Source organism: Mucilaginibacter sp. P4_A11 (genome assembly GCF_056402535.1).
Genome location: NZ_JBFUHE010000019.1, coordinates 1 through 57,671, shown reverse-complemented (window position 1 = coordinate 57,671; position 57,671 = coordinate 1). Strand labels below are relative to the sequence as shown.

Sequence of the window (57,671 nt, the reverse complement as noted above, 5' to 3'; positions counted from 1 at the left end):
CTGGGTATAATCACCATAATCAGCTTTTACGGCGGCAAGGTCAAGCAGATTGGCTATGGTGTGCCTGTCGTCATTTTGCTGACGCGATATTGTAATGCTTTGCAGCAGGAACCATTTGGCTTCGGCCAGGCGGTTTTGCTTCATGTACATCTGGGCCAAATCGCTAAAGTTATAGCTGGCCGCGTTGTACACATGGAAACGCATATTATGCTGTGCGGTTCTCATAACCGATTCCTCAATCATGGCCAGCATATAAGGTGTACGCTCAAGCGTGATTGGCTGGATCTTTACTTTAGCTATGGTTGGAGCAGGCAGCCTTTTGATGGAGTTGTTGCGCGCATAAGCCATTTGCGGAGACCGGATACGCTTATTGAATGGTTTGTAATACCATTGCGCCGATGCGTTGAACCCAACAGAGCATAAAATAATAAGTAGGAAATATCTCATTTAATCTTTTTTCCTGGGTTTAAACCGTGTAATTTTAAATTAATCAGCTTAACAAATGTAACTATTTGTTAACGGGAAAACAATATTTGTAAAAGGCAGCAAACACATAAACGCTTAAATGCGACTGTTATTTTACAAATGCCGAATTTATACCTTTCTACGGAAAAAATAAATTTAGGTTTTAGTTAAAAACTTCGATATCGCCGTCATGTAGTGCCCATACCATATAAGGATGGGTATCCGAGTGATAGATCTGCCCGTCGGTAGTAATGCCTATAACACCCGCGAAGCCATCATAAGGCTTCATTTCATCAAGGGTTTTCTCGGTAGCAGCCATGAGGGTCATGCCATCGGTTACGCGTGTAACAATTTTAACAGCTACCGATCCGCTTACAATATCTTCGCCTACACCGGTACATGAAACGCCGGCAAACTCATTAGCATAATTACCCGCGGTAGTGGCCGAATCGCTAACACGTCCGGGAATTTCAAAACCCTTGCCCCCGGTACTGGTAGCGGCAGCCAGGTTTCCATGCACATCAAGCGCTACGCAGCCTACGGTGCCAAGCCTGATGGAATCGCTTAGTTTTTGTTCATATTCATGACGGCGCTGGGGGATTTCGGGGTTGTAGTATTTGTGGCCGTTTTCTATAGCAAAATCACACGCTCCTTTGCCGCTCAAAACACGATCATCATAGGCTTGCAGTTTTTCAGCTACGCAGATAGGGTTTTTAACATCCTCAATGTTGATAACGCCCGAAAAACGCTGGGTTTTGCCATCCATCAAAGAGGCACTGAGGCGGATCTTGCCATCGCTTTGGATCTGTGATCCCGTTCCGGCATTAAAAAGTTCGCAATCTTCAAGCAGCCTTACGGTATAAACAGCCGTTTCGGCAGCAGTATGGTGTTGCAGATGTTTGTATCCTAACTGCACTATGCCGTTCAGAGCTTCCTGTTTGGCCAGTTTTACTTCCTGGTTGGTATGCGATTCGCTAAAAAAACCGCCGTGAATAATTATTTTCATAATTATAAATTAAGTAGATGTACCTGCATAAATAAGGCCAGGGTGTTTATAAAGAACTTTATGCAGTTCAAATTATTGTAAAAGCTTGCTGCCCGGTGCATTTATAAAAACACCTTCTTCAACCTTCATGCTCTTTTTTATTAATAAACGATGCTGTACCAGGTCGTACTTATCATATATCGACATGACATGCACCTTCAGATTTTCGATAGATACCGGCGAGCCAAGCTCCACATCATAAATATTGGTTGATACAATATTGCGGCCATCAACCAAAATAATGAGACCAGAGCCGATAGCTTCCATCATATAACCTTCGGTGATCAGCAAGCCTGTATCCTCACCTAAACCTATCCCCAAAATACCGGGATTGGTTGCTACGGCGTACATTAACCGGCCTATGCGGCCGCGCTGTACAAAATGTGTATCCACAATAACCGAATCGATAAAGCCAAGCCCGGCGGTTATTTGCACTTCGCCTTTAACAAGGGCTTCGTTGCTTTGCCCACGGTAGATCATGTGTGTTGAAGCTGCCGCAGCACCTGCCGAAGTTCCGGCTATTACAAAGTTTTCTTTTTGATAGCGTTGTTTCAGGATCTGCAAAAATTCGGTGCCACCAAAAATGGCTGTCAGCCTGAGCTGGTCGCCGCCGCTGAACATCACTACATCGGCCTTGCGGATCCTGTCGAGATATTCTTTATTGCCGGCGTCTTCGCGGCTTTTGATGTGCAGTACGTTAACATTGGTAACGTTAAGCTGGCCAAAAGCTTTAATGTATTCCGCCCCAACAAGCTCCGGAATTTGTGAGGCAGTGGTGATCACCTCAATTAATGAGCCTTCATGCCTGGCCGACTCGTTAATAATGCGCCTTAATATGCCTTGTTCAAAAAATTTGATATAATCTGGTTGCAAAATGTGCTCCTGAAGAGTAACATTACTCCCCATATCAACCGCGCCACCTATAATTATTAGTTTACCTTTCGGGACAATCATGATTATTTCACAATATCTTAATACAACTATATACAAATTACGACAAAAACCTGCACAAACACAGGAACTAATAATAAAAAATGGCTTTTTACCATCAAAAATTTTATTCCCGTGTTATGTTTTATAGTTTTAAGGAGAATTTAGACTGATAAAAAATAGCATTCTACATACATGAAGATAGAGAATATTCAGGTACTACGCGGACCCAACATTTGGAGCATCAGGCGCAAAAAACTAATACAAATGCGGCTTGATCTGCAAGAGATGGAGCACCGCCCTACTAACGAAATAGATGGCTTTTATGAGCGCCTTGAAAAGCTGCTGCCATCGTTATACAGCCACCGCTGCTCGCCGGGTGTACCCGGAGGCTTTTTTCAGCGGGTGGTTGCAGGCACCTGGATGGGGCATGTTATTGAACACATTGCTTTAGAGATCCAAACCCTTGCCGGCATGGATACCGGTTTCGGCCGTACCCGCGAAACCAAAACCAGGGGTGTATACAACGTAGTATTCGCTTACCTGGAAGAAAAAGTTGGCGTTTTTGCCGCCGAATCGTCCGTACGTATTGCTGAAGCCCTTATTAAAGGCGAAGATTATAACCTGGATGCTGATATCCAGCAGATGCGCGAGATCAGGGAAAATACCCGTTTAGGGCCAAGTACCGGGTCAATAGTAGAGGAAGCTATTGCACGGGATATCCCATGGATCAGGCTCAACAATCAATCGTTAGTGCAACTGGGCTACGGCAAAAACCAGGTACGTTTCCGCGCTACCATGACCGAGAAAACCAGCAGCATAGCCGTTGATATTGCCAGCAACAAGGAAGAAACCAAACGACTGCTACAGGAGCAGGCCATTCCGGTTGCTAAAGGCGTAACCATATCATCTGTTGCCGGTGTGGATGAAGCCATCCGTAAAGTGGGCTTTCCTATGGTGTTTAAGCCACTCGATGGTAACCACGGCAGAGGAATCTCCATCAATATCAAAACCGAAGAAGAGGCTGTTGCAGCCTACGAGCACGCCGCCAAAATTTCGCGCCGGGTAATCGTGGAGCGCTATGTTACCGGTTTTGATTTCAGGGTGCTGGTGATCGACAATAAAATGGTTGCCGCCGCCCTCCGTAAACCGGCCAATGTTACCGGCGATGGCAGACTAAATATCCAGGAACTCATCGACCTTGAAAATACTGACCCACGCCGTGGCTATGGTCACGAAAATGTGTTGACAGAAATCTCTGTCGACCGTGACACCCTCGACCTGCTGGAAAAGAAGGGCTACACGCTGGAAACCGTGCCCGAAAAAGATGAGGTGGTTTATGTAAAATCGACCGCTAACCTGAGCACCGGCGGTACCTCTGTTGATGTTACCGACCATGTACACCCACAAAATATTTTTATTTGCGAGCGTATCTCCAAAATCATTGGCCTTGACATTTGCGGCATTGATATTATGGCGCAAAACCTTACCGAACCGCTTACTGATACTGGTGGTGTAATACTGGAAGTTAACGCTGCACCGGGCTTCAGGATGCACATTGCACCGAGCGAAGGCTTGCCGCGTAACGTGGCCGGGCATGTGATCGATATGCTTTACCCAACTGGTAAATCGGCCCGCATCCCGATCATCGCTGTTACGGGCACCAACGGTAAAACCACTACCACCCGCTTGATAGCCCACATTGTTAAAAACAACGGACATAGAGTAGGTTTTACTACTTCGGATGGCATCTACGTACAAAACAACATGATGCTGAAGGGCGATACCACAGGCCCGGTAAGCTCGGAATTTATATTGAAGGACCCAACAGTTGATTTCGCGGTGCTGGAAACTGCCCGCGGCGGCATCCTGCGTTCGGGCCTGGGTTTTGGCTTTTGCGATATAGGTGTGGTTACCAATATCCAGGAAGACCACCTTGGCTTGTCGGATATCCACACGCTCGAAGATCTTTCGCGTGTTAAAAGCGTGGTGCTTAACTCGGTTAAAAAGGATGGCTGGGGCGTTTTAAATGCTGATAATGAGTACTGTGTACGTATCGGCAAAAAGGCCGAATGTAACATCGCCTATTTCAGCCGGAACGAAAATAACCCCATTATTAAATCGCATTGCAAAAAAGGGGGCATTGCCGCTATTTGCGAAAACGGGTTCATCACCATTTTAAAAGGCGACTGGAAGATCCGCGTGCAGCGTACTATCCTGATCCCGCTTACTTTTGGCGGCACCGTGCCATTCATGATAGAGAACGTACTGGCAGCCACGCTGGCTACGTTTTTATGGGGATTTAAAACGGAAGATATCAAGATCTCGCTCGAAACCTTCATTCCATCGGCATCACAAACGCCGGGCCGCATGAATATTTTTGAGTTCAAAGATTTCCGTTTCATGATAGATTTTGCCCACAACCCAGATGGCTACACCGGCATCAAAGAGTTTTTAAGGCATATCGATTCGCCGCTTAAAATTGGCATCATAGCCGGTACAGGCGATAGGCGCGACGACGACATCCGCGAACTGGGTAAACTATCGGCCGAAATGTTTGATTACATCATCCTGCGTCAGGAGAAACACCTGCGTGGCCGCACCGCCGAAAATATTATCGGTTTGCTGAAGGAAGGAATTGAATCGGTTGACCCTAACAAACAGGTTGAGGTAGTACCTAAAGAAGTGGACGCTATTAAACATGCCATGAGCCTTGCCCAGCCCGGAACATTTATAACCGCACTGAGTGATGTGATTGACAACGCCATCGAAACTGTACAGGATTACCAGGAGCAGGAGAGGAACGGTTTGTTTAATGCCTAATAGCCCTTTAAAGGGGGTACTTTTGAAAAGCGCGCACAAACGCATTGGTAAAACCAATGCGTTTGTTGCTTATTAAACTTTCTTTTTAACTCCCCCTTTAGGGGGCCGGGGGGCTAAATAATAATGCCACAATATCATAGCCGCGACCGTACGGTAAGGCTTCCATTGTTCGGTTATCAATAGTAGCTCTTCTTTTGCGATATCTTTTGGCAGATTTTTTACCCGCTTAAGTGCATTCACCGCGGCCAGATCCCCGATGGGGAAAACATCAGTGTGCTGTAGTACAAACATCAGGTAAACATCAACCGTCCAGTTGCCGATGCCTTTAAGGGCGGTTAATTTGGTGCGGATAAAATCGTCGGGCATTTGCTCCATAGCTTCAAGATCGATTTGCCCGCTGATGATGGCTTCTGCAAGGTATTTGATATAAGCTGTTTTTTGGCGGCTGCAATAACAGGCCTTAAATTCTTCGTCGGTAAGGAGCAGCACGCGGGCTGGGGTAATTTCCTGCACGCGCTCCCTCAGCTTATTTAAAGCAGATAACGCTGAAGCCAGTGATACCTGCTGTTCCAGTATAATATGCACCAGGGTTTCAAAAGTATTGGGCCTTGACCATAGCGGCGGGTAGCCATGATTTTGAACAATCTGTGCTAAATCCGAGTCACCGGCTGCGAGTTGATCACAAATGGAATGATAGTTTGAATGGGAAAATTGCTCAAACATAGGTTAATAATATGCTTGCAAGATGCGTGATTAGGATGAAACCGCAAAAGATTTATGTCTGCAATAAGTATAATATCCTCGCGGCCCTTGCATGGCTGAAGAGGCACCTACGGAGCCAATATTTCTGTTCTTTTTGGCTATAAACACGATACTCCTACGGAGTGTGAAATATCTCGTCCTAAAAAAGTTTACAGGTGTTGAGATAACCTTGCTATGGATTTACAGTATAAAACTACAAAACTCCGTAGGAGTATCATGTTTATAGAAATTTATTAAAACAGAAATATTGGCTCCGTAGGCGCCCCCTTTTCAATGGGCAAAACACAATCCTTACTCATAACTGTGCCGCTCAAAATCATAATCAGATTGTGAGGTGATAATCTTCTTTCGCCGTTCGATATCAGTGCCTACATTGTGGTCGTAAATATTATCGGTAACCGCTATGTCGCGTTCCTTGTCACGCTCGGCAAGGTGAATATTGGCTTCAGCGGTTTTGGCGATGGCCGTATCGTAAGGCCCCTTAGGCGACATCAGCTTTACAAACACCGGCAAACATTCAAACAAAATGAACAGGTAGCCAATAAAAGAGATTGCGAGATAGGTATCCAGGTCGCGTTTTCCATTTTCAGTGTACGTTAGCTGCCCCAATGCCCAGTTACGATCGGAGAAACCTGCAATATTGGAGAGGCTGTCTAACTGATGCTCCGTAAACAGGCGTGTGCTGTTTAACCCTTCATAATCCTTTCGGGCGCCCAGGTACTGGTCCATCTGCCCTAAATTATCAGTGACGGTTTTAAGGCGGGCCTCTTTTTCTTCCAGTACAGATTGCTTCTGCTTGGCATAAGTGCCGTACCCTGTGATGCCCGATGTTTGATTGGTTTTATCCCCAAAAACTTCCTGGTTAAGCTGGTAGCGTGATCGGTTAATGTCCCGTTCCAATGAATCCTTTTCCTTTTTCAGATCAGTGTTTTTACCCAGCTCCATGGCATATTTCTGAATATAGGTTTTTTCGAGAGTATCGATCTTGCTGCGCTGGCCTTTAAGGTAAGCAGTTTTTAACTTCTGGCGGATTTCTTTATCGAAGATCTTTAGCTCAAGCGGACGCGATATTACGATGCCTATCATAATGGCCAGCAAAATACGCGGCGATGCCTGCAGAATTTGCTGATTGGTTGTACCTTCTTTATTGATACTGGATACAATGTAACGGTCCATGTTGAAAATGGCCGTTCCCCATAGTAAGCCAAAAAGTATAGCAAAACCTACAGCAAATGCATCGCCATTAAAAACAAAGTACATGGCATAGCCGCCGGATAAAGCCGCGAACAAGGCGGTGAAAAATATAGTTGCCCCAATACCAACATACTTATTATGTTCAATAGGGTACTTTTTTAGGGTATCGATATGTGCTCCTGAACAGAACCAGAAAAAGCGTGTAACTTTTTTCATTAAGTAATTATTGTGTAAACATATATGAAACGCTCATACACTTTGATTGTTACAAATAACAAGCCTAAATATTTGATTAAGAAAAAAACTACCTTTGAATTATAATTACATTAAATATGAACGAGATAACCGTACAGGAACTAAAAGAAAAAATTGACAAAGGCGAAGACTTTCAACTGATTGACGTTAGGGAAGATTTTGAATACGAAACTTCAAACCTTGGCGGAGTACTTATACCGCTTGGCGGCGTGCTGATTGAAGCAGAGAAGATAAGCAAAGACAAACCGGTAGTGGTAATGTGCCGCAGCGGTAAACGCAGTGCAGCTGCCATTATGCAACTGGAACAGCGTGGCTTTACCAACCTTTCGAACCTAAGGGGCGGGATCCTTGCATGGCAAGCCGAAATTGACCCTGAATTAAACGTATACTAAAATGGGCTTTAAATTAGTGCTCAATGTGCTTTACACCATGGGTATTGCCTTGTGCTTTATTGTAGCTTATAAAATGGCTGTGACTGTACCCCACAATTACCCGGTAATGGCCGGCGCCATGATTGTTGGTGTAATTGTGATCTTTATGAAGCTGAGGCTTTTGAAAGAAGTTAAGGATACCAAAGATGCGCAGCAAAAGAAATAATTGAGCAATAATTTTTTCGAATTAGAGCGAATTACACGAATTTATTCTCCTCTGCAGCATTCCGCATAACAGACTTACGAAGTTTTGAAAACTTCGTAAGTCTTCTTTAATAATCTTCCCTGGCGCAAGTTTTGTGTTGGGGGAAATGAGCCCGGATAACTTGTGCCCTTTCGCAAGTCCCTCCTCCCGCAGGTCGCCTAATCCCAGGCAATTCTACAGCCCTAATCCTCCCCAAAAACATTGTTTTATAACAAGCTTGCAGCATGCAAAAAAAGCTTAACTTCATTGCATGTTTATAGCAATATTAGGAGTTATTGTACTCATTGTGGGTATAGTGCTCAAACGTTCACCCGAACCGGCCGGCCGCTTTAATGGCGTGGTAACCACAGTAGGTATAGCCATGGTGGTACTTGGCTTATTACTCAATATATTTAAAGTTATTGAGCCGGGTAAAGTAGGGGTTCAAACCCTTTTTGGTAAGGTACAAGACCAGGTGCTTGAAAGCGGTTTACATATTATAAACCCGGTTGTAGAGATCACTACCTTTGATATTCAAACGCAAACTTACACTATGAGCGCGGTAACCAGCGAAGGGCAAAAGGAAGGTGACGATGCGATCCGCGTACTTTCATCAGATGGGCTGGAGGTTACTATCGACCTATCGGTGCTCTATAAAGTAAAACCCGACAAAGCGCCTTATATTATGCAGAACATCGGTGAAAACTATGTAGATAAGATTGTTCGCCCTGTTTCGCGCACGGCAATTCGCGATAATGCAGTGGCCTATGCTGCAGTTGATCTATACTCAACCAAGCGGCAGGAATTTCAGGAGAAAATAAACCGTTATATCACCGCCAGCTTTGAAAAACGCGGACTGGAGCTTCAACAGATCCTGGTGCGGAACATTACGCTGCCCGCGTCGGTACGCGCCAGTATCGAATCGAAGATCAATGCTGAACAGGATGCCCAGAAAATGGAGTTCGTACTGCAAAAGGAACGCCAGGAAGCCGAGCGTAAACGCGTAGAAGCACAGGGTATCGCCGATTATCAGCGCATCCTTTCTACCGGACTATCAGATAAACAATTGCAATACGAAGCCATAAAAGCTCAAAAGGAAATAGCGCTTTCGCCAAATGCCAAGGTGATCATTATTGGTGGAGGGAAAGGGGGAAACCCAATCATGATAAATGATAAATAGTTTATAATAAATTGACCTCGTTACAGGCAGACATGAAGCCATGAAAAAGGGCTTAGTCTGCCTTATAGGCTTTCAATACTTTTCTCTCCCTGCCTTCCCCCGGCCAAAGGGTGACCTTATAATGGTCGGTGCCTTCATCTTCATCGGGGTTCACATTTTTCACCGCGTATGAGTAAATGCGCACGCGATACCTTGCCGGGGTAACAATGGTTTTCAGGATAATTTTGGTATCCGGAAAATTCAGAACCTCCATAATGCCTGAGCTTAGTTTTACACTGCCTTCTACAACATGGTCGTATTTGCTGAAGTCTTTTTCGGTGTCGGCCGTATTCAGCACGTTAAGCTCGGCCCGCACGTGGCCATAACTGGCTATTTTTATGCCAATGATATCTTCGGTAGTACCTAAGCGGGCATTTTGGGCATCGCTGTTCCAAAAGGTAGTATCGCCGGTGGTGCCGGTAAATGCCGAATCGCACAGGTAAAATTGGTTATGGGTAGTAAAAAAATCGAGATTGTATTTGCCGGAGGGGCGCATGGAAAAAGCAAAGAGCACAGGCAGTACTAAAAGACATACGAGTAAAGCGGAGTGGTGTGTTGTTTGCCTTTTCATTGATAAAGCAAGTTACAAAAAAGATAAAATAAAGCTTTTCGGATAGTATAATTCTCTTTAAACAAAAAACGCATCACATATTTCTCCCATCATACATATTTGACCTGCATAGCGGGAGACGCATGTGATGCGTCTCTACAAAAAAAGGGCGGGAATGTACGATTTCCCTCTTGAGAGGTGTGTGTCTGCTTTAACAATCGCTTGTAAAACACCCCCCAGCTATCGCTCATTCCCGCCGCGCCCCCTCTTGAGAGGGGAATCTTTTATTTTTCTTTCTCGTTACTCATTGAATAAGGAACATCAGCCGCATTTGTGCCGCGGTCTTTATTCGGGGCCGCCTGCATATCAAAATCAAGCACTGCGCCATTTAATAAACCTTTATGACTTAACCAGTTGTTGCTGTATGGCTTGCCATCAACAGTAAGTGTATTTACATACCTGTTATCATCGCTGTTTTTTGGTGCGTTGATGGTGATGGTTTTACCGTTCTCTAAATTAACCGTTACTTTTTTAAACAGTGGCGCACCTAAAACATACTGATCGCTGGCCGGGGTAACCGGGTAAAAGCCCATAGCAGAGAAGATGTACCAGGCCGATGTTTGGCCATTATCTTCGTCGCCGCAATAGCCGTCAGGCGTTGCCCTGTAAAGCCTGTTCATCGCTTCACGAACCCAGTATTGGGTTTTCCATGGCTGACCAGCGTGGTTGTATAAGTAGATCATGTGCTGGATAGGCTGGTTCCCGTGAGCATACTGCCCCATACCGGCTATCTGCATTTCGCGGATCTCGTGGATCACACCACCATAGTAGCTGTCATCAAATACCGGCGGCATTTCAAATACCGAATCCAGTTTGGCTGCAAATTGTTCTTTACCGCCAATCAGATTGATCAGTCCTTGTATGTCGTGGAAAACGCTCCAGCTGTAGTGCCAGCTGTTACCTTCGGTAAAGGCATCGCCCCATTTAAAGGGGTTGAATGGGGTTTCAAACTTGCCATCCTTGTTTTTGCCGCGCATTAATTTAGTTTGCGGATCGAACAGGTTACGGTAGTTCTGGCTGCGCTTTTTGTAAATCTCTATTTCCTTTTTTGGCTTACCCAATGCTTTGCCTAACTGATAAATGGCAAAATCGTCATAAGCATATTCCAGTGTACGGGCAGCGTTTTCGTTTATTTTAACGTCATAGGGTACATAGCCCAGCGTGTTGTAATACTGAACCCCTCTGCGGCCGGTGGCATTTGGACCTTCATTATTGGCGCCGTGTTTCAGGGCCTGGTATAAGGTCTCAATATCGTAGCCGCGCAAACCTTTCAGGTAAGCTTCAGATACTATAGATGCCGAGTTATTCCCGATCATACAATCAGCATAGCCGGGGCTCGACCACTCGGGCAACCAGCCGCCTTCTTTATAATCATTGATCAGGCCTTCCTGCATTTCTTTGGCTATTGATGGATAAACAAGGTTCAGAAAAGGATAAAGCGCCCTGAAGGTATCCCAGAAACCAGTACCGGCAAACAGGTAACCCGGTGCAACTTTGCCGTTGAAAGGGCTATAATGTACATTTTGCCCGCTGGCATCAACCTCATACATTTTGTTAGGGAAGAAAAGCATACGGTAAAGGCTGCTGTAAAAAGTACGGGTTTGGTCGATAGTTCCGCCTTCAACATCCAAACGGCTCAGGGTTTTATTCCAGGTATCTTTTGCTTTTTGGCAGGTTGCAGCAAAGCCATCATTACCCAACTCACGTTTCAGATTAAGCTCAGCCTGCTCGATGCTGATAAATGAAGAAGCTACTTTAAGATGAACTTTTTCACCTTTGGCGGTTTTCAGCGTTATTACAGCACCTGCATGGTCGCCGGTATATTCCAACTGCCCATCATCTTTTTTCCAATCATGCCATGCTGAAGCCAGCGCGAATGGTTTATCTACATAAATAACAAAATAGTTTTTGAAGTTTGCAGGTACTGCGCCGCTGTTTTTGGTGCTGTAACCAATGATCTTTTGCTCACCGGGAATGATCTTTACATATGAACCTTTGTCAAAGGCGTCGATCACAATGTGCGAGTTATCGCTTTTGGGGAAAGTAAACTGAAAGCTGGCAGCACGTTCGGTTGGCGTAATTTCAGTAGTTACGTCATAATCGGCCAGGTAAACGCTGTAATAGTATGGCTTAGATACTTCCGCCTTATGCGAGAACCAGCTGGCGCGATCTTTTTCGTCCAGTTTTAACGCACCGGTTTCAGGAAAAACCGAGAACATCCCATAATCATTCATCCATGGCGATGGCTGGTGGGTTTGTTTAAAACCGAGGATCTTATCGGCGTCATAGGTATACTGCCATCCATCACCCATTTTACCGGTTTGCGGTGTCCAGAAGTTCATACCCCATGGCAGGGCTACTGCCGGGTAGGTGTTACCATTGGAGAGCGATGGCTTTGATTGCGTGCCCATGAGCGGATTGATCAGATCGACAGGTGACGACACCTTTTCTTGTGCCGAAAGTGCTGCCGGTAAAAAGGCAAACGCCAGGAGGAGTAATTTTTTCATTTATTATTTTGGGTGCTTTATTTGCAAATCACTGTAAGGACAATTTTTTTGAGCGAATTACGCAATCTCTTTTCAAAAAAACTTCCGCACATGAAATTTCATGTACGGAAGAATAAACCAACTCTCTCTCAAAAAAGAATCTTTTACCATTTAATGCTCACCTTAATACCATCGGGGCTGTTCGCAAAGCCCAGGTATAAGGTTTTTGATGATTTATCCCATGAGGATTTTACATCAGCAATGGTTTTTCCTTCGCTGTCGGTAACTACTGTTTCCTTTGGTTGTGCAGGTAACAGGATCCGGGCGCTGTTTAATGTTTTTATAGGGCTTTTAGCTACAAATGTGTAACTATTTTCCGTTACCACTTCGTCATACACCCTTGAGGCAGATGCCAATACTTTTGGCTGTTTTTTATCCTCAATACGTTTAATCACATATAATAAGGCCTGCTCATTAGGGTTGATCGTTTTTTCTGCCAGTACAGGTAATTGCGGATCGAACAGATCGATAACCGGACCTTTTACTACGTATGGCTTGCTATCGGCATTTTCATCCATTACCGAAACAACATCATACGGCCCACGCTCCAGGTACATGCTGTTTTTGAATTTCAACTTACCGCCATTGGCATCTTTTTCATAAGCCTGCTTTACCAGGTTAATGAAAGTTTCATCATTGCTGGCCTGCATTACAAACTCTTTAGGGTTTTGCCTCAATACATAAACCGCCCCATTACCAACAGCAAAATGCTGGTTGTCGCCGGTTGGGTTTACACCCAGTAGCTTAAACAGGTGCTGCGATGGCGCGGTGAAGCTGTTTCCTTTGGTATCCCACCATTCCATTACCGATTGGTACGGATCGTCATCCCTGCCAACATAAACCAGTACGCCTCCTTGTTTAACCCAGGCAGCCAGTTGCTCGTGAATTTCGGCCGATACCGGTTTCATGTTGGAGTAGCTCATCACCAAAACTTTGATATCCTTAAGCGATGCCGCGTAGCCCAGGTTTTCCATATGCACGGTTTGTACCGGCACGCCACGTTTTACCAAAGGCAGGGTTTGTCCGTAAAAATTGGAGAACTGCGGATCCTCAAAACCATTGTGGGTAGGGAAGCGCTGAAACATCAATGTATTGCTCATCAGTACACCGATACCGTTAACGCCGGATACTTTATTGGTTGACACAGGCATATCATTAAGCGCGTTTACCATGATCTGCATCTGAGTCGAGTAAAACTGCGGAATCAATATTTTTTCATTGGTACCTAATACAGGGTATGGATGTGTGTAGATACGCTCCGGCCATGGCATTACCTCGTAGTCAGCAACCATTGGGTATAATAACTTGGCCGTAAAGGTAGCCTGGTAGTTGCGTTTATAATCGCTCCAGTCGTGTACGCGGTCTTCAATCGGGTCAGTCAGGAAAAATACCTTGCGACCGGTTGGGGCAGTCATCGATACTACTGAACCATATTCAAGAAAAGCGTTTTCAAATACCCGTTCCTTTTCTTTACCATTAAAGTAAGTAGGCTCACGCGAGGTACCCGTCCATACCTGGGCAATGTAGCCGTCGATACCCGGCAATGAAGCCAGGCTTGCCTCCGGACTAACAATTTGCCATGATGAATAGTTTACCAGCGAGTGCGTAGCTATGAACACCTTAATGTTCATGCCTTTGCTTTTGCCATACTCTTTGGCGTATGATGATACCTGTTTTATGGTTTCATAATACAGGTGATATTTTAGCTTGCTTGATAAGTAAGTGTTTTCGGCCGACGCATCCTGCGGTTTCCAGGGGAAGCCGTAATATTTTTGCCACTGGTCTTTAAAGCCGGCGCTGTAACCAGCGCGCGCCCAAAACTCAGGCTCCTCTAAAAAAATGTTGGTGATACCCACATCTATCACACGCTTAACCACCGCGGTTTTCATGTACTCGATAAAGGAATCATCCGGCACCACGTAAGGCATATCTTTACCGTGGAAAATTGTATCGCCTCTTTGTGTTACCTGCCCTACACCAAGGTGGTTTTTACCATCCCATTTGCCCAAAAAGTAATCCTTGTAATCGCCCCAGGCAATGCCGGTCATGAAATTTACATCGTAACCACGGTCGCGCCATGATTTTACACGTTGCTCAAAGGTCATGTTCGGATGATCATTGGTACCATAAACAATGGCAATGTCTGATCGTACATCAATTTCGGGCCTCCAGGGACTGCTGGTTTGAAAAGCAGTTTTCTCCTTCAGGGAAGCTGGTTTGGGGTTAGTGTCCTGCGCATAAGCACCGGCAGCAAAGGCAAGTCCGCAACAAAAAAGTAGCGTGTTCTTCATAGTTATATTTTATTAAAACTGTGTTTGGGAAGAACCACTCCCCTGGCCCCTCCCTCACACAGGTATTCATATTGTTTTACGGAACCTTTACCTCTTTTACGTCGGTATAGTTGTAATAATTAAGGCCATAAGATACCCTTGCACCTACACGGATAAAGTAGCTCCTTTTACCCGGCAGCGTACCGCCCAATGTAGTAAGGCTAAGGGTTTTACCAACCGAGTTATTTGCATCATCGCCACTTAATTTAGGTGTGTAACGGTTATCGTAATTGTTATTGCCTACGTAGTTATTTGAATTGATAAATACGGCTACATCACTCACGTTTTGCTGAAAATTAGGATCGGCAGTACCGCGGGTTATTTTAAAGCTGGTAGTTATGGTGCCATCAGCATTTAAAACTGGGTTACCTACCCATTCTATCCTTAAAAATGGCTCAACTGCAAAATTTACGGTGGTCACATTTTTAACATCAACCGTCTGGCTTTTATCAACAATGGTTTTGCCGGTGTTATCAACCTGAACCAATGGCACAAAAGCACCCTCGGCCGAAATTACATTTTTACCTGCAAACAGTTTGGTGTTTTGATAAGTACCATCCTGGAATGAAGATATATAGAACGGGGTTGGGTTTGAGCTCCAGCTTATCTCCAATAATTTGATACGGGTGCCCGAACCTTGTTCTGTTTGCAGGCTTTTGCCATTCCCTGCATCAGTTACAGTACCTTTCAAGGTAACATCGGGGGCGGCATAATTATCAACCTTTTTGCATGAGCTGCCTGCGGCAACCAATACACTTAATGCTATGCTATAAAATATTTTTTTCATCTCTCTCTTAAAATTAATAACCCGGATTTTGAATTAAATTCTGGCTTTTCTGGATCTCACCTTGTGGTATTTGCTCATAGTACCAGCGTACATCAAAAGTGTATCTTGAATTACGCTCATCCAACCGGGCATCAAAGAAGTACTTACCATCATTAGCCGAATAGAAAGGCATCAGCGTACGGTAAATGGTACTGTTTTGTTCCTTATCGGCAACCCTCCAGCGGCGCATATCCCAATACTGTTTGTTTTCGAAGCCAAGCTCTTTCTTTCGCTCTTTACGAACTACGTCGATAGTTAAATTAGCTGTACCGGTTAAAAGATCGGCACCGGCGCGCTCACGGATCTGGTTGATCTGGGTAAAGGCATCCTGCAGATAGCTCTTGTCCGACTGGCCAAGCGCGTTTAACTCTACAGCAGCTTCGGCGCGGTTAAGTAATACTTCGGCATAACGCAGCTCGATCCAGGTTTGATCAGAACGGTTTTCCAATACTTCGGATGTCGGTTTGTCTGGTACAATATATTTACGGATAGAGAAACCAGAAACAGAGTTGGTACCATCGCCTGTAAAATACCCACTTAAACCGGCAGGGTTCATGGTTGTACCATTTGGCAATTTGTATGGGGTTTGGCTGGCATTAGCCGATTGTACAATGTTATCTGTTGGATAATGGGCAGTTGAGCCTGCAGGCAACAGCGGACTAATGCCGCCAGCCGAAGGGCCGGTATAAATACCTCTGCGGATCTCGATGCTTACACCTTTCATCACATCGCCAGGCAAAACTACGGTTGCTCTTAACCTTGGCTCAGCATTGGCAAATATATCCACAGTATTGGTGTACAGATCGTATTTACCACCTGTTGTGGTTTTGATAGTGCCATCAGCATTTTTAGGAAAACCATCAAACAGTTCCACAAAATCCAACGTCGGGTTAACTTCTGATGAGTAACCGTTAGCACCCATTAACTGGCGTGGCACATTGTATGCGTCATAACCATGTACTGATTCGGGATAATGATACTGACGTACAAATATGTTTTCAGGGCTTGATGCATCAAAAAACAGGCTAACGTAGTTTTGATACTGAGCGTTTTTATCGCCCGCGGCCCATGCTTTTTTGTATAAGCTGTATTTACCGTCAACTAATGCAGCTGCATCATAAGCTGCTTTAAAGTAAGTAACCGCTTTTGCCACAGGAATACCGCAAAGCCTGTTGCCACTGCCATCAACCAATGAGATCTGGTTGTACTTAGCTATTGTACCCGCATAAAGCATTGCCCTTGATTTGAAACCCGCAGCGGCATATTTATTTGCCCTGCCTGCCTGGTTAGTTTCAGGCAAATTGGTGTAAGCATAATCCAGGTCGGTACCTATAAAATCATAGATCTTTTCTTCAGACGAACGGGGTATTTTTAATTCCTCGATGCTTTGCGCAGGATAGTTAAGCACTTTATCAACAAGTGGCACACCGCCGTAACGTTTAACCAATGCAAAATAAGTAGCCGCACGCACAAATCTTGCTTCACCTAACCAGTTATTAATTTGGTCTTTAGTAAAATTACCTGCGTATTTAGGCAGGGTTTCAGCAAAATAGTTAGCGTCCCTGATAACCCCGTAGCAATCGCCCCAGGTTGATAGGCCTGTGTTTTCCTGCATTGAGCCATTCTGGTCACGGCTTAAGGCTTCACCTGTGGTAGCACTTGTAGGGCTGATGATCCAGAACATATTCAAACCTCTTTCGGGCGAATACCTGAAATCTTCAATAGGTAATTCGCTGTACAACCGGGACATGTAGGCCTGGATTCCAGCAGCTGTTGCAAAAACGTCATCGTCCTTAACAATACTCGGGGGCAGGGTATCCAGCTTTTTACACGCCGTTGTCCAGCAAAGTAAAAAAGCCAATATCGTATATGTGTATTTTTTCATGATCTGTAGTGGATTATAGTTTAACATTTACACCGATGGAATAAATTTTATCTAAAGGATATAAATAGCCGTAGTTGGCCGATGGGTGCTCTGGGTCAAGATATTTCAAGCTTGTGATGGTTAATATATTGTACCCGTTCACAAAGATCCTTGCACCCTTAATACCAACCTTTTTAGCGGCACTGGCTGGGATACTGTAACCAATCTCAGCAGATTTTAATCTCACATAAGCTGCGCTGTGGATATTTGACAGCGAGTTGGTGTTGGCTGTTGTACCGGTAAGCGCAAATGTACCCGGGGTCCATGCGGTGTTTGGATCATAAGGATCGGCCTTTGGATCGGTTGGGTGATACCTGTCCATGAACATAGATAGGGCACTGCCACCACCCCATAACGGGATATTCAACTGCTCGATGTATGACACATTGATACCGGCAGCTCCCTGCCATACAGTATTGATATCAAAACCTTTGTATGAACCGCCCAGTGTTAAACCAAATGTGGTTGAAGGCACGCTGTAGTTATTGTTACTTACGTTTTGTGCAATAGGGTGCACGTCCTGATCGTTGATGACGCCGTCACCGTTCCAGTCCTGTAAAATATAATCACCAACTACCGCATTACGTGATACAAACTGCGGGCTGTTCAGCAATTGCTGATAATTCTGGAACTGGCCGTTGGCTCCGTAACCCCAGAATATATTATTGTAGCGGTTGTCGTTATTATTATGCCAGTTAAGTTGCGAGTTACCATACGCCGAGTGTACTTTGCTGATCCATTGCGTGCGGGTATAACCGAATGTACCTTTAACAAAGTAATTAAAGCTGCCGATGTGATAACGGTGGTTTATTTCAATATCAAAACCCTGGGCGCGGTCGCTGTTAAGGTTTTCCTGCGGCAAACCTGCACCTACCACACCCGGCAGGTTATCGGCACGGGTATCAAGCAGGCCGCTCCTATCGCGCCTGAAGGCATCAACAGTTAAGCCTAACAAACCATTCCATGCCTGCAAATCAATACCGGCGTTGTAGGTTTTTGCAACAAACCAGAAAATGTAGGGGTTGGCAATACCACGGCTTTGCGCACCGTTAACAAACGTTCCGTCAAATACCGAACCCGGAGGTAATCTGTTGTTGTCGCCAGTAGCAGGATAATTGTAGCCAGTAAGGTATTGATAGGCGAACAGACCGGCGTCATCACCCAGTTTGGCGTATGATAAACGGATCTTCAGGTCGTCAATAAACGAAAGAGCTGATGTATTTTTCCAGAAGTTTTCCTGCGAGATTCTCCAGCCAGCAGATGCGCCGGGGAAAAAGCCCCAACGCTTAAGCGGGGAATTTTTGGAACTGCCATCATCCCTGAAGCTAAATTCAACAAGATATTTCGATTTGTAATCGTAGTTTACACGACCAACAAATGACTTGTTCACATAATCATAAGGCCAGCCGCCATCAACCGTTGCGGTTTGGTTTAAAGCGTTACCTGCCGATAGCTGATCGACAGGCAGCGATAGCTGACGTTGCGCATTAAAGTTGTCGCCTTTTTGCTCACCTTCTTCATAAAGCGCTAATGCATTAATGTTATGCCCGCCTTTAAACTGTTTTGCATAGTTTAATGAAAGCTGCATTAAGGTGCTTGGCTTTTCATAAAACTGGCGGGTGATCGACCCAGGTGTTTGATTAGCTATAGGCGCGTAGGTATTGCTGTTAGCGTCGTAATTATATTGGTTGTATGAACGCTGATAAACCTTGTTGCTTGAAAAATAGTAATCATAGTTATACAAGCCTTTAGCACTTAAACCCGGTACAAAAGGAACATTATACGTTGCAGATACCGAAGACTGTAACCATTTATTAGCAATTTGTTTGTAACCATCAACATTGGCATCGGCCATAGCAACAGGATTTGAACCATCAACTTCGCCATTGTTCAGGTATGCCGGGTTATTATTGGCGTAGATGCTTTGAGTAGGTACCTGCCTCCAGAATGAGCGGATGATCCACCAGGCATCCTGGTAAGGCTGATTTTTTTGCTCAATAGTACCGCTCAGGTTTACATCAATAGTAAGGTTTTTATTGATCTTGGTAGTAAGGTTTGAGCGCAGGTTATATTTCTTATAGTTCAGGTCGCCACTTTTGAAAAAGCCGTCCTGATCGGTAATACCCATACTCACAAAATAGCTGCTATTATCGGTACCACCTGTAGCATTCAGGTTATGCTGTTGCTGAGGAGCACTGTTAGCAAAAACAGGGCTATACCAGTCGGTACTGGTTTTTGTACCGTTTTTATAGGCAGCAAAATCGGCATCGGTGTATTTTACCTGTCCTCCGTTAACGTTGTGCAGTAACTGCTCGTTAACCAGGGTCATGAAATCAACAGCACCAACAGGTTTTGGCATGTATGACGGGATCTGCCAGCCGTAGGTACCTGAATAGTTAAGATCAACCGCACCCTTTTTACCTTTTTTGGTAGTAACGATAACCACACCATTTGCTGCACGCACACCATAAATAGCGGCTGATGCATCTTTCAACACTGAAATACTTTCAATATCGTTAGGATCAAGCCTTGAAATGTTATCACGCGGAATCCCGTCAATAACCACCAGCGGGTTACCAAAACCACGAATATCAAAAGCATTACTGAATGAACCCGGCTCAGATGTGTTTTGAGTGATACGTACACCCGCTACTTTACCTGCAAGCATGTTCAGTACGTTCTCGTTTTTGGTGGTCACGATCTCGCTGTTGGTAACCGATGCCACAGATCCGGTTACAGTTGCCTTACGCTGGGTACCGTAACCAACCACAACCACCTCATTCATGTTAGTGGCGTTTGGCTGAAGCTTAATGTTAAATGTTTTTTGGCTACCTACGCTTACTTCCTGCGCAACGTAACCCAGAAAACTAAATACCAGCGTTTGACTCGGCTCGGCAGTAATGTTAAACTGACCGTTTACATTGGTGGTTGTACCATTGGGCGTACCTTTTAGCTTAACGCTTACGCCGGGCAGGGGTTGTCCGTGCTCATCATTTACTACCCCGGTTATTTTGCTGCCCTGAGCAAATGCCGAAGTACACATGGCTAAAAACAAAAGAGCGGTAATGCAGCATTGCAATACTCCCTTAATTTTAGCACGATAACGGATGCGATGGCACCCATCATAATTGGTAAAATTTTCGTACATAATAATTGGTTAATGGGTTTATAACTCTTGCCTAAGGGAGAGCAAACTGAATTAAGCGGGGATGGTTAGACCCGCTCAATACTTATCCTGTTTTCCATTTGGCACAGCAATGATATAGCGGGTGGTATTAAAACAAGGGTTAAAAAAAGGGTTAATTCGGCTAAAATTTCATTAACCGTGCAAAAATTAACCGCTTTTTTAAGCGGAGGAGGTCAAACTGAAGAAATACTACCGCAGGTTTAGCGATAGCGTAACCTGTAGGCGTTATTTGCGAGACGAATAAAAATCATGTCATTGCTAGCGTAGCGTGGCAATCGCACGGAAGCACAGCCGCCCTGTATAGCATGCGATTGCCGCGTCGCGCCCGCGCTCATCCCAGGTTCGCTCCTCAATGACATGATTTTTATTCTTCTCTGCTGCCGCGGGTTTAGCGATAGCGTAACCCGTGGTTGGGTACACGGTAAGCTTTCAGCTTACATTATTGAATGTGGTTCAGCTGAAAGCTGAAACCATTGTTACCACGGGTTGAAAACCCGCGGCAGCATTAAATGCCGAAGGCCTGTTTTGCGACGCAAAACAGGCCTTCGGCTATAGTTCCCCCTTTTAAGGGGTTAGGGGGCCGGTCTAAAATACTCTGCAAAGTAAACCTTTCAGGTACTCACCTTCGGGGAAGGAAGCACGTACCGGGTGATCTTCGGGCTGATGGAACTGGTAAATAAACTGCACCTGTTTACCCGCATCAAGCGCGGCCCAGGCAATTACTTGTTTAAAAGTTTCCATATCCATAGCACCCGAGCAGGAATAGGTAGCCAGCAAACCGCCCTCGTTAAGCAGCAGCATACCTAAACGGTTCAGATCTTTATAAGCACGTGAAGCACGGGTTAATGCCGAGCGCGACGGCGCATATTTAGGCGGATCCAGCACGATAACATCAAACTTTTCGCCTTCGTCCCTAAACTTGCGAAGCTGCGTGTTGACATCCGATTTAATGGCCGTATGTTTAGTTGAATCCAGTTTATTCAACCGGATATTTTCAGCCAGTGTTTCAATAGCTAATGCCGAACTATCTACACTGGTTACCGAAGCCGCACCTTCTTTAAGGCTGTTTAGTGTAAAACCACCTGTGTAACAAAAGCAATCCAGCACTTTTTTATTTTTCGCGTGCATTGCCAGTACATGGCGATTATCCCGCTGATCACAATAAAAGCCGGATTTTTGGCCTTCGGTGATGTTGATGCCGTAAACTACGTTATTCTCCAAAACTTCCACCAGCTCAGGAGGCGGACTGCCTGCGAGCACTTTATTTTCTGCTTCGGTCAGCCCCTCGTGTGCGCGGGAGGCATTATCACTTTTATCAGATATACTTTCGGGGTTGAGCAGCTTTTTGAGCTCATCTATAATAACAGGCATTACATTTTGAATCCCCGAAGTGAGCACCTGCACCGCCAAATGCCCTGCATATTTATCAACAATAAGGCCCGGTAAATAATCAGATTCGCTAAAGATCAGTCTGCAGGTATTTGTACCGTTAGCTAAGATACTATCCCTGCTTTTAACCGCTATAGCTACCTTTTCTCGAAACCATGCTTCATCAACCTGCACATCTTTATTCCACTCCAATAAACGCAAAGTAACCCTCGATTGATCGTTATAAAAACCATAGGCCATAAATTCGCCCTGGGCGTTTAGCAATTGCACCACATCGCCATTAGCGGGCTTACCCTTTACTTTTTCAATCGCTCCTGAAAATACCCAGGGGTGCCTTTGCAGTACGGCTTTTTCTTTACCCTTCTTTAATATAACGTCAATCATGAGTGCAAAGGTAATAAAGCGCTGGTAATTTTAGCTTTGCAGTAACGCCATCCCTATTTATTACGTATTTGCATTGAGGGGCTCTAAACCTTGAAAATATTTTTACGTCATACACAATAATATCTGCATTAAAACATTTGGTATCTTAGATTCGAAAACTATAATCATGAAAAAAACCTACGTATTCCTGTTCAGCATGCTGATAGCGTGTTGTTGTTTCAGCTTAAAATCATACGCCCAGATTCCCCGCATACCTGAGGCCAGCTCAACTCAAACCATTATCCAGGATTTCGGATTAGGAAAAGTAACCATCACTTATTCCCGTCCCAATGTTAAAGACCGCAAAATATTTGGCGGTATCATCCCTTACGGCGAAGTTTGGCGCACAGGTGCTAACGCCGCAACTACCATTACTTTTACCGAAAAAGTTGTTATTGAAGGTAACCCGGTACCTGCCGGTACTTATTCGTTGTTCAGTATCCCTACCAAAAACGAGTGGACCATTATCCTTAATAAAGTTGTAAAACAATGGGGCGCTTACAGTTACAAGCAAGACCAGGATTTTCTGCGTTTTACTATAAAACCTATCCGCGTTAGCGAAAAAAGGGAAACCTTTACGATGGCTTTTGTTAACTCAACCACCAAATCAACCGACCTGGTATTGGTTTGGGATAAAACCGCCGCATACATCCACATGGAAACCGACGATGACGCCAAGATCACAGCCAATATAGATGAGCTGATGAAAGGCGACCGCAAACCATACTACTTCAACGCCATACAGTATTACTACGAAAACCATAAAGATGTTGACAAAGCCCTTGGCTGGGTTTACGAAGCCGAAAAAATTGAGCCTAAAGGCCCATGGTATAAGCTATGGGAATCGCGCCTGTTATTACGTAAAGGTAATAAAGCCGGTGCCATTGCCGCTGCCGAAGCCGGTATAGCCCTGGCCAATGCCGATAAAGATGAAGAATACGCCCGCTTGAACCAGGAAGCCCTGGATCAAGCTAAGCAATAAAACCCCACCCAACCCTCTCCTGAAAGGGAGGGCTTTAAAATAATAAAGGGTTCGTTTTCTGAAAGCGAACCCTTTATTATTATATACCTAAATTAACGCTAATCAGTATCCTCAACAATGAGAACTTCAGCGGGAGTCATCATATTGATCAGCCACGCAATTATAATCAGCAGGATTGCGCCTATTGCATTGAGCCACAAATATGCAATCACGTTATAATACCCCATAAGGCAAATCATAGCTTCGGTTATAATAGCAGCTATAAATACGGCAGTACCTTTTATTTTTTTGAGATAGAAAGCCACAATGAACACCCCCAGTATGGTTCCGTAGATATAAGAGCCCAACTGGTTCACGGCTTCGAGCAGGTTACCGATGCGACTGGCGTACAATGCCATGCCGATGCAAACCAAACCCCAGAATACCGTTGCCAGGCGCGACGCATTTAAATAATTCTGATCGGTAGCATTAGGGTTAATAATACGTTTGTAAATATCAACCACACTTGTTGAAGCCAGTGAGTTTAAAGCACTTGCGGTTGAGCCCATAGACGCCAGGAAAATAATAGCGATCAGTAAGCCGATTAAGCCTTTAGGCAAATACTGTGTAACGAAGGTTAGAAACACATAATTGGTGTCATTATCGTCGGCCTTCGGGTTGTTCTTTTTCATCAGTTCAATGGCGTTTTGCCTGATGGTATGGGCCTGGCTATCTGCTATTTTTAACTGGTTTTGCGCTCGGTCAATACTTTCTTCATTTTTACTGTCGATAGCTTTTACCAGTTCATTGGCTTTGATCTTCTTTTGCTCAAAAGCCTGGGTGTACTGCTGGTCGAGGGAATTATATTGTGTAGCGTAATTGCTTTTCTGAATTTGTTTAACCTCGTATTGGTTAAAAAACATCGGCGGGCGGTTAAACTGGTAAAATGCAAATACCAGCACTCCTATCAGCAGGATCAGGAATTGCATCGGGATCTTGATCAACCCGTTCATGATGAGTCCGAGGCGGCTTTGTCCTACCGAGCTGCCGGTTAAATAACGCCCTACCTGGCTTTGATCCGTACCGAAGTAGGAGAGCTGTAAAAAGAACCCGCCGATAAGGCCACTCCAAATGGTATAGCGGTTATTGGGGTCGAATTTCCAGTCTATCACATTCATCCTACCCATCTTACCGGCCATTTTAATCGAGCTAATAAAACTTACATTGCCGGGCAACAGATAAACCACCAATACACCGGCCAAAAACATACCCGTAAAAATAATGCTCATTTGCAGCAGCTGTGTGTATGACACCGCTTTACTTCCGCCATAAACGGTATAAGCAATTACCAATCCACCAATAAATAGCGTGGTATAAACCGTGTTGATATTTAATATGGTTGAGAGAATGATAGACGGCGCGTAAATGGTAACCCCGGTTGAAAGCCCACGCTGCACCAGGAACAGGAACGATGTAAGCGCGCGGGTTTTCAGATCAAAACGCTGCTCTAAAAACTCGTAAGCAGTATAAACTTTAAGGCGGTGAAAAATGGGGACAAAGGTGATGCAAAGCACGATCATGGCCAGCGGCAGCCCAAAGTAGAACTGCACAAAACGCATCCCATCTGAATAGGCCTGCCCCGGTGCCGAAAGAAAGGTGATAGCGCTGGCCTGCGTAGCCATTACCGATAAACCCACATGGTACCACGGCAATGAGCGGCTGCCCATCAAAAACTGGTCGATATTTTTATTGCTGCCGCTTTTCCATATGCCATACAGCACTATAGAAAATATGGTAAGGCCTAAAACAATCCAGTCGGTTAAACTCATTCAAAGAATTTGGTAATGAGCCAGAATACTAAAACTAAAAAAACCAGCCATGCGGCAACAATGCCGTAAAACTGGTTCCAATTTTTTATAAATGAGGGCAGGTCAGGATCAGGCCTCTTCATTACGGCCACGAACTAACACGGCTATAAATGCAGCAGCAGTTAATAAACCTAAAACACCACCTACAAAAATCCAGGTAAAGCCTTTTTCAATAATACCGCCTACAAATAGGCCTGAAACTAATCCTACTAAGTAGTATATGTAATCAAAGTTTTCTTTTTCTTCTTTATGGTGTCCCATGATGTTATGTATATGATTGCGACAAAAATAGGTGATTAATTGAATTTTACCAACTGTTTATTTGTAAAAGGATTGTAGGATTTAAAAATTCATGACGATGACAAATGAAGAGGGATTTGTGCTTCACCATCACGTCATTGCGAGGAACGAAGCAATCGCAAACTGTACAGGGGAACTTGCAAATCCACTCTGCTCGTAGAGGATTGCTTCGTGCCTCGCAACGACGGTTGTATAAGTTGCTTAACGCAACTTTTCCTTTAGGGACTGGGGGCTTACCAGATCTTCACCCTTTTATCAGGATCAATCCACATCTTGTCGCCTTTTTTAATATTAAAAGCTTTATAAAACTCAGGCACATCGCTAAAGGGCCCGTTCACCCTTAAAAAGCCGGGGGCATGTACATCCGTCAGGATCTGGTTGGCTAATGATTCATCTCGTTGCTGACCGAGCCAGCCGAGGGCGTAGCCTAAAAAGAATCGCTGCATTGGGGTAAGGCCATCAATGAGTTTGCCTTCTTTATATTGTTGAGTCTTTTTAAAAGCATCAATGCCTAATACTATTCCGCCCAGATCGGCAATGTTTTCGCCTAAGGATGCTTTGCCGTTTACGTGCAGGCTGTCCAGTACCACATAGCTGCTGAACTGGTCGGCCAGCATGTTGGCACGTTGGGTGAATTTTGCCGAATCCGTCGGTGTCCACCAGGCCCTAAGATTACCTTTGGCATCGAACTGGCGACCTTCATCATCAAAACCATGGGTAATTTCATGGCCAATGGTTGAAGCCGCTACATAACCGTAAGCTACTGCGTCATCCACCTCGCTATCTTTCACCCCCGGGATACTGAATTGTGCGGCCGGCAATGTGATCTCATTATTTGAAGGACTATAGCTGGCGTTATAGGTTTGCGGTGTCATGCCCCATTCGGTATGATCAACCGGTTTGCCAAGCTTATTGAGGTTGAACAGGTAAGCCCAGTGCCTGGCCTGCATCACATTACCCGCGTATGATTCGCGGCCGATCTCCACGCTCGAAAAATCCTTCCATTTATCAGGGTAGCCAACTTTGGGGTGAATAGCATTGAGTTTGGCTAAAGCCTTTTGTTTGGTTTCGGGGCTCATCCAATCCAGTTTGGCAATATGTTCGCGGTATGCCTGGCGTATAGCCTCTACCATTTCGGTATAACGCTGTTTCGCTTCGGCAGGGAAATACTCTTTTACGAAAAGCTGCCCCAGCAGTTCGCCCATTAAACCGTTTTCGGTATCGAGTACACGTTTCCAGCGGGGCAGTTGTTCCTTGCGACCGGAGATCACCTTTCCGCTAAAACGAAAACTTTCGGCATCGGCAGCGGTGTTAAGGTATGGCGCGTAGGATGAGATCAGCTTCCAGCGCAGGTAAGCTTTCCAGTCATCAACAGAAAATGTGCTAAGCGCGGTATTCACCGCCCTGTAATACTCCGGCTGCCCAATAATCACGGTATCAATTGGCTGCTTATACTCCAACTTGCTGAACATTACCGGCCAGTTAATGTTAGGTGCAAGCTTGCCTAACTGGGCTATGGTCATTTTGTTATAGTTGCGATAAGGGTCACGCAGGTTTTCGAGCTTGCGGCTGCTATCGGCTAAAAACTTTTCTATTTTAAATATACTTGCCGCTCCTTGCGCTGCCTTTTGTTCATCCCAGCCTGAAAGCTTCAGCATAGCCGGCAGGTGGTTATTCATGTAATCGATACGTACTTTGGTGGTACGGGCATCGGTTTTAAAATAATAATCGCGATTAGGCAGCCCTAAACCCGATTGCCCCAATTGCACGATGGTTTTAACACTGTTTTTGGCATCCTGACGTACACCGCTGCCTATGATGTTGCGGGTACCTGTGGTAGTTAACAAGGCTGCTGCGTTTAAGATGCCTGCTATATCGGTAGCCTGATCAATAATGTCCAGCTGTGCTTTTATGGGGTTGATGCCTTGTTTTTCAATGTTTACACTATCCAGTCCGGTGTAATAAAAATCGCCTATTTTTTGGGTGGATGTGCCTTTTGGGGCATTGGCCTTCAGGGCATCTTCGTTGATCTTTTTCAGCCGGTCGCGTAGTTCTTCGGATACTACGTTGCCTATGCCCCAGCTTGAGTATGCTGCCGGTATGGGATTGTGTTTAAGCCAGCCACCGTTGGCATATTTAAAAAAATCATCGCCGGGCTTTACCGATTTATCCAGATTATCATAAACAGGATCGACGGGTTTATCAGTAATTTTTGTTTGGTAGGCGCTCAGGGCAAATAGAGCCAAAGCAGCTCCGCCAAAGAGGGTTCCTTTGTAAAGTTTGGTCATGTCAACGCGTTTTAACAAATTTAATAAAAACAAAGGCCTTTAAATAAGGCCTTTGTAACATCTGGGATATATTTCGTGTTAAAATATGCGGAAATCACCGCGATTGCAGGATGGTTGATATCTCCATGTCATTGCGAGCGATGGCGTGGCAACCTCGTAGGATACAGAGCGGACTTGCAAAGTGTTTATGCACAGCTACGGGATTGCCACGTTGCTCGGTTCACTGCCCAACGCTTGCTCCTCGCAATGACATTTTTTTTTATACACCTACCAAATCTTCACCCTCTTATCCGGATCTATCCACATCTTATCACCTTTTTTAATATGGAAAGCTTCATAAAATTCAGGCACATCGGTAAAGGGTCCGTTAACGCGCATAAAACCGGGAGCGTGCTCATTGGTAAGGATCTGGCTTGATAGCGACTCCTTCCTGTCCTGTGTAAGCCAGCCTAATGAATATCCTAAAAAGTAGCGCTGCAATGGTGTTAATCCATTGATCAGTTTACCTTCTTTATATTGCTGGGTTTTCTTGAAGGCATCGAGGCCTATTACAATCCCGCCCAAATCGGCAATGTTTTCGCCCTGGGTAGCTTTACCGTTTACATGCAAACCATAAATGCTGTAGCCATTAAACTGGTCGATAAGCATTTTTGCACGCTGACTGAATTTTACAGAATCCTGTGGTTTCCACCAGGCTTTCAGGTTTCCGGCAGCATCAAACTGGCGGCCCTGGTCATCAAAACCATGGATCATTTCGTGGCCGATGGTTGATGCGGCAGCGTAGCCGTAAATAATAGCATCGTCAATATTCTCGTCCTTATAACCGGGGATAGTAAAAATACCGGCTGGCAATACAATTTCATTATTCGACGGATTATAGTAAGCATTGTAGGTTTGCGGCGTAATGTCCCATTCGGTACGGTCGACAGGTTTGCCAAGCTTAGCCGCGCTGAAATTATGCCACCACTCGTTTGCCCGCAATACGTTAAGCGCATACGGTCCACGATTGATCTCTAACGTCGAAAAATCTTTCCATTTATCCGGGTAGCCAACTTTCGGATTTACTTTTGATAGCTTGTAGTAAGCCTTCTCCTTGGTTTCGGGGCTCATCCAATCCAGTTTTTCAATATGCTCTTTAAAGCTGGTACGCATTTCCTCAACCAGTTTTACGTAGCGCTCCTTTGTTTTTTCAGGGAAATACTCTTTTACAAAGATCTGCCCCAACACCTCGCCCATCAAACCATTTTCGGTATCCAGTACACGTTTCCAACGCGGGAGCTGGGCGGTACTGCCTTCTATAACTTTGTCATAAAAACGGAAGATCTCCTGGTCAAAAGGCTTGCTCAGGTATGAGCCGAAAGCGGTTATCAGATTATTGCGCAGGTAATTTTTCCAATCATCTATCGAATAAACTTTCAGTGCCTTATTCAACGCCCTGTAATACTCAGGCTGACCAACAATTACGGTATCGACATTTTTGTAGTCCATCTTTTCAAAGGTGGGTTTCCAGTCAATATCCGGGGCCAGCTTGCCCAGTGCGGCAAGCGTCATTTTGTTGTAGTTATGGTATGGATCTCGCAGATCTTCCAGTTTGCGGCTGCTGTCTGCCAAAAAAGATTCAAGCGAGTAGGTTTTTTTGGCCGCTGCTACTGCTTTATCAGCAGGTAAGCCGGCCAGTTTAAACATCGTCGGCAGGTATTTATTTTGATAATCGGTGCGGATGACTACACTATGTTCATCCTTATTAAAATAATAATCACGGTTAGGCATACCTATGCCCGATTGGTACAAGCCCAAAGCCATTTTCGAGCTGTTTTTGGCATCCTGGCCAACGTAAGCACCAATTGGCTGTGTAACACCGATCCGTTGCAGATGGGCAAATTCCTCAACCAGGCTTTTGATATCCGTTATCCGGTCAATTTTATCCAGCTCGTCCTTCAGCGGTGAAAGGCCTTGCTTTTCGATGTTAACGGTATCCATCCCGCTGAAATAGAAATCGCCTATTTTTTGGGTGTTGCTGCCTTTGGATGCGTTAGCTTTCAGTGCATCTTCGTTGATCTTCTTCATCCTGTCGCGCAGCTCTTCCTGCACAACATTACCAATACCCCAGGACGCGTATGCCGCTGGAATAGGGTTTTTACGCAGCCAGGTGCCGTTGGCATATTTAAAAAAGTCGTCGCCCGGTTTTACAGTAGTGTCCATGTTATGGATCACCGGATCGCCAGCTTCGTAAGCTTTTGTTTTGTCTTCATGGCTACAGGCACTGAGCAAAGTGCCAAGCGCTACAGTGATCAGGGATAAGGAACGGATTTGTTTGTTCATTTTTTAGGTGTGTGTATGAATTAAAATACAACGACTGTATGGTATAATAGAATTTAGGACAGCGTTTTTTTCTAAATATGATAATTTAATATATCCCCTGGAAGAAACCTGCTAAAGAAACATCAAAATAATAACAAATTTTACGAAGTGTTTCCAACCGGATATCAATAATACCTGATTCGAGCCGGGCAATATTTATGCGGGTTTCGTTAAAAAACCGCTCCTGGGTAACCCTGTTTTGCTTACGCAAAGTTTTTATCTGTAAGGCAACTTTTCGTTTAAACGCGCTATCTGTGTTGTTAAGGTATTCAAAATCAGTTAAAAGCATGGGTGGATCGGCTTATTTAATATTTTATGTTTTTTGTGTAAGCTAAAAATAAAATAACATCAATACATTTTATATGCAGATATTATTCTTTTATAAAAAATGACAACTAACGTTTAAACATGAAATATTAATGCCACAATTTTATAATTATGGCAAAAGATTTGTATAGAAATATTCGCCCTGTATCATCTGTGAAAAAATAAAAGATTTAGTAACATCTACCTGTGAAAAATTAAAATTGAATTCTCAGACGCCCAAGTTGAGATTTTTTGTTCTTTGTTTTGGGTTTAATCAATAGTTTAAATTAATTAGGGGAAAGGGAGCTTCAAAAAAAGCTCTCTTTTTTTATTTATAAATTTTACTATGCATGCATAGTAATTTATATATTTATGCTTTAATTATACCCATGTATTTTGAACTGACCGAAGAACAAAAAATGATTCGCCAGGCTGCGCGTGATTTTGCGCAGGCAGAATTGAAACCTGGTGTTATTGAACGCGACGAATTGCAAAAATTCCCTGCCGAACAGATAAAGAAGCTTGGCGAACTGGGCTTCCTGGGCATGATGGTATCCCCCAATTATGGCGGTGCCGGCATGGATGCCATTTCATACGTGCTGGTAATGGAGGAGCTTTCAAAAGTTGATGCATCTACCTCGGTAGTTGTGTCCGTCAACAATTCGCTGGTGTGTTACGGGCTCGAAAAATATGGCAGTGAAGAGCAAAAGCAAAAGTATCTAACGCCATTAGCCAAAGGTGAACGCATTGGCGCTTTCTGCCTCTCGGAACCGGAAGCTGGCTCTGACGCCACATCCCAAAGCACTACAGCTATTGATATGGGCGATCATTACCTGCTCAATGGTACCAAAAACTGGATCACCAACGGCGGCTCCGCATCTACCTATATTGTCATAGCTCAAACAGATGCAGCAAAGAAACACCACGGTATCAACGCTTTTATTGTTGAAAGGGGGATGCCCGGCTTTACAATTGGCCCTAAAGAAAACAAGATGGGTATTCGCGGATCGGATACTCATTCCCTGATGTTTACCGACGTTAAAGTGCCTAAAGCAAACCGCATTGGCGAAGACGGGTTTGGTTTTAAGTTTGCCATGAACGTGCTGGATGGCGGCCGGATAGGTATTGCTTCGCAGGCTTTGGGTATTGCATCCGGGGCCTATGAATTGGCTAAGCAATATGCTAAGGACAGAAAAACTTTTGGGAAATCACTGGCCGACCACCAGGCTATCCAATTTAAGCTGGCCGATATGGCGACCGAAATTGAAGCCGCCCGCCTCATGTGCCTTAAGGCAGCCTGGCTTAAAGACCATGGGAAGTCTTATGCGCAGGCATCGTCAATGGCTAAATTATATGCATCAGAAGTAGCTATGCGTACCACGACTGAAGCGGTACAAATCCATGGTGGATATGGTTACGTGAAGGAATATCATGTTGAACGCCTGATGCGGGACGCTAAAATAACACAGATTTACGAGGGGACGTCTGAAATTCAAAGAATTGTCATTTCGCGCGGATTGTTGAAATAACAACGCTGTTTTCATACCTTTGAAAGTATATAGAATTAGTAGACTATATATTTAAGTATGACTTTCAAAAATATCGCAGCCGGTATTTGCGGATTATTATTTCTGCAAACCGGCTTTGCTCAAACTAAACTCAAAACCGGCGAATGGCGTGGTGCACTCAGAACCAAATCAGGCACCGAGATCCCTTTTAATTTCGAGGTTAACAACACTGGCGGCAAACAGCAATTAGCTATCATTAACGGCGCCGAGCATTTTAAAGTAACGGATGTTGCCACCAAAGGCGATTCGGTATTTATCCATATGCCGCTGTTCAATTCTGAATTTAAATTGAAACTTAACGGTGACAGTCTTAGCGGAAACTGGGTAAGGCATCTGGCTGATAATGATCTTTTAGTTCCGTTCAGCGCTATTCCTAACGCTTCGTGGCGCTTTTTTAAAAACCCGCAAAAACCGGCATTTAATATCGGCGGTCGGTGGTCGGCAGTGTTTGGTGAGGGTGACGGCCGCGATACAACAATTGGCGAATTTAAACAGGACGGAAACAAACTTACCGGAACGTTTTTAACTACCACCGGCGATTATCGTTACCTTGAAGGTTCAGTAAGTGGCAATAAGCTTTACTTGTCTACTTTTGACGGGGGGCATGCCTATACTTTCACCGCTACCATTAATGATGATAAAACTATAACCGATGGTAAGTTTTTCGCCGGATACTCCGCCATTGAGTCATGGGGGGCAGTAAAGGATGAAAACGCAAAACTACCTGATGCCTACTCCCTTACTTCGTTAAAGCCCGGATATAAAAAATTAGCTTTTAGCTTTAAAGACCTTGATGGTAAAACCGTTTCGCTTGATGATGCCAGGTTTAAAAATAAAGTAGTGATTGTACAGATCCTGGGCTCTTGGTGCCCCAACTGTATGGACGAAACCGCTTACATGGTTAACTACTATAAAAAATATCACAATAAGGGTGTTGAAGTAATTGGCTTGGCCTATGAGCGCACCACTGATTTTGAGAAATCAAAGAAAGCGCTGCAACAGGTAAAAGAAAGGTTTAAAGTAACCTATCCACTGTTGATAACCGGTTACACCAGCGATAAAAAACAAACCGCCCAAAGTCTGCCTATGTTATCAAAAGTAGTTGGTTTCCCTACTACTATTATTATTGACAAAAGCGGCGATGTACAAAAGATCCATACCGGTTTCAGTGGCCCGGGTACTGGTGAGCATTATACTGAGTTTATCAGCGAATTTGAGAAGTTGACAGATGATTTGCTGGCAGCCGCGGCCGCGCCAGCTCCGTAAAATGTAGCTTACTTCGTAGATCTATTTCAATAAAAAAGAAAAATCATGTCATTGCGAGCGCAGCGTGGCAATCGCATACTATACAGGGAGTCTATGCTTCCGTGCGGTTGCCACGCTGCGCTCGCAATGACATGGTTATGTTAAATACCTCTTTCAGAGGTCGCTTCTACCCCAAAATATGCCTCCAACTCATTCAACGTAGATGAGCTTGTGGCAATATCCTTAATGATCACGCCTTTTTCCATCAGCAATATACGGTCGCATACATCGGTGATGTGGTTAAGGTCATGGCTTGATACTATGGTGGTTACGCCTTTGTTCTTGTTAAGATCTTTCAACAGGTTTTTAAGCCTGAACTGGGTACTTGGGTCGATATTGGCGAAAGGTTCGTCCAGCATCAATAATTGAGGCTCCTGTAAAAGGCAGGATGCTACGCCAACTTTGCATTGGTTACCCTTTGAAAGATCGCGGATGTATTTACCTTTTTTGAGTATCTCGCCATTAAAGAAATCGGTCAGGCCGGTCAAGACCTCGTCAACATGCGCACGGTTGAGGCTGTGCAATCCTCCTATAAAATAAAAATACTCTTCGGGTGTTAGGTAGTCAATCAGGAAACCTTCGTCGAGATAGGCTGCGGTATAGTCCTTCCATTTTTCATGACCGGCCACCACTTCCCCATTGGATAGGATCTCGCCGCTTTCGGCACGGATCAGATCAAGCACCATACGGAACAGCGTAGTTTTGCCCGCGCCATTATTACCTACAAGGCCAACGCTTTCGCCTTTGTTAATTTGCAGGGTGGGTACATCTACAACGGTAATCCCGTTATAGATTTTTTTAAGATTTCTTACTTCAATCATGGATTATTTATTTCTGAAGCCTTCGGCAACGGTATAACGTTTTTGCATAAAATCCTCTTCCAGTTTTTTAACCCAGAAGTCGCGGGTTAAAATGAATATGATGCCTGTAGCGGCCAGCATAGCCAGGCCAATATCTGCATGTTTAAACAGGGAGAATGGAAGGTAAATGACATATGGCGTGATCATCAGCGGGAAAGAGATCAGCATCTGCGTAGCGCCTACACCTTCCCAGTTAAATGATGCTCCTTTTGAAAGATCAATCCTCTTGGCGTTGCGGTTGGCAAAAAACAGCACAATGGTTGTGTTGATGCCGATGTTCCATAGATACATCACAAAATGCACCAAAACAATGCGCCAGCCAAAATAAGCATAAGGAGTAGTGAGAATAAAGGCAACGGTTGACACCATGGTAAACAACAGGTATTTTGCCTTTAAAAAATCACGGAAATTGATCTTGCTTACCAAGAGGCCGTCAAAATGAGCCCCCTGCCAGCTGTACATGAACTGCCCGTAGCTAATGATAAAAATTCCGGTCATAAACATCCCCACAAAAATATACCAGGCTTCACCGTAGTGACTGTTGGTATAAAATATGAGCCCGTAAAACATAAAGAACAACCCCATAACCAGGGCCGAGCGAGGCCGTTTGTTACGAAAGATCAATTTGAGCTCATTAGCCACCAGATCGCCAACTTTACCGAACCTGCTTAACAGCGGAAATTCCGTACTGCTTTTATAAGCTGATGCCTTGCGTGAGCTTAATTCTTCGAGGTAAAGGTTTTGCTTTAAGTATGCAAAATTGATGTAATACATGGCAACAGCAAGCACAACAGGTAGCAATGCCAACACCGGTTTGTTAAGCAAATGGCCGAAGTATAAATAAGAGATATTGCGTACCGAGTACAGGTGAAAACGAAAATCGCCGGTGATAATAAGGGCCAGCACCGCTACAAATACCAGGAAAATCCAGCCGTTTAAATTAGCCTTGCGTTTAATAAACAGCGCCAGGTAATTGTTGAAAAGCATAAAGCCCAAAATGGCCGCTATAAAAGCAAGCGCAGGTAAAGTACCCGAATCCGTAAGGACCACCTTTAAAACAAATGGTACAAAAAGTATAATAGGCCAAAGGTTAAAAACCGAAAGCATAGCTGTGAAGGCCAAATAGCCAACAAGCGTATTGCGCTTTACTGGTAGATGCAGGTATGGCTGTACCCTTAAAGTAGGCAATTCCTGCAGCTGCATGCGCGTTACCAGATCAAACAAAAAGTAAAGCAGGATAATGCCGCAGAATGAGATCACCACATCATCGTGGGGAAAAGTTCCGGCAAGAATTTTATCTAAAAATAGTCCGGCAAGCAAAATCAATCCAAACAGATAAAGGATAAGCAAAGCCATTACCACGCGGATAGCAATACTTTTACCTGTATTTTTTGACCGCCAGAAAGCTTTGAGTTCGTGCCCGAGGAAGGTAGTGATCATAGATATAGACAGTTAAGGGTTAAGGTATAGGCTTAGTTTAAGATATACCTTTTGAAAGCGAAGCTTAAATTAGTATTTATACCTGTCGCCCCAAAGTTTTCTTAACTTTTCTTTTGATTCGTTTTCGCGCGCATTGTTACCGGGATCGTAAATTTTTGTTCCGCGGATGGCATCCGGCAGAAAATCAAGATCAGTAAAATTGCCTTCGTAGCTGTGCGCATATTTATAATCCTTACCGTAGCCTATATTTTTCATAAATTTGGTTGGCGCATTGCGCAAATGCAGGGGCACGGGCAAATCGCCGGTTTGACGCACTAACGCGATGGCCGCACCTATAGCCGTAGTGGCTGAGTTACTCTTAGGAGATGTAGCCAAATAAATAGCTGTTTGCGATAAAATAAGCTGCGATTCGGGCATACCTATCTTGTTTACGGCCTCAAAGCAGCTTTGCGCAAGCAGTAGCGCGTTAGGGTTGGCATTGCCAATATCTTCGGATGCCAGGATCAGCATACGCCGGGCTATAAAAAGCGGATCTTCCCCACCTACTATCATCCGTGCCAGCCAGTAAACTGCGCCGTTAGGATCAGAGCCCCGCATAGATTTAATAAAGGCCGAAATAATATCGTAATGCTGCTCGCCGGTTTTATCATACAGGGCCATGTTTTGCTGCACATGCTCCAGCACAACCTCATCGGTCAATACTATTTCTTTGGTATCAAATGCATTTACCAGCAACTCGAAAATATTGAGTAGCTTACGGGCATCCCCACCCGAAAGACGCAGCAAAGCCTCATGATCTTTTATGGTGATTTTTTTATCTTTCAAAACCACATCTTCCTTCATGGCTTTGTTCAGCAGGTCGATCAGATCGGTTTCAGAAAGGGATTGTAAGATATAGACCTGGCATCGCGACAGCAAAGCCGAGATCACCTCGAAAGATGGATTTTCGGTAGTAGCGCCTATCAGTGTAACTATGCCCCTCTCTACGGCCCCTAATAATGAATCTTGCTGTGATTTAGAGAAACGGTGGATCTCATCAATAAACAGTATCGGCAAAATCTCACCCTGTTGTTTTAACAGCGACGCTTTTTCTATCACCTCCCTCACATCTTTTACGCCTGAGTTAATAGCACTCAAAGCGAAAAACGGGCGGAATAATGATTGGGAAATAATATAGGCCAGCGTTGTTTTACCTACCCCCGGCGGCCCCCAAAATATCATCGAGGGTAATGAGCCTGATTCAATAGCTTTGCGTAGCACCGCCCCCGGCCCAACAAGGTGTTTTTGCCCAACATAATCGTTAAGCGATTTGGGGCGCATACGTTCAGCTAATGGAGGGAGGTTATTCATAAAAGTAAAATTCAGAAAAGAAAACGCTAAATCCTAAAAAAATTAGTAAAATATAAAATGGATGGGGATTTGAGATGGCGAATATGTTAGTTCTGAACATGTCGAAGACATGCGCGTAAGAGCCCCCTCGTCATACCTCAACAGCCACCCATGACATAATAAATAACGAGTGTTCCCGTCAGCAGGTAAGCTTCGGGCGAAAGCGGGCAGAACAATGCTGGCCTTGAGCGCAGGAAAGGGCATAGCAAGTTTTTGCAGAAGCAGAGGTGAGTGAGTGCGAAGCAGAGCAAAATAATTGCAGCCCGTGGTTCTGGCCGTTTTGCAGGGCAAGGCATGTGCGGCAAAGAAGCATCCCTGCTGACTTGACTTTTTGGTTACTTTTGTGTCAAGACAAAAGTAACTGGCCTCCGCCCGGCCAAGAGGGCGACGATGTAAGTTCACAGCACAAAGATCGTTGCCTACCTGTCGGGGATTCCTTCGTTTTCTATAATAACATACTTATAAGTTGATGAGTATTGGCCATATTCTATACTGCTGTAAATATGGGCGTTGCCTCCGGCCCGGGCTGTTCGTTCCAAGTCCTCGCCCGACCATCAGCACAAGCCCTCGCACGCTGTGGGCTTTCCACTACCATCCCTAACGCTGGGCTACGCACCATAGCTGCAAAATCTCAAAATATAATTTACACGTCATCAGGATTTTTTCCGGGGTTTCTCCGGTGGTTACTCCCAATGACTGATGGAGATCTTATCGCACCTTCCGTTTCCAAAGGATTTGAACACCCAGCACGACAATCGTTTTTTAATTTACCATCGGCAAGAACGAAGCAATGACTCAAGATATGTTAACAAAAAAGGCTGCCTCCATTACGGAAGCAGCCTTCATAATATATATTGAATTTTTATTAATTACTGTTGGTTAGGGTTCTGATCGCTGTTGTTATCTTCAGGATCATCTGACGGAGTGCCTACAATTTTGTAAGCTCTGTTGTCGCCGTTTTGAGTTTCCTGGTAGTAGTAGCCATCAGGAGATACAAATAGCTTTTCGCCGTTGATCTTGATCTTCCTGCAATCTGCCGGCAGCTGATTTACAATGTCGCCGATTTGCGGACCCTGATCAACACTGCTGCCATCGCCATTACCCTGATCGGTAGTTAACTGGCCATCTTTACCTGCAATAACGTAAACAGTTGAGCCATCATCTTTGGTATATGGCTGATAGTAAACACCGTTTAACTCGTAGTACTGTTCGCCATTGATCATGATTGACTCAGCACCAGATGGCAAACTTTTGATCTCAGCACCAATTGGTGGCTCAACAACGGTATATTGATCGTTGTATTGACGGTAATATAAACCATCACTGTAGTAATATTGATAATCGCCCCAATAGAAAGGATAGTAACCATATGGCAAGAAACCAATGCTAAATCCTAAACGTGGGTAGTAGAACGAATTGTAATAGTTGCGGTACGGATAATAGTAGTGGTTGCCAAAGTAACCGCCACGGCCACCGTAGCTATAAGTGCCAGGATAAACCCTGCGGCCACCAGAAGCGTATGAACCGCCCCTGTAATAAGAACCACGGCCACCATTATACACCCGCCTGTCAACAGTTGCATAGCCACGGCTACCATTATAAACACGTGCAGTATTACCATAGCTGCGTTGCGGTGCTATTGATGAGCCGTTAGGCCTTATGCCACCATAACTACGTTGCTGTGGGGTACCTGCGCTGCCACGTGAATCAGTACCATAACTCCGTTGAGGAGCGGCTATAGCACTACGTGAACCACCGCTGTATGAGGTTGAAGGACGGGAAAAATTGCCACCAGAAGGACGGGAAAAGCTACCGCCTCCGCCACCACCGCCTGACGGTCTTGAGCCGCCTCCGCCACCACCACCGCCGCCACGAGAACCGCCGCCACGCTGTGCATCAGCATTGAATGCCAGGGATAAGCTCAACAAGCCCCCTAATGCAATTGTTAATAGATTTTTATATGTCCTTTTCATGATGAAAGATTTTTTAACTGATCAGCACGGTATTTTTTGCTGATATAAATATATAGACTATTAAATGTTTAAACGGTTTAACGCGTTTTTAATTATTTTTTACTCAAAAAGCGAACCAATACTATCTATACGCACCAGCTTCCGGTTTCGCTACTCAATATCCTCGGCAATGAACAAAAAAGATTGCTCAAACTGCAGCGTAAAAAAGCCATCGTGGATAGTTTTATACCTGTTATTGCCCGCGGCTTCAAGCCCGCTCAAGTGTAAGCCCGAAGGATGTGAAAGTAATTCAATGAACTCGCCTGCCGGTTTCCACTTGCTGAACCCCGCGTTAACGGGATAGATCTTTTGCCGCTCCCTGAAAATCACCAGGTTTATTTTATCGGCATAAAACAAAAAATCTTTCAGTTCCAGCGCATCTGTAATTACATTAACAGCCGGGTAGTTATGTGTTACCAGGTATTTTAAAGCCGCTCCTGCTGCACTATCCTCTCCCAAAGGCATTTGTTTTACGTCCGATTGCAAATCATCCGCTTTGCCATCACCTATTATCCAGTCAACCTTTATGCCCGAGGCATCCAGCTTTTCGGCGGTATCGATAGTGCAGATCACGGTCGGGCTCCACTCCAGTAACTGTCCCAGCATTTCCTCATCAAAAGTATCCATACTTAAAACCAGTAAAGCGGGCTCCTGTTTTTCGCGTACTATATGATGTGATGACATTGCTAATGTAGGTGGAACAAATGAATATTAAATGAAAATATAAAGATGAGGTTTTTATAGCTGAAATGAGGCGGCGACGGTTTTTTATGACAGGGAAATCGCTTTTAAATCAACAACCGACACGGGACTCCCATGGAGCCGATTTGCAATTGATCATTCTGCTATAACCACGATACTCCTAACGGAGTTATAAAATCAGCAGTTAATACCCCAGAGGGGTGACGTGTTTATAGAAAATATTATATCGGGTTTAAGCTCCATCGGTGCCTGGTATTTTAAAAGTGATTCCCTGTCTTTTATAACGACAGAATAGCATTAACGGTCACCTTTTTATATATTAAGTATTAATAGCAAACCTGGTCATGAAAAGGAAACTTTTATTGCTCGCTCCAGCACTGCTTACCGGCTGCATTATGCATTATTTCGATAGACGTCTGTCTGTTGTTAACAAATCGCCTGTTCGTATTACTGTGGAAATAGTTAATGATACTACCGAACGAACAGCAAATAACATCGCGTATTACCTATCGCATCCAATAGCGCCAAATGACACCTCTTTTATAACAAGAGCAGGAAAAAATGCCTGGCTCGAGTATATTAATGAAAGGAAAGCCAAAACTTTATATGTATTTTTTTTTGATCTCGATAGCTTAAGCAAATATGAAAAAGGCGGTGCCGATATGAGTTATTTGCTCGGGAACAAAAAATACCTGAAGCGGTTGGATTATTCGCTTGATGAATTAACAAGGAGCAATTGGGAGATAAAATACCAATAGGCTCTGCCATTAATATCAAAACCCGTAATTTACAATTAGGCCTCACTTAGATAAGCCCTTATGCGGGGCGTAACAGGAAAAACATCATCTTCATTATATAAGGAATCCTCCAATGACCAGTATTTTAACAATGCAATATGTTCATGTTTTTCAGCGTCCATTAATCCTTTTATAGAAGCCCAATAAAAATCGTCGTCATCAGGATCATATTGCAGTAGCTGATCATAAGAGGCTATTATTAAAGCTAAAAAAGCTTTTTTAACAGATAAGGTTAAATGAAATGCTTTGAAAGTCGCTAAAAATTCGCTCAGTCTTGCTGGATCTGCTAATTCAATATCCCAATCTTGTTCATCACCTTTTACGGGGAGATTTAACAGGTTATTGAGATGGACGATATCCTCTTTATATAAAATATGCATTGGGAGGCTTAATACATCTTTCTATAAAACTCCTTAACACTCGCAGCCGGGTCGGCAACAAGGTTTATGGCCGATGATATTGCGATACCATCGATACCTGATTGCAGCAATGGTTCCACATCATTTAATTGGATGCCCCCGGCAGCTATTACAGGAATACTGATGTGTAGCTTCTCCAACTGGAGATAGCCATTAAATCCAAGTGGATCAGCCCCGTTTGAGCCATCAGTTGATGTTGAAGCAAAAGGCCCGTAGGTATAATAATCAACCACTCCGGTACTTTGTAATTTCAACAACTCATCAGTATGCCCCACAGATGCACCAAGGGTTTTATCCGGGCCGATAACCTTGCGGATTGTGGGCAGATCGGCCTCAATATCATCTATATGCACGCCCTGCACATCAACACGGTCAATCAAGTCATAATGGTTGGCAATAATGAGGGTTGCACCCCAATCGTCGCAAATTTCGGCTATCTCATTTATCTCGTCAATCAGTTCGTCTTCAGGTTTGCTCATGCAATGGTATTGCACCCAGTTTGCACCCGCGCTGCAGGCAATTTGTACCTGTTGCACATGGCTCCGGCCCGGCATATCCTGTGTTACATAATGAAATCTGGAGATATATTTTTTCATTGTTTCTTGTCCAAATTAAAAAGTCCTGAGCCAAACATGGCCGTATGGCTTGCTTTAACTCAGGACTTTGTACGAAAAATTTACAACTTAGTTCTTCAACGCCTCGCTGATAGTTTTACCCACGTTACCGTTAGGTGCCTGGATATGCAATAACGATGATATGGTAGCCGAAATATCTGTCATGTGTGTTTGGCGGGTAAGGCTGCCATGTTTAATACCCCAGCCCATAAACACCAACGGAATATGCGAATCGTAAGGGTTCCAGGTACCGTGTGTAGTACCTGTAGGGCCACGGTCATTTGTACCATGACCTGTATACCAAGCCGGTTTCAGGATGATCTGGATAGCACCGCTATGTTCGGCGTTGTAACCGTTAATGATCATGCTGCGCAGATCGTCAGGAATATTAGCTTCCTGTACTTTTTGCAGGTCGATTGCATACGCAATGCCCGGTTGTTTTTTCAGGTATGCAATGCAATCTAACTTTACAGCGTCTTCGCTAACGCCGGCTTTTGCAAGGGCTGCGTTATTAAAGTTAACCTGGTAATTATCCATGCTGATGATCAGGTTGTTCACTTTGTATTTATCGCTGATCATGGTATTCATTTCCTTTGCGGCCTTGCTATCGTCCCAAACACCGGCAGGGATGTTATGATCTTTCAAAAAGTTAGGGTTGTGAGCAGCGCCATGGTCGGCACTCAGGAAAACAGAGTAGTTACCTTTACCCACGGTTGCATCTAAATAATTGAAAAACGCGGCCAGGTCCTGGTCAAGTCTTAAATAAGTATCCTCGACCTCAACCGAGTTAGGACCGAACTGGTGACCAACATAATCTGTTGATGAAAGGCTAACCGCTAAAAAGTCGGTTACCGTGTTTTTACCCAGTTTTTCGCCTTCAATAGCTGCTTTGGCCAAATCAAGCGTCATGGTGTTACCGAAAGGTGTTGAGCGGATCATACCGATACGGCCTTTATAAAGTTCAGAAGTTTTAACCGGCAAAGTTGGCGTAGCGGCACCGGCGAACTTACCTTCATAACGATCGCTGTTATCGGGTGCGCTTTGTACGTAAGTATCAACAGGATAGAGTGGGTTCCAATCCTGTTTCAGGTATTTTTCGGCGATCTTTTGATCGTTGAAATTTTTAACCCATACAGGCAGGTTGTTCATATAGTAAGTACTGGTGATCCAGTTACCGCTGGCATCGTCAAACCAGTAAGCAGCATTGGCCGAGTGACCGGCAGGAAGTATGCCGCCACGATCTTTCAATGCTATGCCAATAACTTTTGAGCGGAAGTTAGTAGCCAGCCTCAATTCGTCGGTAACAGTACTAACCAGCAAATTGCGGGGCGACATTTGCCCTGCTTTTGAAGTGCTGCCAACTGCCACCACGGTGCTGTCATCGGTACAATACATGGATTTACCTGTGGCCTGGATAATAAAATCATTACCCACTATACCGTGGATAGCCGGGATGGAGCCAGTATAAATACAGGTATGACCAGCGGCGGTTACCGTAGGAATATAGTCGATATTAGTGTTTTCGCAGGTGAAGCCTTCATTAAGCATCCTTTTAAAACCACCGCTTTGGTAACGATCATAATAGCGGTACAGGTAATCCCAGCGCATTTGGTCAACCACCAAACCTACAACCAGTTTTGGGCGGGGAATTGATGCGGACGCCGGAGCGGCGATTGTAGTTTTCTTTTTTTGAGCCGATACCGAAACAGTAGCGAGAGAGAGGGAAATAAGCAGCAGATGTTTAAACTTCATCGCGAAAAAATAAATTTAATTGCGCCAAATATCAGCAAAGCATTTAAAATGCAATGTGATGTTTTTGTTAAGTGTGGCGATTGTTACAAAGAGGAATGGCAGCGCTTTAAATCAATGCATCACATCGCAAGCACGGCTTTAAATAAACGCGGTATCGACTCACCCCCGACATCGCTACGCTTGTCACCCCTCTCTGCTTCGCAAAGAGGGGATAAGAAATATTTATTTTTCAGCCCTCTTTGTGGCGAAGCTGGAGAGAGGGCGGTCCAGCGAAGCGTAGACCGGGTGAGTCAACTATACGCCGTGCTATTCTTAAGTTGAACAGCTTATAAAGTGTCCAAATCTTCGTAAGTTTAACAAACCAATAAATAAACCTGTAACCAATGAAACGCATTCTTTTATTGCCGCTTTTGCTGCTGGTAAATTCTGTTTTCGCTCAAAATAAAAACCTTGATGTTGTTGCTACCGATGCCGGTAAAGTTTCAGGCTTAACCAATCAGGGCGGCGATGTGCATATTTATAAAGGCATTCCCTTTGCTGCTCCTCCGGTTGGGAATCTCCGCTGGAAAGAGCCACAGCCGGTAAAATCATGGGAAGGTATAAAGAAATGCACCGAATTTGCCGCCAGCCCCATGCAAGGCAAGCCGGATCCCTTTGGTGTTTATACGCGGGAGTTTCTGATCCCCTATGAACCCCTAAGCGAAGATTGCCTGTACCTGAATGTATGGACCGCCGCAAAAACACCGGCAGACAAACGGCCAGTATTGGTATATATTTATGGTGGTGGTTTTGTAAGCGGAGGTGCGGGCGTGCCTATTTATGACGGTGAAGCCATGGCTAAAAAAGGGATCATATTTGTGGTTATTAACTATCGCGTAGGGATTTTTGGTTTCTTTGCCCATCCCGAATTAACTAAGGAATCGGCGCATAATGCTTCCGGTAATTATGGTTTGATGGACCAGCTTGCTGCGTTGAAATGGGTAAAACAAAATATTGCAGCCTTTGGCGGCGACCCGGATAAGGTTACGATAGCTGGTCAATCGGCGGGATCGATGAGTGTAAATTGTTTGGTGGCATCGCCATTAGGCAAAGGATTGTTTAACGGTGCAATTGCCGAGAGTGGGGCAAGCTTTATTAGTCCCCGGGGTTATGGCGGGCTAAAAGAAGCAGAAGAGAACGGCGTTAAAACGGCAACAGCTTTAGGTGCAAATTCCATTGCCGAACTCAGGAATAAACCCGCTGCCGAACTTGTTGGCAAAGGCCAAAGCCGCCCCATTATTGATGGATATGTTTTGCCTGAAACCATAGCCGATATTTTTAATAAGCATAAACAAAACGATGTACCGGTACTTACCGGCTGGAACGAGGACGATGCCTTTATTGGTACACTCAAAACCGCCGAGGACTATAAAAAGACGATTGGCACTCAATATGGAGCCGATGCTGATGAGTTTTTAAAGCTTTATCCGGCTGGATCAGATCAGGAAGCAGCTACATCGCAGATTCGCATCAGCCGCGATCAAACTTTTGGCATTCAGAATTATACCTGGGCCAATGTGCAGAGCGAAAAAGGCAAATCGAAAATTTATGTTTACCGCTTTACCCGCCGCTTGCCTGCCACTGCCGATTTTGTTAAATACGGCGCTTTCCATACCGGCGAGGTTGCTTATGCTTATAACAACCTCAAATTCCTGAACCGGCCATGGGAACCTATTGATAAGCAGCTGGCAAATACCATGAGTACCTACTGGGCCAATTTTGCTAAAAACGGCAACCCGAATGGAAAAGGAGTGCCAGCATGGCCTGCTTATACAATAAGCGATAATAAAATAATGATCCTTGGTGAAAAGCCAGGGGCAAGAACTTTGCCTGATAAGGCAGCTTTGGATTTTATGGTGAAGCGTGCAGGCGAAAAGTAGATTTTCCAGCTACAATACATTTTTAAACAGCTTCTTATTTATTGATCCTAAAAATCTGGTAGTTGTACATACTGCTTTCCAGGTGATAATTGCTTTTAACGAGATCACTTACAAAGGCGCGCAGATCGGCATCAACCAGGTTTTGATATTCAGGAAACATAGGGATCAGGATCATGGTCGGTTTATTTTGCTGCAGATCGTGATAAAAACGAGCTTTGGCTATTGGCGTTTGAGTAATATTGAAATAAATAGTAGGTGATAACCTTTCCGAATAAACCTGTACCTGGGTGCCATAGCTATGAACCAGCACCATGTCTGTGCTGCGGGTATTTGCCTTGATCCATTTCCCCAATGCTTCGCGGTCGCCCTCCGGCGGGTTTACATAAGGGGCTTTGCCGTAAATTATTGGGGTGGCGGCGTTACCTAAAAGGATTTTCAGGTTAGCAATAGGCGTGGTCATCGACGGAAAAAAAACAATTCCAACTCCTAACGCCACTAAACCAGTGGATAGCTTGTATTTTTCAATAAGATATGCGGCTGCTATCGCATTAAGAAGCGATAGGGGCGGCAGCAGGTCTTTTAAATGTACCACATCATAAATCCCTATCATATTAATAGCAACAAATGTCAGTACGCACCACAAAACCGGGAAGTCTATTTTTCTTTTAACAAATACATAAAGCAATACCAGTGGGTAAAACAGCACAAGCGGCGAGTAAATAAACCTGTGGCAAAACGCGTCAAATTTAAAGGCGGCTGTATGGTCAGTCGCGCTTCCTTTGCCAAAGTTATCTAACAAGCCATTTATCAATAACTGGTGGAGATCAATGCCTGCCAAAACGCAGACTATTATTAAAAATAACAGGCCAGATACTACGCCAAGGCAAAATACCAGGATATCAACAAAACGTTTCCGGAACAGTGCGTGGATCAAAATAGCCAGAATAATAAAAGCGGCCGAAAGCCTGAAATCAAACGCAAGGCCGGCTAACAGACCGCTGATTAAAAGACCTTGTTTATTAGACGCATTGATGTACCAATACACCGCAGTCATTATGAACATTACCTCGTAGGTTTCGGTAAACGCTACATACTGACTTCCGGTGGCATGCCACAATAACGACAGGCCATAAAACAATAGCACCAACAAACCGACTGTGTCGCCTGCCAGTTTCCGGGCTATTTTATAAAGATAATAGATCCCGATAGACTGACATAGTGTTGCCAGCACTCTGGGGAACCAATAATTTACGCCAAAAAGAGTATCCGACAGGCCAAAAATGGCAAAAATAAAAGGTGATTTATTGTCGGTACCGCCAGTGTATGGAACCAGCCCGTGTCTGAACCAATTACGGCCGATATAATGCCAGATAGATTCATCGAACGATAAAACAAATCCATTACTAAGCAGGGTGATTATCAACTGCAAGGCAGTAAGGAAAATAATGATAGTCAGCGGATTGACCTGATACGTGGTTCCTGTACCTTTTAAGGAGATATGCATTGGGTTAAATTTCGGCACGTTGAACCGGTTAACATCATCATAATTTGATATACTTCTTTGTTACGCTAATAATTGCCATACAGTTGCTTCGCAATCAAACTTACGAAGTTTTGAAACTCCGCAAGTTTAGTTCGAAAGGAAAGTCGCTGAAAACGATTTTTCCTGAGAAAGGTATTTGTTTCGTTTACAACGGTAATTTAATAACCTTAACAGCATTGCCCCGCTCAAGCGAGTGGTGCTCCATCCATTGACTTTGCTGTTGATCCATAATCTTACCCGCCTGCAATGCAGTTATCCTGGCTTCGAGCCGGCTTAGGCACAGCTTTTTGTTTTGTAATTGGGAGCGGCTGTATGTCGATAAACTTGTGAATGGGCAGATAAATAAAAAGCGTCATTGCGAGGTACGAATCAATCCCAAACTGTACAGGGCGGACCTGCAAGTCGGGGATTGCTTCGTACCTCGCAATGATGCTTGGTTTTGTAGTTTTTTATCTGTGCTTACAATATAAACTTCGTGCTCAGGAAGTTGGAATCGTTATCATTCACAATTTCGTTGATGATGTTCTTATTGGTTTCGGTCATTTTAGTAGTAACCAAGGAGCGAATGGAAAACGATCTTAAGGCATCATGTACCGAAAGGGTACCTTCCGCACTATCTTTACGCCCAGTGAAAGGGAACACATCCGGTCCGCGCTGGCATTGGCTGTTGATGTTTACACGGCTCACCAGATTCACAAACGGATCTATCAGTGATGAAATTTCTTTAGCATCGTTACTGAAAATACTCACCTGCATACCATGCGGCGAATCTATCTGGTAAGTGATCGGCTCCTCAATATCCTCAAACGGAATTACGGGGATCACGGGGCCAAACTGCTCTTCGCGGTATAGCTTCATATTTTCGTTAACCGGGTAAACTATTGCCGGGAAAAAGAATGAGGCCGATGTTTCACCGCCATTTTCATTGATGATTTTTGCGCCGTTGGCTAAAGCGTCATTTACAATATCGGTTAGGTAAGCCGGCTTGTGCGGTTCTGGAAGCGGTGTAAGCTTTACGTCCTTTTCCCATGGCAGGCCGAACTTAAGTTTGGCAACAGCTTCGCTCAATAGTTTTAAAAACTCATCGGCAACTTCTTTATGAACAAATATTACCTTGATAGCGGTACAACGCTGGCCATTAAAAGATAGCGAACCTAAAATACACTCACTAACAGCCTGGGACAGATCGGCATGTTTGGTTACTATAGCGGCGTTCTTAGCATCCAAACTTAAAACAGCCCTTAACCGATTGATTTTAGGGTGACGTTTTTTAAGGTCGTTAGCAACTTTACTTGAGCCAATGAAGGCCAGCACATTCACTTTACCCGATGCCATGAGGCCCGGTGTTACTACAGCACCACGACCGTAAATGGTATTCACCACACCTTTGGGGAACGACTCCTGGAAGGCTTTCAACAATGGGTAATGCAGCAGCGTACCGTGCTTAGGTGGTTTAAATAAAATGGTGTTCCCCATGATCAAGGCGGGGATCAGGGTAGTAAAAGTTTCGTTCAGCGGATAGTTGAACGGCCCCATGCAAAGCACTACACCTAAAGGCGAGCGGCGGATCTGCGCTACCAGCCCTTCGGCCATTTCAAAACGGGACGACTGACGGTCGATATCCTTCAAGGCATCAATAGTGGCATTGATGTACTCGATGGTACGGTCAAATTCTTTAGCCGAATCGGCGTATGATTTGCCGATTTCCCACATCAGCAGTTTTACCACCAGTGTGCGCTGTTCGCTCATTTTGTAAATAAAGCGCTCCATACATTTAATACGGTCGGCAATGCTCATGGTAGGCCATTCGCCACGGCCATTATCATAGGCTTCAAGGGCGGCATCCAATGCTTCAAAAGCTTCTTTTTCGGTGCAAACAGGGTAGGTACCAATCAATTTTCGGGTAAAAGTACCGTCCTGGCCCCAAAAGCCAACCGGCGAGTAAACTTCGGTTACTTCGCCATTCCATGGTTTCATTTCGCCACCGCTCAGGTACTCGCGCTGGTGTACTTCTTCAATCTGAAATTCGGGAGGGATATTGATTTCATCAACAAAAATTGAACTGAGCCGGGTTTTAAAACTCATATTTTTTCAAGGGTTTGATTTGCCCTAAGATAAAAAAAGCCTGCTTTAACAAGCAAGCTTTTATGTGCTAATAATATTACTGATTTTATTATGGCACGATGATGTTTATGCGGTTGTCCTGGGGTTAAGGAGGCTCCTATGGAGCCATTCTACGTTTTTTATAATTCTATAAACATGGTACTCCTACGGAGTTTTGTAATTTTATGCTTCTTAAACTCCGTAGGAGTACCATGTTTGTAGCCAAAAGCGACAACTGATATTTGGCTCCGTAGGTGCCTCCTTTTCGTTGATGATTATATTTGCATTCTTAAACGCTCACGCTGTTTCCTTAAACAAAACCATCCCGGCATGATAATATGCACCATCCCTAAAATCCCCTTCGGCAGTGAAGCCGGTATCGTCAAGGTATTCAACGTGGTTGCCTAATACACTGTAGTATCCGGTGTAGGCGTTTTCTCTTTCGCCGCGGGCCTCGGTATAGCGGCCGTTAGGAAAAAATTCGTGGCGGATATACCCATCGCGGGTAACCCATACACCTATATAGTGGTGTGCATTTATTGTTGTATTGCTGTTGAAAGTGTTAAATCTTTCCATGTTGTTAATTCGTTTTGAACGAAGGCCAGCTTTTTCTCAACCAGGCCGTATGCATCCTCGCCCAAAAACAAATTGAGCGGCGGGTTAGCTTCGTTGGTTATGCTGATCATGGCTTCGGCTGCTTTTTCAGGGTCGCCGGCCTGTTGCTGGTTCATATCGTGTTGGTGAAAATTTACTGTATCCCGTACGTTTTGATAGTCGGCTATCTGGTTTTGCGGTACCGCCAATGAACCTGCCGACAGGAAATTGGTCCTGAAATAACCGGGCTGTACAATGGTAACCTTAATGCCAAATGGTGCTACTTCGGCCGACAATGTTTCAGAGAAACCGTTAACGGCAAACTTAGTGGCGCAATAGATCCCGCCGCCTGCAAATGCGCCGGTAAAGCCACCTATCGATGATACGTTTAAAATATGTCCTGATTTTTGAGCACGTAAATAAGGCAGAGCTTTGCGGATCACATTCAACGATCCGAATACGTTAACCTCAAAATTATCGCGCGCTTCATGGTCGGTCAGTTCTTCAATTCCGCCTAATAAACCGTAACCAGCGTTATTGACAACAACGTCAATTTTCCCGAAGGTTTTTACAGCAAGCTCAACGGCTTCCTGTACGCTGTCTTCGTTGGTTAAGTTAACGACCAGCGGCAAAAACTGCTCGCTGTTTGCGTCAACTGCTTTATTCAGATCGCTTAAATTGCGCGATGTAGCGGCTACTTTATAGCCTTCGCTTAATAGTTTTTTTACTAAGGCAAGTCCCAGTCCTTTTGAGGCACCGGTTACTAACCATACTTTGTTGTTTTCCATAGTTTTAGATAGATTTTAATTTTGCTAATTTGTTACTGCCTTACAAGCAATTTTTGATTTTCGCTTATTTTGAAGGGCTAAATTTCCGGCAATTGATATTATCGTGTTTGTCCAAGCGGCCTTACCACCACTTCGTTAACGGTGATATTACCTGGTTGACTTATGGCATAAATAACCGCGTTAGCTATAGCCTCTTCATCAAGCTTGGGCATATTGGTAAGGTTGCCATATAAGCCTTTGATCTTGGGGCTGGTAATGTCATGGCCTAATTCAGATTTTGTAGCGCCGGGATATATGGTGGTTACCTTAATAGTTTGAGCCACTTCCTCGCGCAGGGTTTCCATAATGGCTTTCACCGCGAATTTGGTACCGCTGTACACCCCAATGCCCGGCGACGTTTTTAAACCGCCTACCGATGATGTGGAGAGGATATGTCCCTCGCCGCGCTCAATCATATGCGGCAATACAGCGTTAATTCCATATAACACGCCCTTAATATTAATGTCGATCATTTTATCCCATTCATCAACATGCCCTTCTTCAAAAAAGGAGATGGGCATGATGCCGGCGTTGTTCCACATTACATCAACATGGCCAAATTTGGCTATAGCCTGCTGAATAAGATTATCCAGATCAGTCCGTTTAGCAACATCGGTTACCACATACATGGCGTTTTCGCCAATTTCCTCTACGAGGGGTTTCAGCTGGTCTTCCCGGCGGGCGGCCAAAACTACTTTAGCGCCAAGCTGCGCCAGTTTATGGGCTGCAGATGCACCGATACCACTACTGGCACCGGTTATCACGATCACTTTATCTTTGATACTTTCCATTTTATTGTTTTTATATAGGTAGATATAGGGTAACGGAATAAAATTTAGAAATCGGTTGAGCAGGTTACATCCTGCCATTGCCTGATTTCCTGGTGTAAAGTATCAAGCTTAGCCAAAGCACGATTGTATGCATCGCCACCTAATAACAGATATAATGGCGGGTTTTCCTCGTAAACTGCATTGATAATGGCCGTTGCAGCCTTTTCCGGATCGCCGGCTTGCTTGCCATCCATTTTGAGGTATTTGTTATGAATGGCACGCACCTCCTTATAATCATCAATTTTATTTTCGGTAATTGAAAGCGAGCCTGCGGTAAGGAAGCTGGTACGGAAAGCACCCGGTGCAACCACGGTTACTTTAATGCCAAATTCTTTAACATCGGCAGCAAGCACTTCCGAAATTCCGATCACCGCGTACTTGGATCCGGCATAAATTGCCCAGCCGGTGTTGGCGGTAATACCTGCAATAGATGAAATGTTGATGATGTGGCCCGAGCGTTGTTTACGCAGGTAAGGCATTACCGCACGGATCACGTTAAGCGTACCAAATACATTTACATCAAACGCCAGGCGGGTTTCGGCATCATTAAGTTCCTCAATAGCGCCGCCAATGCCATAACCGGCGTTGTTGATCACTACATCAATGCGGCCAAAAAATTCATGGGTATGCTGTAAGGCCAGCGATACACTGCTTTCATTGGTGAGATCGACCTGTAAGGGTAAAAATTTATTGCTTGTTGTATCAACCGCGGTTGTTAATTCCTGTAAATTCCTGGAAGTGGCGGCAACAAGCTGTCCTGCTTCCAGTAGTTGTTTTACCAGGCTAAGGCCAAAGCCTTTTGAAGCACCGGTAATAAACCATACTTTGTTGTTGTCCATAAAAGTTGTTTGCTTTGTTTTTTAAGATAGAACAAAGTTACAGCGACAGCAAAGGGAGGACATTACATTAATCAAACCAAAGGTTACGAAATTCAAACATTTCGAAACGAGCCCGGAGTTTGTTGAGTTTGTTTTTTGAAAAAGTTATTGAAATGGGTAGGTTCCTCAAAGCCAAGGCAGTAACCAATTTCAGAAATATTCCAGTCGGTATGCCTTAGTAACGATTTGGCTTCACTCAGCAACCTGTCGGCAATATGATCGGTAGTGGTTTTGCCGGTAGTTTCACGGATTGCCCTGTTCAGGTGGTTTACGTGTACCGAAAGCCGCTGTGCAAAATCATTGGCCGAGCGCAGCGCAAAGCGTTGCGAGGGGGTTTCGATAGGGAACTGCCGCTCCAATAACTCGGTAAATACCGAAGTGATGCGCGATTTTGCATCAACATGCTTATACACATTTTCGGATGGTTCGGTCTTTAACGCATAATAAGCCAGTTCGGTAACATAATTACGGAGCAGGTCATATTTAAATGCATATTCGGTATTGATCTCCGTCAGCATTTTTTGAAAAAGAGCTGTTACGTAGGCATCCTGCTCTTCATTTAAAGCGTAAACAGGTTTGGCATTAAGGCCAAACATCGGAAATTCGCTTAGCCCGGTCCTGAACTTTTCCAGGAAAAACTCTTCGGTAAATATGCAGAAAAAGCCGGTGCGGTCGTCAGACATATGCTCGAATGTATAAGGCACCATCGGGCTGAAGAACATCAGTGTTGAGCCCGAAAGCGTAATACTTTTATCGGCATAGTGGATAATATTGTCGCCACGCATCAAACTGATCTTATAAAAGGTACGGCGGCTATAGGTTACCTGCTTCGCATTAGGACCAATACAATCCTCAATCCTGAAAACATTAAAGTGACCAATGCTTTGCTGCAGGTTACCGGGCATCCAGTTAACTTTTCTTTGATAAAAATCTTCAAGTGTTTCTGCTTTCGACATAAAAACAAAGTTACAAAAATCAAACCGGGGAGTCAAGTGGTGGGACTAAGGGCGGATTGGTTATGACAAAATTGTGTATAAAAAATAAAAGCCTCCCAACCTTGCGTCGGGAGACTTTCAACCTAAACCTTATCACAATTAAACCGGTAAGTTTACCAGTTCACGTATGTTATTACAATCACTATGCCAAAATTGGCTACTTTTTAATTTTTTTTATAATGTATCCTTGTTGATACATTAATATTAGGTTAAACTGATATTTATGTTACAAACAGACAATCCGATAAGTGTCAAAAAGACACATTGATTTATTTTGGCATACAGAAAAGTGAACACTTATGCCTCTTTTGCAGCTTTTTTCCTACGCAGGTAACTATCGGTTAAAAATAGCGCCAAAATTACATCAAACACGAAAAAACTTTTCATTAAAGTACTATTGAAAATACTGCTTGCAGAAGGCAGTTTTAAACTCGCCGGTAGCTTAACATCCATCCCGCTGAACAAATTGCCCGAGATTTTAACATTTGAAAGGATAACTATTAGCAGGGCCAAAATGCTCAGCACAAAAAAAGCGGCAATGCCTAATATTATCTTTTTATTAATGATTGACTTTAATGGTGCCAGCTGCTCGGCCCTGATGGCCTCCATTACATTATAACTAAAAGCCATGGATGGCTCATCAAGCTCCATACTGGCAAATTCCTGGTTTAGCACAAGCAATTCGGTATACTTTTGTTTGTATAGCTCGTCCTGCTCAATAAGCCGGGCAATGGCTTCCTGCTCAGCCGGTGTGCAGGTACCATCAATATAGTTCCAAAGTTTTTCTTCGATGGTGTTCATATCAGTTCTTTCACCTCGTGTTTTAAATTGCGCTCCAGCTTCTCTTTCAAACGCTGGCGTGCCCTAAATAGTTTAACCTTAACGGTATTTGTTTCAATACCCATTGTTTGAGCAATCTCTTCTAACGATTGCTCGCCCTTATAAAACAGGGTAATAATGGTAGCATCATCGGGCAGTAACTGCTCAATAGCCTGGTTCAGGTAATATGACCGCGATTTATTTTCTACATTATTGGTATCATACGCCGATTCATGGCTTTCAACCTGCACAAACGTACCTTCATCATCAATCGACTCGGTAGCCACCCGTTTCTTTCTTAAAAAAGTCATAGCTGTAGTATAAACTATACTATAAAGCCATGTACTAAATTTCGACTGCCCCTGAAACGATGCCAGCGAGCGGTATGCTTTCACAAAACAATCCTGCGCAATCTCTTCAGCATCTTCCCGCCCCTTGGCAAAACGCATGGCCAGCGTAAAAACAAAACGCTGATGCCGCTTAACCAAATCGGCATACGCAAATTGGTTACCCGCCAGGGTTTGCTCAATAAGTTCGATATCTGAAAGCTTGCTTTGCATTATATAACCTCTGTGACCACTCCTTAGCAGATCGGGTTACACCTTTATGTAAATATAATTTATTTTGATGGGAATAAATATTGCATTGGGGGATGTTGTGTGTAGGGCGCGTTAGGGATTGCAGTGTAAAGCCCGCAGCGCGTATAGGGATTGCGGGGCAGGAAAGGCGAGGACTTGCAACGAAAAGCCCGGCCGCAGGCAACGCCCATGTCTGAGCTCGAATTAAACGAATTTTAAGAATTTATAGAATTTACTTGGCATTCTGTTAATTCTTTAATTCAAAAGATTCGAGTTCAGACAAACCACTAACCTCTAATCACCAACCACTAATCTCTACCATAGCGTTGCCTGCGGCCGGGCTTTACGCTCATACGCCTGCAGGCATTACGCTCCCGGCCGGTATCCGCTTCAATCCCTAACGCAAATTTGGGTTCAATTAAAGTTTTGTTGTCCAAACCCAAACTCCAAATACGCTCTTTATTCGTAACATACGCCCCAACATTCAATCCTATAATTTTGTATTTTTACATTTAATATAAGGGAGTATAGCACGTTGATGGATGATAACAGGTTAAATATTTTAAATGGGTCTAACAGGATGCTCAGCAAGCTTCAGCTGCTGTCGGTGTTTTTTGAAGATGAGCTCATTTACAAACTTTACCTGCGTACCCAGGTTATCCATAAGCTTTTTGAAACCAATCCCGAAATCGACATCAATAAGCTGGAGCTTTTCCACGTACAATTTACCACCAGCCTGGTCGACCTGCTCCGGAAGATCAAAAAGAACAACGAGAACAATGTAAGCCTTGTGCTTGATGAGATCCAGCTCACCAAAGAAATGGTTGACCAGATGGATGATAATGTGCTCACCGAGCAGGATTTCAAGATAGACAAGCAAAGGCAGGCGCTGAAAGTAAACCTTTCCTTACGGAAGCTTTACCAGGTACTTTCAGATAACTCTAACGATTACCCTTTCTCTAAAAACATCAATGCTTTTAGCCTGCGGTATGGGTCCGACTTTTTTTATAATATAACACCAGAGCTTTATAACGAACTGGTACAATATAATTATACCGATACCTATCATAATACCAATGCTATTATCCAGCGTAAACTGATGGGGATATTATTAAAGCGTGAGTTTCGTACCGAGTTTTACTGTGGCTTAAAAGCCGGCAACCTCATACTGGAAGTGTATAAATTTATGGATGAGGACAGGCACTTTTTATTTTCGCCTGCCAATAATTTATTCCTATTTTGCGACGTAACAAAGCTTTCGGGCGTAGAGAATAATAGTAATCTATCTAAAAAAGAAAAACTGGCGCATGAGCTGCAGGATAAAATTGACAAACTGCAAAGCGATGTGGTAACAATGAAATCATATATGCCACCCGAAATAAAATCCCTGTTAGCCGAAAACTATAAAAAAATAGCCGACATCAACTTTTTACAAAGCCTGAGCGATGTTGACGTGCAGGCCAACATTTTAAAAGCAATGCTTAATACCGATATCATATAATTTATGGAGTTTTTACATTACCTGCTTGGCCCCGACCTGAAGGCCGGCGTATTGATCGTCTTAAATCTGATTGTTATAGAGAGCCTGCTCTCTGTTGATAATGCTGCCGTACTGGCAACCATGGTGCTCGACCTGCCTCCGCACCAGCGTAAAAAAGCCTTGCGTTATGGGATCATCGGCGCGTACGTTTTGCGTGGCGTTTGCTTGTTTTTAGCGGCATGGCTGGTATCAGTTTGGTGGTTAAAACCACTTGGCGGCCTTTATCTGATATACCTGAGTTTCAATTATTTTAAAGGTAAACTAAAAAAAGCCGACAGCGATAACGAAGAAGAAACTGTTGATAAAAGCAAGAACTGGCTTTACCGCTCCACAGTGGGGTTGATTGGCAATTTATGGGCAACCATAGCTTTAGTTGAATTAATGGACCTCGCTTTCTCTATAGATAACGTTTTTGCCGCGGTGGCTTTTACCGATCATAAAATGCTGATCTATATCGGGGTGTTCATCGGGATCCTGGCTATGCGTTTTGTAGCCCAGGCATTTGTTAAATTAATGGAAAAATTCACCTTCCTGGAAACTGTAGCTTTTATAGTGATTGGTGTGCTGGGGTTTAAACTCGCTTCATCGTTATTTGTTCACCTTTACCCCGAGGCAGGATTTTCAAAATTGATGGAGGGCGAAAGCGCTGATATTTTTACTTCGGTATTTACTGTGGCCTTATTTATTATTCCTGTATTAACATCGCTGCTGTTCAACTTCCCTAAAAGGCATACCATTGAACCTGAAGTTGCCGAGGCGGCGGAGGATGTATTGGATAAGCAGTAGTTCAGTTGCCAGTTTTGAGTTGGCAGTAAACCATAAAAAAGCGGGGGCTTTGTGCGATTCCCTCCCCCGGGGAGGGTGTGGGGAGGGGTTTCTTGAACAATTCCCGATTTTGCACGGCGTATAGACCCCTCCCTGCCACAGCACAGACAGCCGCCCCCCCAAGGGAGGGAATAGAAAGATTGATTAACGATATAAATTAAATGTTCTTAAATAAAACAATAGCTTCCATTTTTGGCATCGGTTTTTTAAAAGGCGGGGGCACTTACGCGGCTATAGTTACCTGCGGCTTTATCTGGCTGCTGTGGCAAAGTCCAACCTTGCAAAACCCTTGGTACCTGCTGGCTATTACTGTATTTATCACAGCCCTCGGCGTATTTGTAGGCAACAAAGTTGAACCTGATTGGGGCGAAGACAGCTCGCGCGTGGTAATTGACGAAGTTGCGGGGATGCTGATAGCTATGCTTTTTATTCCCGCCAATTTATATTTCCTTTTAGCCGGATTAGTACTGTTCCGCTTTTTTGATATTGTAAAACCGCTTGGTGTTCGCAAGATGGAAGACCTTGGCGGCGGTTTGGGTGTGATGATGGATGATGTGCTGGCGGGCGTTTATTCCAATATCCTGCTTTGGGTAGGGTATTTTGTGTGGATGAAGTTTGGCAGGTAGCAATTTTTTTTGTCATCCTGAGTAGGTGAAATCCGGGGATTCTGAAGGAAAAAATGACATTGCCCCTTTGTCATGCTGAGGCACGAAGCATCTTCTTCGCCTTGTATAG

46 protein-coding genes (1 of these 46 running past the window's edge) are annotated in these 57,671 nt (G+C 44.2%); 12 read left to right on the top strand and 34 right to left on the bottom strand.

What is annotated here, in order from left to right; all coding sequences use genetic code 11:
* The 3 genes from AC1DUD_RS26950 to AC1DUD_RS26940 form a co-directional block, all read right to left on the bottom strand.
* On the bottom strand, window positions 1-447 hold the 5' portion of the coding sequence (locus tag AC1DUD_RS26950) for a hypothetical protein (RefSeq protein WP_477380300.1). 183 nt of this gene lie to the left of the window's left edge; 447 of the gene's 630 nt are visible here — the first part of the coding sequence; its start codon is at window positions 445-447; its stop codon lies beyond the left edge, outside the window.
* A gap of 181 nt (window positions 448-628) precedes the next feature.
* Complete coding sequence (locus AC1DUD_RS26945) at window positions 629-1,471, bottom strand: isoaspartyl peptidase/L-asparaginase (protein WP_477380298.1); 843 nt, start codon at window positions 1,469-1,471, stop codon at window positions 629-631.
* A 72-nt stretch (window positions 1,472-1,543) separates the two neighbouring features.
* The gene (locus AC1DUD_RS26940; RefSeq protein WP_477380296.1) at window positions 1,544-2,464 is read right to left on the bottom strand and encodes a cyanophycinase; all 921 of its coding nucleotides are present in this window, start codon (window positions 2,462-2,464) and stop codon (window positions 1,544-1,546) included.
* Window positions 2,465-2,635: 171 nt separating this feature from the next.
* Here AC1DUD_RS26940 and cphA point away from each other — a divergent pair, with 171 nt between their 5' ends.
* Window positions 2,636-5,263 (top strand): cyanophycin synthetase, encoded by a 2,628-nt coding sequence (gene cphA, locus AC1DUD_RS26935; protein WP_477380294.1) that lies wholly within the window; start codon window positions 2,636-2,638, stop codon window positions 5,261-5,263.
* 72 nt (window positions 5,264-5,335) lie between these two features.
* Here the strand turns inward: cphA and AC1DUD_RS26930 are convergent, their stop codons facing one another.
* On the bottom strand, window positions 5,336-5,986 hold the full coding sequence (locus tag AC1DUD_RS26930; protein ID WP_477380292.1) for a DNA-3-methyladenine glycosylase family protein: 651 nt from the start codon (window positions 5,984-5,986) through the stop codon (window positions 5,336-5,338).
* 330 nt (window positions 5,987-6,316) lie between these two features.
* On the bottom strand, window positions 6,317-7,435 hold the full coding sequence (locus AC1DUD_RS26925) for a DUF4407 domain-containing protein (RefSeq protein WP_477380290.1): 1,119 nt from the start codon (window positions 7,433-7,435) through the stop codon (window positions 6,317-6,319).
* Window positions 7,436-7,551: 116 nt separating this feature from the next.
* Between AC1DUD_RS26925 and AC1DUD_RS26920 the strand changes: the two genes are divergently transcribed.
* The 3 genes from AC1DUD_RS26920 (at window position 7,552) to AC1DUD_RS26910 (ending at window position 9,269) form a co-directional block, all read left to right on the top strand.
* Complete coding sequence (locus AC1DUD_RS26920) at window positions 7,552-7,866, top strand: rhodanese-like domain-containing protein (protein ID WP_330862460.1); 315 nt, start codon at window positions 7,552-7,554, stop codon at window positions 7,864-7,866.
* A 1-nt stretch (window position 7,867) separates the two neighbouring features.
* Complete coding sequence (locus tag AC1DUD_RS26915; protein WP_477380288.1) at window positions 7,868-8,071, top strand: DUF6358 family protein; 204 nt, start codon at window positions 7,868-7,870, stop codon at window positions 8,069-8,071.
* A 289-nt stretch (window positions 8,072-8,360) separates the two neighbouring features.
* On the top strand, window positions 8,361-9,269 hold the full coding sequence (locus AC1DUD_RS26910; protein WP_477380285.1) for a prohibitin family protein: 909 nt from the start codon (window positions 8,361-8,363) through the stop codon (window positions 9,267-9,269).
* Between the two features lie 52 nt (window positions 9,270-9,321).
* On the opposite strand, the gene AC1DUD_RS26905 is transcribed toward AC1DUD_RS26910, so the two are convergent.
* The 7 genes from AC1DUD_RS26905 to AC1DUD_RS26875 form a co-directional block, all read right to left on the bottom strand.
* On the bottom strand, window positions 9,322-9,879 hold the full coding sequence (locus AC1DUD_RS26905; protein WP_477380283.1) for a hypothetical protein: 558 nt from the start codon (window positions 9,877-9,879) through the stop codon (window positions 9,322-9,324).
* A 263-nt stretch (window positions 9,880-10,142) separates the two neighbouring features.
* Window positions 10,143-12,425 (bottom strand): GH92 family glycosyl hydrolase, encoded by a 2,283-nt coding sequence (locus AC1DUD_RS26900; RefSeq protein ID WP_477380281.1) that lies wholly within the window; start codon window positions 12,423-12,425, stop codon window positions 10,143-10,145.
* 143 nt (window positions 12,426-12,568) lie between these two features.
* Window positions 12,569-14,755: a hypothetical protein gene (locus tag AC1DUD_RS26895; RefSeq protein ID WP_477380279.1), complete on the bottom strand. Its 2,187-nt coding sequence runs from the start codon at window positions 14,753-14,755 to the stop codon at window positions 12,569-12,571.
* A gap of 76 nt (window positions 14,756-14,831) precedes the next feature.
* The gene (locus tag AC1DUD_RS26890) at window positions 14,832-15,581 is read right to left on the bottom strand and encodes a DUF3823 domain-containing protein (RefSeq protein WP_477380277.1); all 750 of its coding nucleotides are present in this window, start codon (window positions 15,579-15,581) and stop codon (window positions 14,832-14,834) included.
* 13 nt (window positions 15,582-15,594) lie between these two features.
* On the bottom strand, window positions 15,595-17,505 hold the full coding sequence (locus AC1DUD_RS26885; RefSeq protein WP_477380274.1) for a RagB/SusD family nutrient uptake outer membrane protein: 1,911 nt from the start codon (window positions 17,503-17,505) through the stop codon (window positions 15,595-15,597).
* 13 nt (window positions 17,506-17,518) lie between these two features.
* On the bottom strand, window positions 17,519-20,692 hold the full coding sequence (locus AC1DUD_RS26880; RefSeq protein ID WP_477380272.1) for a SusC/RagA family TonB-linked outer membrane protein: 3,174 nt from the start codon (window positions 20,690-20,692) through the stop codon (window positions 17,519-17,521).
* A gap of 624 nt (window positions 20,693-21,316) precedes the next feature.
* The gene (locus AC1DUD_RS26875) at window positions 21,317-22,504 is read right to left on the bottom strand and encodes a class I SAM-dependent rRNA methyltransferase (protein WP_477380269.1); all 1,188 of its coding nucleotides are present in this window, start codon (window positions 22,502-22,504) and stop codon (window positions 21,317-21,319) included.
* Between the two features lie 166 nt (window positions 22,505-22,670).
* Here AC1DUD_RS26875 and AC1DUD_RS26870 point away from each other — a divergent pair, with 166 nt between their 5' ends.
* On the top strand, window positions 22,671-23,525 hold the full coding sequence (locus AC1DUD_RS26870; protein ID WP_477380267.1) for a DUF2911 domain-containing protein: 855 nt from the start codon (window positions 22,671-22,673) through the stop codon (window positions 23,523-23,525).
* Window positions 23,526-23,623: 98 nt separating this feature from the next.
* Here AC1DUD_RS26870 and AC1DUD_RS26865 read toward each other — a convergent pair whose 3' ends face one another.
* The 5 genes from AC1DUD_RS26865 to AC1DUD_RS26845 all read right to left on the bottom strand — a co-directional run bounded on the left by AC1DUD_RS26865 (window position 23,624) and on the right by AC1DUD_RS26845 (window position 30,610).
* The gene (locus AC1DUD_RS26865) at window positions 23,624-25,333 is read right to left on the bottom strand and encodes a sodium:solute symporter family protein (RefSeq protein ID WP_477380265.1); all 1,710 of its coding nucleotides are present in this window, start codon (window positions 25,331-25,333) and stop codon (window positions 23,624-23,626) included.
* Between the two features lie 108 nt (window positions 25,334-25,441).
* Complete coding sequence (locus AC1DUD_RS26860; protein WP_091209712.1) at window positions 25,442-25,633, bottom strand: hypothetical protein; 192 nt, start codon at window positions 25,631-25,633, stop codon at window positions 25,442-25,444.
* A gap of 272 nt (window positions 25,634-25,905) precedes the next feature.
* Entirely contained in the window at window positions 25,906-27,960 is a 2,055-nt protein-coding gene (locus tag AC1DUD_RS26855) for a M13 family metallopeptidase (protein ID WP_477380262.1), read from the bottom strand.
* A 267-nt stretch (window positions 27,961-28,227) separates the two neighbouring features.
* Window positions 28,228-30,282 carry a M13 family metallopeptidase gene (locus tag AC1DUD_RS26850; protein WP_477380260.1) on the bottom strand — a complete coding sequence of 685 codons (2,055 nt, stop codon included), beginning with the start codon at window positions 30,280-30,282 and terminating at the stop codon, window positions 28,228-28,230.
* 85 nt (window positions 30,283-30,367) lie between these two features.
* The gene (locus tag AC1DUD_RS26845) at window positions 30,368-30,610 is read right to left on the bottom strand and encodes a helix-turn-helix domain-containing protein (RefSeq protein ID WP_477380258.1); all 243 of its coding nucleotides are present in this window, start codon (window positions 30,608-30,610) and stop codon (window positions 30,368-30,370) included.
* A 406-nt stretch (window positions 30,611-31,016) separates the two neighbouring features.
* Here AC1DUD_RS26845 and AC1DUD_RS26840 point away from each other — a divergent pair, with 406 nt between their 5' ends.
* On the top strand, window positions 31,017-32,156 hold the full coding sequence (locus AC1DUD_RS26840; protein ID WP_477380436.1) for an acyl-CoA dehydrogenase: 1,140 nt from the start codon (window positions 31,017-31,019) through the stop codon (window positions 32,154-32,156).
* A 57-nt stretch (window positions 32,157-32,213) separates the two neighbouring features.
* On the top strand, window positions 32,214-33,461 hold the full coding sequence (locus tag AC1DUD_RS26835) for a peroxiredoxin family protein (RefSeq protein ID WP_477380255.1): 1,248 nt from the start codon (window positions 32,214-32,216) through the stop codon (window positions 33,459-33,461).
* 140 nt (window positions 33,462-33,601) lie between these two features.
* Here the strand turns inward: AC1DUD_RS26835 and AC1DUD_RS26830 are convergent, their stop codons facing one another.
* The 5 genes from AC1DUD_RS26830 to AC1DUD_RS26810 form a co-directional block, all read right to left on the bottom strand.
* Window positions 33,602-34,321 carry an ABC transporter ATP-binding protein gene (locus AC1DUD_RS26830; protein WP_477380253.1) on the bottom strand — a complete coding sequence of 240 codons (720 nt, stop codon included), beginning with the start codon at window positions 34,319-34,321 and terminating at the stop codon, window positions 33,602-33,604.
* Window positions 34,322-34,324: 3 nt separating this feature from the next.
* Window positions 34,325-35,800: a DUF5687 family protein gene (locus AC1DUD_RS26825; protein ID WP_477380251.1), complete on the bottom strand. Its 1,476-nt coding sequence runs from the start codon at window positions 35,798-35,800 to the stop codon at window positions 34,325-34,327.
* Between the two features lie 69 nt (window positions 35,801-35,869).
* On the bottom strand, window positions 35,870-37,150 hold the full coding sequence (locus tag AC1DUD_RS26820; RefSeq protein ID WP_477380249.1) for a replication-associated recombination protein A: 1,281 nt from the start codon (window positions 37,148-37,150) through the stop codon (window positions 35,870-35,872).
* 908 nt (window positions 37,151-38,058) lie between these two features.
* Window positions 38,059-39,162 carry a DUF6515 family protein gene (locus AC1DUD_RS26815; RefSeq protein WP_477380246.1) on the bottom strand — a complete coding sequence of 368 codons (1,104 nt, stop codon included), beginning with the start codon at window positions 39,160-39,162 and terminating at the stop codon, window positions 38,059-38,061.
* A gap of 150 nt (window positions 39,163-39,312) precedes the next feature.
* Window positions 39,313-39,885 carry a thiamine diphosphokinase gene (locus AC1DUD_RS26810; protein ID WP_477380244.1) on the bottom strand — a complete coding sequence of 191 codons (573 nt, stop codon included), beginning with the start codon at window positions 39,883-39,885 and terminating at the stop codon, window positions 39,313-39,315.
* Between the two features lie 362 nt (window positions 39,886-40,247).
* Between AC1DUD_RS26810 and AC1DUD_RS26805 the strand changes: the two genes are divergently transcribed.
* Window positions 40,248-40,661: a hypothetical protein gene (locus tag AC1DUD_RS26805; protein WP_477380242.1), complete on the top strand. Its 414-nt coding sequence runs from the start codon at window positions 40,248-40,250 to the stop codon at window positions 40,659-40,661.
* A gap of 35 nt (window positions 40,662-40,696) precedes the next feature.
* Here AC1DUD_RS26805 and AC1DUD_RS26800 read toward each other — a convergent pair whose 3' ends face one another.
* The 3 genes from AC1DUD_RS26800 to pafA all read right to left on the bottom strand — a co-directional run bounded on the left by AC1DUD_RS26800 (window position 40,697) and on the right by pafA (window position 43,485).
* Complete coding sequence (locus AC1DUD_RS26800) at window positions 40,697-41,080, bottom strand: hypothetical protein (RefSeq protein WP_477380240.1); 384 nt, start codon at window positions 41,078-41,080, stop codon at window positions 40,697-40,699.
* Window positions 41,081-41,088: 8 nt separating this feature from the next.
* The gene (locus AC1DUD_RS26795; RefSeq protein WP_477380237.1) at window positions 41,089-41,715 is read right to left on the bottom strand and encodes a thiamine phosphate synthase; all 627 of its coding nucleotides are present in this window, start codon (window positions 41,713-41,715) and stop codon (window positions 41,089-41,091) included.
* Between the two features lie 87 nt (window positions 41,716-41,802).
* Window positions 41,803-43,485 (bottom strand): alkaline phosphatase PafA, encoded by a 1,683-nt coding sequence (pafA, locus tag AC1DUD_RS26790; RefSeq protein WP_477380235.1) that lies wholly within the window; start codon window positions 43,483-43,485, stop codon window positions 41,803-41,805.
* Window positions 43,486-43,868: 383 nt separating this feature from the next.
* Here pafA and AC1DUD_RS26785 point away from each other — a divergent pair, with 383 nt between their 5' ends.
* A complete protein-coding gene (locus AC1DUD_RS26785) occupies window positions 43,869-45,404 on the top strand; it encodes a carboxylesterase/lipase family protein (protein ID WP_477380233.1) in 1,536 nt (511 codons plus the stop codon).
* A 34-nt stretch (window positions 45,405-45,438) separates the two neighbouring features.
* Here AC1DUD_RS26785 and AC1DUD_RS26780 read toward each other — a convergent pair whose 3' ends face one another.
* The 9 genes from AC1DUD_RS26780 to AC1DUD_RS26740 all read right to left on the bottom strand — a co-directional run bounded on the left by AC1DUD_RS26780 (window position 45,439) and on the right by AC1DUD_RS26740 (window position 54,553).
* Entirely contained in the window at window positions 45,439-46,908 is a 1,470-nt protein-coding gene (locus AC1DUD_RS26780) for an ArnT family glycosyltransferase (RefSeq protein WP_477380231.1), read from the bottom strand.
* Between the two features lie 498 nt (window positions 46,909-47,406).
* Window positions 47,407-49,032, bottom strand: a complete 1,626-nt coding sequence (locus AC1DUD_RS26775; protein ID WP_477380228.1) for an NADP-dependent glyceraldehyde-3-phosphate dehydrogenase — start codon at window positions 49,030-49,032, stop codon at window positions 47,407-47,409.
* 315 nt (window positions 49,033-49,347) lie between these two features.
* Window positions 49,348-49,626 carry an Atu4866 domain-containing protein gene (locus AC1DUD_RS26770; RefSeq protein WP_477380226.1) on the bottom strand — a complete coding sequence of 93 codons (279 nt, stop codon included), beginning with the start codon at window positions 49,624-49,626 and terminating at the stop codon, window positions 49,348-49,350.
* Complete coding sequence (locus tag AC1DUD_RS26765; protein ID WP_477380224.1) at window positions 49,587-50,432, bottom strand: oxidoreductase; 846 nt, start codon at window positions 50,430-50,432, stop codon at window positions 49,587-49,589. Before AC1DUD_RS26765 ends, AC1DUD_RS26770 begins: the two co-directional genes overlap by 40 nt.
* A 98-nt stretch (window positions 50,433-50,530) precedes the next feature.
* Window positions 50,531-51,262 carry an SDR family oxidoreductase gene (locus AC1DUD_RS26760; protein ID WP_477380222.1) on the bottom strand — a complete coding sequence of 244 codons (732 nt, stop codon included), beginning with the start codon at window positions 51,260-51,262 and terminating at the stop codon, window positions 50,531-50,533.
* Between the two features lie 44 nt (window positions 51,263-51,306).
* On the bottom strand, window positions 51,307-52,140 hold the full coding sequence (locus AC1DUD_RS26755; RefSeq protein WP_477380220.1) for an oxidoreductase: 834 nt from the start codon (window positions 52,138-52,140) through the stop codon (window positions 51,307-51,309).
* 92 nt (window positions 52,141-52,232) lie between these two features.
* Window positions 52,233-53,135: a helix-turn-helix domain-containing protein gene (locus AC1DUD_RS26750; RefSeq protein WP_330858200.1), complete on the bottom strand. Its 903-nt coding sequence runs from the start codon at window positions 53,133-53,135 to the stop codon at window positions 52,233-52,235.
* Window positions 53,136-53,471: 336 nt separating this feature from the next.
* The gene (locus AC1DUD_RS26745; protein WP_477380217.1) at window positions 53,472-53,975 is read right to left on the bottom strand and encodes an anti-sigma factor; all 504 of its coding nucleotides are present in this window, start codon (window positions 53,973-53,975) and stop codon (window positions 53,472-53,474) included.
* Window positions 53,972-54,553, bottom strand: coding sequence for an RNA polymerase sigma factor (locus tag AC1DUD_RS26740; protein ID WP_477380214.1), 582 nt, complete (start codon window positions 54,551-54,553; stop codon window positions 53,972-53,974). Before AC1DUD_RS26740 ends, AC1DUD_RS26745 begins: the two co-directional genes overlap by 4 nt.
* Window positions 54,554-55,151: 598 nt before the next feature.
* On the opposite strand from AC1DUD_RS26740, the gene AC1DUD_RS26735 reads away from it, so the two are divergent.
* From AC1DUD_RS26735 to AC1DUD_RS26725, 3 genes are all read left to right on the top strand, one after another.
* On the top strand, window positions 55,152-56,072 hold the full coding sequence (locus AC1DUD_RS26735; protein WP_477380212.1) for a hypothetical protein: 921 nt from the start codon (window positions 55,152-55,154) through the stop codon (window positions 56,070-56,072).
* 3 nt (window positions 56,073-56,075) lie between these two features.
* The gene (locus AC1DUD_RS26730; protein WP_477380210.1) at window positions 56,076-56,897 is read left to right on the top strand and encodes a TerC family protein; all 822 of its coding nucleotides are present in this window, start codon (window positions 56,076-56,078) and stop codon (window positions 56,895-56,897) included.
* A 200-nt stretch (window positions 56,898-57,097) separates the two neighbouring features.
* Window positions 57,098-57,562, top strand: a complete 465-nt coding sequence (locus tag AC1DUD_RS26725; protein WP_477380208.1) for a phosphatidylglycerophosphatase A family protein — start codon at window positions 57,098-57,100, stop codon at window positions 57,560-57,562.
* The last annotated feature ends 109 nt before the right edge of the window (window positions 57,563-57,671 follow it).

What these genes read in the sequence shown, in the direction of transcription:
- AC1DUD_RS26945 (WP_477380298.1), bottom strand. Translation starts at nt 1,471, where the DNA reads ATGAAAATAATTATTCACGGCGGTTTTTTTAGCGAATCGCATACCAAC.
- AC1DUD_RS26940 (WP_477380296.1), bottom strand. Translation starts at nt 2,464, where the DNA reads ATGATTGTCCCGAAAGGTAAACTAATAATTATAGGTGGCGCGGTTGAT.
- cphA (WP_477380294.1), top strand. Translation starts at nt 2,636, where the DNA reads ATGAAGATAGAGAATATTCAGGTACTACGCGGACCCAACATTTGGAGC.
- AC1DUD_RS26930 (WP_477380292.1), bottom strand. Translation starts at nt 5,986, where the DNA reads ATGTTTGAGCAATTTTCCCATTCAAACTATCATTCCATTTGTGATCAA.
- AC1DUD_RS26925 (WP_477380290.1), bottom strand. Translation starts at nt 7,435, where the DNA reads ATGAAAAAAGTTACACGCTTTTTCTGGTTCTGTTCAGGAGCACATATC.
- AC1DUD_RS26920 (WP_330862460.1), top strand. Translation starts at nt 7,552, where the DNA reads ATGAACGAGATAACCGTACAGGAACTAAAAGAAAAAATTGACAAAGGC.
- AC1DUD_RS26915 (WP_477380288.1), top strand. Translation starts at nt 7,868, where the DNA reads ATGGGCTTTAAATTAGTGCTCAATGTGCTTTACACCATGGGTATTGCC.
- AC1DUD_RS26910 (WP_477380285.1), top strand. Translation starts at nt 8,361, where the DNA reads ATGTTTATAGCAATATTAGGAGTTATTGTACTCATTGTGGGTATAGTG.
- AC1DUD_RS26905 (WP_477380283.1), bottom strand. Translation starts at nt 9,879, where the DNA reads ATGAAAAGGCAAACAACACACCACTCCGCTTTACTCGTATGTCTTTTA.
- AC1DUD_RS26900 (WP_477380281.1), bottom strand. Translation starts at nt 12,425, where the DNA reads ATGAAAAAATTACTCCTCCTGGCGTTTGCCTTTTTACCGGCAGCACTT.
- AC1DUD_RS26895 (WP_477380279.1), bottom strand. Translation starts at nt 14,755, where the DNA reads ATGAAGAACACGCTACTTTTTTGTTGCGGACTTGCCTTTGCTGCCGGT.
- AC1DUD_RS26890 (WP_477380277.1), bottom strand. Translation starts at nt 15,581, where the DNA reads ATGAAAAAAATATTTTATAGCATAGCATTAAGTGTATTGGTTGCCGCA.
- AC1DUD_RS26885 (WP_477380274.1), bottom strand. Translation starts at nt 17,505, where the DNA reads ATGAAAAAATACACATATACGATATTGGCTTTTTTACTTTGCTGGACA.
- AC1DUD_RS26880 (WP_477380272.1), bottom strand. Translation starts at nt 20,692, where the DNA reads ATGTACGAAAATTTTACCAATTATGATGGGTGCCATCGCATCCGTTAT.
- AC1DUD_RS26875 (WP_477380269.1), bottom strand. Translation starts at nt 22,504, where the DNA reads ATGATTGACGTTATATTAAAGAAGGGTAAAGAAAAAGCCGTACTGCAA.
- AC1DUD_RS26870 (WP_477380267.1), top strand. Translation starts at nt 22,671, where the DNA reads ATGAAAAAAACCTACGTATTCCTGTTCAGCATGCTGATAGCGTGTTGT.
- AC1DUD_RS26865 (WP_477380265.1), bottom strand. Translation starts at nt 25,333, where the DNA reads ATGAGTTTAACCGACTGGATTGTTTTAGGCCTTACCATATTTTCTATA.
- AC1DUD_RS26860 (WP_091209712.1), bottom strand. Translation starts at nt 25,633, where the DNA reads ATGGGACACCATAAAGAAGAAAAAGAAAACTTTGATTACATATACTAC.
- AC1DUD_RS26855 (WP_477380262.1), bottom strand. Translation starts at nt 27,960, where the DNA reads ATGACCAAACTTTACAAAGGAACCCTCTTTGGCGGAGCTGCTTTGGCT.
- AC1DUD_RS26850 (WP_477380260.1), bottom strand. Translation starts at nt 30,282, where the DNA reads ATGAACAAACAAATCCGTTCCTTATCCCTGATCACTGTAGCGCTTGGC.
- AC1DUD_RS26845 (WP_477380258.1), bottom strand. Translation starts at nt 30,610, where the DNA reads ATGCTTTTAACTGATTTTGAATACCTTAACAACACAGATAGCGCGTTT.
- AC1DUD_RS26840 (WP_477380436.1), top strand. Translation starts at nt 31,017, where the DNA reads ATGTATTTTGAACTGACCGAAGAACAAAAAATGATTCGCCAGGCTGCG.
- AC1DUD_RS26835 (WP_477380255.1), top strand. Translation starts at nt 32,214, where the DNA reads ATGACTTTCAAAAATATCGCAGCCGGTATTTGCGGATTATTATTTCTG.
- AC1DUD_RS26830 (WP_477380253.1), bottom strand. Translation starts at nt 34,321, where the DNA reads ATGATTGAAGTAAGAAATCTTAAAAAAATCTATAACGGGATTACCGTT.
- AC1DUD_RS26825 (WP_477380251.1), bottom strand. Translation starts at nt 35,800, where the DNA reads ATGATCACTACCTTCCTCGGGCACGAACTCAAAGCTTTCTGGCGGTCA.
- AC1DUD_RS26820 (WP_477380249.1), bottom strand. Translation starts at nt 37,150, where the DNA reads ATGAATAACCTCCCTCCATTAGCTGAACGTATGCGCCCCAAATCGCTT.
- AC1DUD_RS26815 (WP_477380246.1), bottom strand. Translation starts at nt 39,162, where the DNA reads ATGAAAAGGACATATAAAAATCTATTAACAATTGCATTAGGGGGCTTG.
- AC1DUD_RS26810 (WP_477380244.1), bottom strand. Translation starts at nt 39,885, where the DNA reads ATGTCATCACATCATATAGTACGCGAAAAACAGGAGCCCGCTTTACTG.
- AC1DUD_RS26805 (WP_477380242.1), top strand. Translation starts at nt 40,248, where the DNA reads ATGAAAAGGAAACTTTTATTGCTCGCTCCAGCACTGCTTACCGGCTGC.
- AC1DUD_RS26800 (WP_477380240.1), bottom strand. Translation starts at nt 41,080, where the DNA reads ATGCATATTTTATATAAAGAGGATATCGTCCATCTCAATAACCTGTTA.
- AC1DUD_RS26795 (WP_477380237.1), bottom strand. Translation starts at nt 41,715, where the DNA reads ATGAAAAAATATATCTCCAGATTTCATTATGTAACACAGGATATGCCG.
- pafA (WP_477380235.1), bottom strand. Translation starts at nt 43,485, where the DNA reads ATGAAGTTTAAACATCTGCTGCTTATTTCCCTCTCTCTCGCTACTGTT.
- AC1DUD_RS26785 (WP_477380233.1), top strand. Translation starts at nt 43,869, where the DNA reads ATGAAACGCATTCTTTTATTGCCGCTTTTGCTGCTGGTAAATTCTGTT.
- AC1DUD_RS26780 (WP_477380231.1), bottom strand. Translation starts at nt 46,908, where the DNA reads ATGCATATCTCCTTAAAAGGTACAGGAACCACGTATCAGGTCAATCCG.
- AC1DUD_RS26775 (WP_477380228.1), bottom strand. Translation starts at nt 49,032, where the DNA reads ATGAGTTTTAAAACCCGGCTCAGTTCAATTTTTGTTGATGAAATCAAT.
- AC1DUD_RS26770 (WP_477380226.1), bottom strand. Translation starts at nt 49,626, where the DNA reads ATGGAAAGATTTAACACTTTCAACAGCAATACAACAATAAATGCACAC.
- AC1DUD_RS26765 (WP_477380224.1), bottom strand. Translation starts at nt 50,432, where the DNA reads ATGGAAAACAACAAAGTATGGTTAGTAACCGGTGCCTCAAAAGGACTG.
- AC1DUD_RS26760 (WP_477380222.1), bottom strand. Translation starts at nt 51,262, where the DNA reads ATGGAAAGTATCAAAGATAAAGTGATCGTGATAACCGGTGCCAGTAGT.
- AC1DUD_RS26755 (WP_477380220.1), bottom strand. Translation starts at nt 52,140, where the DNA reads ATGGACAACAACAAAGTATGGTTTATTACCGGTGCTTCAAAAGGCTTT.
- AC1DUD_RS26750 (WP_330858200.1), bottom strand. Translation starts at nt 53,135, where the DNA reads ATGTCGAAAGCAGAAACACTTGAAGATTTTTATCAAAGAAAAGTTAAC.
- AC1DUD_RS26745 (WP_477380217.1), bottom strand. Translation starts at nt 53,975, where the DNA reads ATGAACACCATCGAAGAAAAACTTTGGAACTATATTGATGGTACCTGC.
- AC1DUD_RS26740 (WP_477380214.1), bottom strand. Translation starts at nt 54,553, where the DNA reads ATGCAAAGCAAGCTTTCAGATATCGAACTTATTGAGCAAACCCTGGCG.
- AC1DUD_RS26735 (WP_477380212.1), top strand. Translation starts at nt 55,152, where the DNA reads ATGCTCAGCAAGCTTCAGCTGCTGTCGGTGTTTTTTGAAGATGAGCTC.
- AC1DUD_RS26730 (WP_477380210.1), top strand. Translation starts at nt 56,076, where the DNA reads ATGGAGTTTTTACATTACCTGCTTGGCCCCGACCTGAAGGCCGGCGTA.
- AC1DUD_RS26725 (WP_477380208.1), top strand. Translation starts at nt 57,098, where the DNA reads ATGTTCTTAAATAAAACAATAGCTTCCATTTTTGGCATCGGTTTTTTA.